Genomic DNA, 57,671 nt, shown 5'->3' on the forward strand with positions numbered 1-57,671 from the left:
AGTGCGACGACCGCCGCCAGGAGTTCCGTGTCCACGCACATCCTGGACACCAGTGTCGGCCGCCCCGCCGGGGGTGTTGCCGTCCAGCTGTCCGTCCGCAGTGGTGGCGAGGGCGAATGGGCCGCGCACGGCGCGTCGAAGACCGACGCGGACGGGCGCTGCAAGGACCTTCCGGACCTGCCGGAGGGCACCACACACGTACGGCTCTTCTTCGACGTCGAGCCGTACTTCACCGACAAGCAAGCCGAGGAACAGCAGGACGCCCCCCGCGTAAGGGACAGCGGTGTCTTTTTCCCCGAGGTGGCGATCGTCTTCGCCGTGACCCCGGGTGAGCACTACCACGTACCGCTGCTGCTCAACCCGTTCGGCTACTCCGTGTACCGAGGGAGCTGACACCCGAAATGCCCACGATTCTCGGCCAGAACCAGTACGGCAAGGCGGAAAACCGCGTCGTCAAAATCGTCCGCGACGGCGATACGCACCACATCAAGGACCTGAACGTCTCCGTCGCCCTCTCCGGCGACATGGACGAGGTGCACTACTCCGGCTCCAACGCCAATGTGCTGCCGACCGACACCACCAAGAACACCGTGTACGCCTTCGCCAAGGAGCACGGCATCGAGTCGGCCGAACAGTTCGGCATCCATCTGGCCCGGCACTTCGTCGAGTCCCAGGAGCCGATCAAGCAGGCCCGGATACGGGTCGAGGAGTACACCTGGGAGCGGATCGAGACCTCCGACTCCAAGAAAACGCCGTTCATCGGCGCCGACGAGGTCAAGCACTCCTTCGTCCGCAAGGGCCAGGAGACCCGCACCGCACAGATCACCTACGACGGTGAGACCTGGCAGGTCTTCTCCGGTCTGAAGGACCTCACGGTGATGAACTCCACCAACTCGGAGTTCTGGGGCTACGTCAAGGACAAGTACACCACCCTCAAGGAGGCGTACGACCGCATCCTCGCCACCGAGGTGACCTCCGTATGGCGGCACAACTGGACCAGCGACGACCAGCGGATGCCCAACTGGGAGCGCTCCTACGCGCAGACGAAGCGGCACATGCTGGACGCCTTCGTCGAGACCTACTCGCTGTCGCTGCAGCAGACCCTGTACCAGATGGGCGCGCGAGTGATCAACAGCCGCGGTGAGATCGATGAGATCCGCTTCTCGCTGCCCAACAAGCACCACTTCCTGGTGGACCTCGAGCCGTTCGGACTGAAGAACGATAATGAGGTCTACTTCGCGGCGGACCGTCCGTACGGCCTCATCGAAGCCACCATTCTGCGCGACGGTGTCGAGCCGCAGATCCCGGTCGACATGACCAACCTGTAGGACAGCTACGGGACCCCTGACGCGCGCGCCGGCGTCATCACCCGGGGGTAGAGCGGGGGCATCTGCGCAACACGCACCGCGGACTCGGTCGGCCCCCGCTCGACCCCCGGGTCCGCACCTCCGGATGGAAGCACGAGGTAGATCCCATGGCTGGTACAGCAGCACAGCGCATCGTGATCGAGAACTGCGCGATCGCCACCGTGGACGCGAATGACACCGAATACGCCTCGGGTCATGTCGTCATCGCCGACAACGTCATCGAGTCGGTGGGCGCCGGCGCCGCTCCCGCCAACCTGGAAAACGTGGTCCGCCGGATCGATGGCACCGGCCATCTGGTCACCCCGGGCCTGGTCAACACCCACCACCACTTCTACCAGTGGATCACCCGTGGCCTGGCGCAGAACTCCAACCTCTTCAACTGGCTGGTGGCGCTGTACCCCACCTGGTCACGTATCGACGAGCAGATGGTGTACGCGGCCGCCCAGGGCTCACTGGCCATGATGGCCCGCGGCGGTGTCACCACCGCCATGGACCACCACTATGTCTTCCCGCGCGGCGCCGGTGACCTGCTGGGCGCCGAGATCCGCGCCGCGGCGGAGCTGGGGGTGCGCTTCACCGCCGCCCGCGGCTCCATGGACCTGGGCACGTCGGACGGCGGCCTGCCCCCGGACTTCGCCGTCGAGACCACCGAGGGCGCGCTCCTGGCCACCGAGGAGGCCGTCGACAAGCACCACGACGCGTCCTTCGGGTCGATGCTGCATATCGCGGTCGCCCCCTGCTCACCCTTCTCCGTCTCCACCGAGCTGCTGCGTGAGGGTGCCAAGCTCGCCCGTCGTAGGGGCGTCAGGCTGCACACGCACGGCTCGGAGACCGTGGAGGAGGAGAAGTTCTGCCACGAGCTCTTCGGCATGGGCCCGACCGACTACTTCGAGTCGACCGGCTGGCTCGGTGAGGACGTATGGATGGCGCACTGCGTCCATATGAACGACTCCGACATCGAGGCCTTCGCCCGTACCAGCACCGGTGTCGCCCACTGCCCCTCCTCCAACGCCCGCCTCGCCGCCGGAATCGCCCGGGTCCCGGACATGCTCGCTGCCGGCGTCCCGGTCGGCCTGGGCGTTGACGGCACGGCCTCCAATGAGTCCGGGGAACTGCACACCGAGCTGCGCAACGCCCTGCTCATCAACCGCCTCGGCGCACACAAGGAGAACGCGCTCAACGCCCGCCAGGCGCTGCGACTGGGCACCTTCGGCGGTGCGCAGGTGCTGGGCCGGGCCAGCGAGATCGGCTCCCTTGAGGCGGGCAAGCTCGCCGACCTGGTGCTGTGGAAGCTCGACGGCATCGGCCACTCCTCGATCGCCGACCCGGTCGCCGCGCTGGTCTTCGGCGCCGCCGCCCCGGTCACCCTGTCGCTCATCAACGGCAGGCCAGTCGTCGAGGACAGCCGTCTGACGACCGTTGACGAGGACGCCATCGCCCGCAGCACCCGGGACGAGGCCCAGCGTCTGGCCCGTATCGCCGCCGACGCGAACTGACCCCACAAGCTCCGGCCGGGAGGGACGGCTCCCGGCCGGTGGTTCAGGACCCGAGCGGGGTCCTGAACGACTGGCCGAAGCGGGGGCGTGACCTAAGAATTACGCCCCCGCTTCGGTATTCGGTCACCCGTCCTCCCCACCCCCCGCGCACTGCCTGACACCCGCACTGCCTGACACCCGCACCACCTGGCACCACCGCACAACCTCCCTGAAACCCTCGTGCCCCGTTCCTATGGCGGCGCAGTAACCGACAGGAGGTCCTCAGTGGCCGCAGAGCCCGGGATCAGCAACAACGGCGCCAAGCATCCGGTCGACGAAACCCTCCCCCCACTAAAAATGATCACCAGCGGGCTGCAGCATGTGGCCGCGATGTACGCGGGTGTGGTTGCCGTACCGCTGGTGATCGGCGCGGCAGCCAATCTCAGCCCGGCCGATACCACCTTGCTGATGGGCGCCAGCCTCTTTACTGCCGGTATAGCCACCCTGCTTCAGACGCTGGGCATCTGGAAGATCGGAGCCCGGCTGCCCTTTGTCAACGGTGTGTCATTCGTCGGCGTCGCGGCGATGATCGCGATCATCGCCGCCGAGGGCGGCGGCACCGGCCTGCCGGTCATCTTTGGCGCGGTGATCGTCGCAGGTCTCTTCGGCTTTCTCATCAGCCCGTGGTTCTGCAAGCTGGTGCGCTTCTTCCCACCGGTGGTCACCGGCAGCGTCATCACGCTGATCGGTATATCCCTGCTGCCGGTGGCCTTTGGCTGGGTCAGCGATGGCGGCGGCAGCGGGGAGGGCGCTCCCGCCCGGAACATCGCGCTGGCAGGCATCACCTTGGTGGTGACCCTGGTGCTGAACCGGTTCACCCGGGGCTTTGTGCGGTCCATCGCGATCCTGCTCGGCCTCACCGCCGGCACCCTGGCGGCGATTCCCTTCGGGATGACCGACTTCGCCAGACTCGGCGACGCCGAACTGTTCGCCTTCCCCGCGCCGTTCCACTTCGGCGCACCGGTGTTCTCCATCGCGCCGGTCATCTCCATGTGCATCGTGATGCTGGTCATCATGACCGAGTCGACGGCCGACATGATCGCGCTGGGCAAGGTCGTCGACAAGCCGGTAGATGAGAAGACGCTCGCGGCTGGGCTCCGCGCCGACACGCTGGGCAGCGCCATCGCCCCGGTCTTCAACGGCTTCGCCGCCACCGCCTTCTCACAGAACGTCGGCCTGGTCGCGATCTCCAAGGTGCGCAGCCGCTTTGTGGTCGCGGTCGGCGGCGGCATCCTCATTCTGCTCGGGCTCAGCCCGATCGCCGCGGCACTGGTCGCCGCCGTGCCACTGCCGGTCCTCGGCGGGGTGGGCATCGTCCTCTTCGGCACCATCGCGGTGAGCGGCATCCAGACCCTGGTGCAGAGTGATCTGAGCAAGACCGGAAACGCCCTGATCGTCGCGGTGACGCTCGGCGTGGGCCTGGCTCCGGAGATGGCCCATGGCTTCTACGGCCAGTTCCCGGACAGCGTCACCATCATCCTGGACTCCGGTGTCAGCACCGGCTGCTTCCTGGCCGTCCTGCTGAACCTGGTCTTCAACCACCTCGGCCAGCGGCGCGACGGCGGCACACGGGTTCCCCGGCAGCGCACCGGGAAGTCCACCATCGTCGACCCTCACTGATACACGGGCCGTCAACGCCCACAGCGCGTCCCCGCCAGGGGCGTTGCGGCGCCCGCGCGTCCCTGGCACGGTGAGGGGGTGAAGCGATCATTCCGCCTCCCGGACACCCTGCTGGCCATGGACCGTGATGTGTACGGCTCCCTCCTGGCGGACGGGGCGCTGGACCGGCTGAGCGGTGTCGCGGCGGTGGACACCGCGCTGCTCATCACCGACTTCGAGGACCCCGCTCACACCACCGCGCTGGCCTCGGCGGAAGTCCTCTTCACACACTGGGGCTGCCCTCCCCTGACCGGCCCCGCACTCCAGCGGATGCCCAGGCTACGGGCCGTGGTGCACGCGGCCGGATCGGTCAAGCAGCACATCACCGACGCCGTGTGGCAGCGCGGGATCGTGGTGTCGACCGCGGCCCAGGCCAACGCCCAGCCGGTAGCCGAGTACACGCTGGCCGCCATCCTGTTCGCCAATAAGCGGGTGCTGGAGAGCGCACAGTCATACCGCACGCTACGGAATGGGACCGCACCGCTGAAGTCCGCCACCGGCCTGGGCAACTACCAGCGCACGGTGGGCATCGTGGGGGCCTCGCGCATCGGACGTCTGGTGATCGAGCTGCTGCGGCCCTTCGATCTGACGGTGCTGGTGTACGACCCCCATCTGGACCCGGAGGAGGCCAGGGAGCTGGGGGCCGAGACGGTCGGACTCGATGAACTGACCCGCCGGGGCGATGTGGTGAGCCTGCACGCCCCCCAGCTCCCGCAGACCCACCAGATGTTCGGCCGCCGTCGGCTGGGGCTGCTGGGGGATGGCGCCACGCTGATCAACACCGCCCGGGGCACGCTGGTCGACACCGAGGCACTCACCCGGGAGCTGGTCTCCGGCCGGATTTATGCCGTCATCGATGTCACGGACCCGGAGGTCCTGCCCGCCGACTCACCGCTGTACGACCTGCCCAATGTGCTGCTCACCCCGCATATCGCCGGTTCGCTCGGACATGAGCTGGGCCGGATGGCGGACGCGGCCATCGCCGAACTGGCACGTTACGCTCGCGGGCTGCCCTTCCGGCACGCCGTCGATCCGGGCACCCTCACCCGCTCGGCCTGAACAACCCGTTCAGCCAAGCTGGACCGTGATCCGCTGGGTGGCTCCCATCGCGCCACTGAGACCGCCGAAGGCAAGGGTCAGGGACGAACCGGTGGTGGCACCGGTGACCGTGGGCGGTCTGGCGAGTACCGCGCCGATGGCACGGTCCCAGCTGACCGTCAGACCGCTCCGCGCCCGTATGGGGTCCGATACGCAGATCACCGCCGTGCCGTCGGCGTTCTCACGGATCAGCACCGAGCAGGGCGCGCTCGCGGTGATCCCGCCGACGGCGCCCCCGGACCAGAAGTTGACGGTGGTGAAGCCGAGCGAGGGCACCTGCGCGCCCTGCTGATCGCCGGTGTTGCTGAGAATCCGCAGCCAGCCCGTGTCGGCGGCGCGGGCCGAGGTCTGGGCCCGGTTGGCGCCGGGCAGCACCAGATAGGCGTAGCGGGCATGGGACGGGTCGGTGCCGTGATCGAACCACAGCGTCAGATAGCGGCGGCTGATGGCGGTGGTGGTGCCGCCCCGGTTGACAGCGCGCCAGGAACCGGTGCGCTGCTCACGCAGCGCCTCGACGGTGGCGCCGCCGGGGAACACATAGCCGACGGTGCCGCCGAAGCCGCCGATATGGGCCCAGCCCGCGTTGCTCAGTGTGCCGGACCAGGGGAGGCTGACCGGCTGGGCCGCGCCGTCGACAACCAGAGGAGGAGAGCCGGTGGCGCCGAGGTTACGGTTCTCCACGATGGACTCGACGGCCGTACCGTCCTGGCAGGTGATGCCCGCGCCAAGGCAGACGATCGCGTCGTCCAGACAGAACCAGGACTTCTTCGCCATGAGGGTGCTGGACACCCCTCTGACATGCTGGCCCAGGGCGGCGTGCCGCCCATCGGTGGTCCCACCCACCCAGCTCACATCGGGCAGTGCTGTGCCCCACGCACCGCCCTCACCGTCGGCGAGGGTCTTACGGGAGACGGTGATGCCCGGCAGCCGGTAGGGATCGACGGTGGGCCAGAAGGCGTCGCTGTACTGGTCGTTGCCGAACGTGTCGCCCCACCAGTAGAGCATTCCATTGCCGGTGTGCCAGCCCCGCAGATTCTCGCCGTTGCCCACCTCATAGTGGGCGATGCGCCGCGAGGCCATGCTGATCGAGGCCGCCCACCCCGGGCGCCGGTGGGTGGCCCGGTCCATCGCGGCGAACAGCCGGTGTCCGGTCGGCTCAGCTACGGGCCGCACGGTGCTGTCGTCGTCGATCTCCTTGAGCAGGGTGAGCTGGTGCACGCCCAGGGTGCGGTCCGCCAGCACCGGGCGACAGCGGTCCCGCCGTATCCAGCCCTTGATCAGGCCCCGCCAGCGCTCGCGCTCGGCGCTGCTGGCCGCGCCCGCCAGCAGCGCGATGGAGGCGATGATGGCGTGCCCGCGCACATGATCGTCCTGCTGGACCTGGCGCGGATCGCCGGCCGACAGCCCCCGGCTGATGGCCCGCCCGGAAACCCCGTCCATGACCAGACCGTTGTACAGAAAGGGCGCCCAGGCGCCCTCGACCGCGTCAAACACGATCTGCCGGTTGGGGTCGGTGACCTCCCAGTCGGAACCGGCGAGCAGGGAGAAGAGCATGCCCAGACCGCCGAGCAGGACGGAGCCATAGGTACCGGTGTACGGCACGGTGGTGTGCTGGATGAAGGAGCCGTCGGCGTAGAGCCCATCGCCTTCGGCGACATACGGGAAGACCGGCGAGAGGGCGTCACGGGCCAGCGCCACCTTCGCCGCCCGGCCGCCGACGATGCCGCGCAGAGCCAGCACCCGGCAGAGATCCACCCGGTTCGCGCCGGTGCTGGTGCCGCTGTACTCCGCGACGGCCGAGTCCGGCACATAGTGGTCAACGGCCCGGCAATAGTCGCCGATCTGAGTGCCCGACAGCTCACCGTGCAGCAGGACACAGCTGTCCAGCAGTGCCTGGGGCGCGCCGATCTGCCAGTTCCACCAGTTGCCGAAACGCTGCTGATTCTCGTTGTAGACCTGCTGATACAGCTGGTCGAGGCCGCTGAGCAGATCCGCCCTGAGCCCCGCGTCACCGGTCAGCCCGGTGCCCGGCTGTGCGTACGCCAACGCCATGGTACGCAGCCGGACATAGCTGTTGTTCATGTTCTGGGAGTAGCCGAAGGACTCCGGGCCCGTGCTGGGGTGAGGGTCGGCGAAGACCAGATCCGGCCAGAGCGACCCAGCGGACGGAGTTATCCGCTGACGGAACCTGCCTGCCTCCTGCCCGATGGCGGCCAGCTCGCTCCTGAACGGCTCGGTGGTGGGGCTGAAGCCGGTACCGAGCACCAGCTCGCACCACCTGTCACGCAGCGCGGAGAACCTATCGGCCGCCGAGGCCGCGGTGGCAAGAGCGTGAGCGAGGGTGGTGCCGCCGGCCGCATGAAGGAAGCCGCGACGGGACCAAGAGGTCGTCATGGGGTCTCCGAGCCGAGTAGGGAGATTGACGTACCCGCATGAACGGCATAGAACACCTTGAACTGGACGTCCGGCAAGCGGACGCCACGCAAGCCAAAAGCCAAAAACTAAAAGCCAGAAGCCAGAAGCCAGAAGCCCGAAAGGCCCCGGGCCGCGTGAGGTGCAGCGGTCCGGGGCCTTGGGTTCTACGGCTGGGCGTCAGTCCAGCAGCTCGTACGCGGGCAGGGTGAGGAAGTCCGCGTAGTCCTCATCGAGCGAGACCCGCAGCAGCAGATCGTGGGCCTGCTGCCACTTGCCCGCGGCGAAGGCCTCCTCACCCAGCTCCGCGCGGATGCTCGTCAGCTCCCGTGCGGCCACCTCACGGACGAGACCGGCGGTGGCCTGCTGTCCGTTCTCAAAGACCACACCGGCGTTGACCCACTGCCAGATCTGGGAGCGGGAGATCTCCGCGGTGGCGGCGTCCTCCATCAGACCGAAGATGGCGACGGCGCCCAGGCCACGCAGCCAGGCCTCGATATAGCGGGTGCCGACCTGCACCGCGTCGACCAGGCCCTGATAGGTGGGCTTGGCGTCCAGCGAATCGATCGCGATCAGATCGGCGGCCGAGACCTGGACGTCCTCGCGCAGCCGGTCCTTCTGATGGGGCTTGTCGCCCAGCACCGCGTCAAAGGAGGCTCGGGCGATGGGCACCAGATCCGGGTGGGCGACCCAGGAGCCGTCGAAGCCGTCCCGGGCCTCTCGGTCCTTGTCGTTCTTCACCTTCTCCAGGGCCTTCTCATTGGCCTCCGGGTCCCGGCGGTTGGGGATGAAGGCGGCCATGCCGCCAATGGCGTGGGCGCCCCGCTTGTGGCACGTACGGACCAGCAGCTCGGTGTAGGCGCGCATGAACGGGGCGGTCATGGTCACCGCGTTACGGTCCGGGAGGACGAACTTCGGACCGCCGTCACGGAAGTTCTTGACGATGGAGAAGAGGTAGTCCCAGCGGCCCGCGTTGAGGCCGGAGGCGTGCTCGCGCAGCTCGTAGAGGATTTCCTCCATCTCGTACGCGGCTGTGATCGTCTCGATGAGCACGGTGGCGCGGATGGTGCCCTGTGGGATGCCGGCATAGTCCTGGGCGAAGACAAAGATGTCGTTCCAGAGCCGGGCCTCCAGATGCGACTCCGTCTTCGGGAGGTAGAAGTACGGGCCCTTGCCGAGGTCGATCAGGCGCTGGGCGTTGTGGAAGAAGTAGAGCCCGAAGTCGACGAGAGCGCCGGGCACCGCGCGGTCGCCGATCCGCAGATGGCGCTCCTCCAGATGCCAGCCGCGCGGCCGCATCACCACGGTGGCCAGCTCCTCGGCCGGCTTGAGGCCGTAGGACTTGCCCCGGGCGTCGGTGAAGTCGATGCGGCGCTCATAGGCGTCGATCAGGTTGATCTGGCCACCGATGACGTTCTCCCAGGTGGGGGCGGAGGCGTCCTCGAAGTCGGCGAGCCAGACCTTGGCGCCGGAGTTCAGCGCGTTGATGGTCATCTTCCGGTCGGTGGGACCGGTGATCTCGACCCGGCGGTCATTCAGTGCCACCGGGGCCCCGGCGACCTGCCAGTCACCTTCGCGGATGTGCGCGGTCTCCGGGAGGAAGTCCAGCGTGCTGGTCCGGGCGATCTCGGCACGGCGTTCCGCGCGCCGGGTGAGCAGCTCGTCACGGCGTGCGGTGAACCGCTCGTGAAGTGCGGCGATGAATGCAAGCGCCGCATCGGTGAGCACCTCGCCCTGGCGTGCGGGAGCCTGGCTCGGGTCGACATCGACGATGGCCAGCGGTGACGGCGCTGGTGCGGACATGGGCTGTCACTCCTTCAGCGGGCGGTGCCTGGGGCCGCCAGAACGCCGCCGGAACTACATGCTCGGTGGTACGCGTATGCGGCACGGGGTGCCACATGCTTTCTGCGCACTGGAGACTAGTTTTCTTATGGCGGAATTTCAACGGTCTGTTGACGTCGAGATCGTTGATGTCGAGATATCTGGGCGGCGGACAGCCCTCAGTACGCTCCTGGCCTGGTTCGATCAGCCTGCTCAGATCAGCCGGGTGAGATCCGCCGGTGTGTCGATATCGCCCGGATCGGCGATATCTCCGCACTCAATGAGCGTAATCCCGGGCGTATGCTCCCGCAGGTACGCCCGGGCCCCCTGGTCCCCGACCGCACTGGCGGCCACCCCCGCCCAGTGCTCGGCCCCCAGCAGTACCGGGTGGCCACGGCGCCCGGCATAGGTGGCCATGGCCAGGGACGCCGTGGAACGGCAGGCGGCGCGTACCCGGGCGATGGCCGTGGGCCCGATCCCCGGCTGGTCGACAAGGGAGATGACGACCGCCTGCGCCGTCGGCCCCGCTCCGGTCAGCGCGTGTAGCCCGGCCCGTAGCGAAGAGCCCATGCCCAGCTCCCACTCGGGGTTGTCCACCAGTACGCAGCCAGCCAGCTCTGCCTGGCCCCGCACCTGGTCGGCCGCCGCGCCCAGCACCACATACACCGGATCGCACCCGCCCTCGCGCAGCACCTGTACCGCGTGCTCAACCAGCGGACGGCCCCGGTGGCTGAGCAGCGCCTTGGGCCGCCCGCCCAGCCGTCGCCCGCCCCCAGCGGCAAGAAGGAGCCCCGGGATACGGGGAGCGTGCTCACTCTGCGTCATACGGTCTGCATACCTCAGTCGAGCAGGGGCTGCACCAGCAGGTACAGATTCAGGGTGGAGATGACAGCGGCGACGACGATGCCGACGGCGGTGGTCGTACGCCAGTTGACCAGGTCGCCCATGATGTCGCGGCGGCTGGTGAACACCACCAGGGGAACGAGGGCGAAGGGAATGCCGAAGGAGAGCACGACCTGGCTGAGCACCAGGGCATAGCTGGGATCGACGCCGGCGCCGAGCACCGCCAGAGCCGGAATCATGGTCACCAGGCGGCGGAGGAGAAGAGGCACCCGGCGGCGCAGGAACCCCGCCATCACCACCTGCCCGGAGTAGGTGCCGACGCTGGATGAGGCCAGCCCCGCGGCGAGCAGGGCGATGGCGAACGCCGCGGCAGCGGCCGGGCCGAGAAGCGCGCCCAGGCGTTCATGCATGGCCGGGAGGCTGCCCTCACCGTCCGCCACATCCCAGCCGCGGAACACGGTCGCCGCCACCACCAGCATCGCCATATTGACGATGCCGGCGATGCCCAGGGCCACGGAGATGTCGATACGACCCGAGCGCAACGCCGCACGCTGCTCACGGGCGTCTCGCGGCCGGTTGCCCTGGGTCAGGGCCGAGTGGAGATAGATGACGTGAGGCATGACGGTGGCGCCCACGATGCCGGTGGCCAGCAACAGGCTGTCGGCCCCGTCGAGCCGTGGCACAAAGCCACCGACCAGGCCGGTGGGCTCGCCTGCCTGGAACACCTGGTAGCAGAAACCCACCAGCACCACAGCGAGCATGCCGATGATGACGGTTTCGAATCGGCGCCGGTGGTTGGCGGCCAACGCCAGCACGGCCATTCCGACGACGGCGGTGATGGCCGCCCCGGGCAGCAGGGGTACGCCGAACAGGAGGTGGAGAGCGATCGCGCCGCCAACGAACTCGGCGAGGTCGGTTGCGATAGCGACCAGCTCCGCCTGTGCCCACAGCACCAGGTTCAGCGGCCGTGGGCACTGCTCCCGGCAGACTTCGGGCAGATTACGGCCGGTGGCGATGCCGACTTTGGCGGATAGGTACTGCACAAACATGGCCAGGATGTTCGCTGCCGCGATCACCCACAGCAGCAGAAAGCCATGGCGCGCGCCCGCGGCCATATTGGTGGCGAAGTTCCCCGGGTCGACATAGGCCACGGCGACCACGAACGCCGGACCGAACACCCCCGCCAGCGCCGCCATCCGGGCCCGCGCCGAGCGCAGCGGGCCCGGCCGGCCCGGTGGGGTCGCGTTGTCCGGGGTCGCCTTGTCCGGGGGCGGCGGTACGGGCAGCGGATCCCGGGTGGCGTGACGTGTGGAGTCAGGCACCCCGATCACCGCTGGCGGCCAGGGGACGAAGGGCGTGACGGCACGGCGTTCTGTCGCCGGGACCGCGCGTTATCCAGGGGTTCTTCGGCATGGGCTCGCTATGCGCGGGGGACGATGTCGGGGATCGGCTCGATGGGCGGTGTGCCGTAGGTGAAGTACGTCTCGGCGGGAAGGTTCGTACCGCCGATGGCCGTTCCGGTGTCGATCTGGTCCATGGTCCAGGTACGGGTCTCAAAGTCCGGTTCGAGTACCAAGAACCCCGGGTCACCGAAGAGTTCGATCCGGTTGCCACCCGGCTCGAACACATAGAGGAACGAACTCTGGGTGATGCCATGGCGGTCCGGGCCCGCCTCGATGGGGATGCCGTAGTCCCGGAACATCTCAGCTGCGTCGACGGTGTGCTGTTGCACGCCGTAGTAGAAGGCGACATGGTGCAGTCGGCCGCGCGCGCCACGGGCGTCCCGCATGATGGCCACATCGTGGCTGAGTATGCTGCTGCTCATCCAGACACCGGTCTCGATATCGCCGTCGACGACCCGCTCATGGGTCTTCATCCCCAAGTGGCGCTCGAACGACTTCTTGATCGGCGTCACATCGCGGGCCAGGAGATTGAGGTGGTCGATCCGCTTGACCGGCAGGCCCTGCAGCGGCTTCTTTGATGCCCGGCTGAGGATCTTGCTCTGCAGCTCCGGCGGAGCCTGGTACTTCTCGACCTCCCACAGCAGCGCCATCTTGTGGCCGTCCGAGGTGTTGAACTCATAGGTCTTGCCGTAGCCGAAGTCACCGTCGGTCCACTGGCCGTCCTCATTACCGTCGCGCATCGACTTGATGCGCCGCTCCAGTGCCTCGGGCGACGAAGTACGTAATGCGGCGTGGTCCATCCGGGCCTCGGGTCCCTCGGTGACCTTCAGGCTCCACTGATACGGGTCCTCGTAACCGCGCAGGTACACCGACTGGCCCTCGCGCTTGGTCTCGTACATGCCGAGGAGGTCCTTGAAGAACCACAGCGTGCCGTCCGGGTTCGGGGTGTGCAACTCCACCCGAGCCAGATGGGCAACATCGTGTCGGTACAGTTCATCGGTCATATGTCTCTCCGTCACTTCCCAGGTCAGGTTTCCGGTCACGCTGGGCGGCCCCGGCGTTGCGTTCCTCGGTGGTCACGTCCCCCGCTGCCCAGTGCGCGGGCTCCACTTCCCTGATGACGACGCGGATGCTGCTCAGCGGCGCGCCGACCGCGCGGTGTGCGGCGTGGGTGAGTTCATGGATGAGGCTGCGGACCTCTTCCGGGGTTCGTCCGGTTCCGAGCGTCACATCGATGAACGGCATGCTCAGCCTCCCGCCACGGTGATCGTGCCCAGCGACGAGAAGTGTGCGGCGATCCGCGCGCCCGGCTGGACATGGACCGCGTCGGTCATGCCGCCGGTCAGGACGATGGAGCCCGGTTCGATGGCCAGGCCACGCTCGCTGAGGGAGTTGGCCGCGAGGGCGAGTGCCTCCGCCGGGTGCCCTTGCACCGCCGCGCCGGTGGCGGAGTCCACGATCTGCCCGTCGACCTCCAGCAAGCACGCCTCGAGCGACAAGTCCATCCCCTCCGGGGACCGGCCGCACGGTCCGAGGATGAACAGCCCGGAGGAGCTGTTGTCCGCTACCGCGTCCGCCAGCGTGAACTGGAAGTCACGGAAGCGGCTGTCAATGATCTCGATGCCGCCGTAGACCCGGTCCACGGCACGCAGCGCGCTCGCGGCGGTGACGCCCGGGCCTGCCAGTCGCTCGCCCATGACGCATACAATCTCCGGTTCGGCTCTGGGATGAATGAGCCGGCCCCGGGGCAGTGGCAGGCCGGCCGGCAGCACCATGGCGTCGGTGAGCCAGGCCAGCGATGGCGAGTCGATGCCCATCCGGATCTGCTTGGCCCGTGAGGTCAGGCCCAGTTTCACGCCGATCAGCGTCTCGCCGCGGTCCAGCCGCTGGCGCAGCGCCTCGTACTGCACGGTGTACGCGGTGCGAAGGTCGAGGTCCGGCCACTGTGCGGTGATGGGTCCGCGCGCGGTCACCGAGCGCTCGGCCGCCAGCAGGACCTCGGCAGCACGCCTGACATCACCGGATCGTAATTCCAGTGTCTCGGTCATAAGCGGGGCCGCCCTCCTTCGGCACGGCCAGAAGAACTGGGGAACGGTTCGGGTTCTCCGGCTAACGCGACAGAAAGGTCGTGACGCTGCCCACTCCGGCGAGAGTCGTGGTCACGGTGTCGCCGGTCTCTGCGGGGATGGCCTTGGTGATGGCGGAGGCGAGCACCACGTGCCCAGCCTCCAGAGCGACATCCTGCGATCGCGACGCGTTCGCCGCCCACACCAGTGCGTTGATGGGCGAACCGAGCACCACACCGCCCGCGCCCGTCGCGACGACTTCCCCGTTCCGGTACAGCACGCAGCCGCACAGCCGTAGATCCACATCGGACAGGGCAACCGGTGTGCCGCCCAGCACCACACCGCCGCAGCATGCGTTGTCGGCCGCCATATCGACAGCGGACGCCGCCCAGCCCCGTATACGTGAGTCGGAAATCTCCAGGGCGGGCAGCACATATTCCACCGCTCGGACGGCGTCTGCCACGGTCACCTCTGGCCCTCGGAGGGGCTCGCGAAGCACAAAGGCCAGCGCGGGCTCAATTCGTGGCTGAATGAAGCCGGCCGCATCGACAGGCTGGTGTTCGGGAAGAAACATGCTGCCGGTCAGCTGGCCGAGAACGGGTTCCCGTACGTTCATCTCCCGCTGAGCGGCCACGGACGTCAGGCCTACCTTGAAACCACGGATACGCGCGCCGTCCGCGACCCACCGATCCAGCTGTTCACGCTGGATCTCGTACGCGTCCGACAGGCTCACGCCGCTGGCGCCTTGCGTGATCGTCTGGACCGGCTTACGCGTCTGGTGAGCCTCGTTCAGGGCGCTGGCCATGTCCCGCAGGACGTGTGAGTTCATGCGGCCTCTCTCCGGAATACTGTCGTCACCGGTCATCAGTGAGTGCGGACCATGACGGCGCGGGGTTCGGTGAAGAAGTCACGCGAGTACTGCCCACCCTCTCTGCCGACCCCGCTGATGCCCTGACCGCCGAACGGCATTCGCAGGTCGCGTTCGAAGAAGCAGTTCACCCACACAGTGCCTGCCTGCCAGGCAGCGGCCATCCGGTGGGCACGGTCGAGATGGGTGGTGAACAGAATTCCGGCCAGACCGTATGGGCTGGAATTGGCCAGGCGCAGCGCTTCCTGTTCGGTGTCGAACGGAATGACCGCCACCACCGGTCCGAAGATCTCCTCCTGCGCGGTCCGCGACTCATTGGTCAGGCCGGTGATCACGGTTGGCGGATAGTAGAATCCCCGCGCCATTTCGCCGGTGGTGACGCGGGAGCCGCCGGTCACCACGGTACCGCCCTCACGGCGGGCGAGTTCGACATAACCATGCACCTTGTCCAGGTGCCGCTGCTCGATGAGCGGACCCATGGATGTGCTGGGGTTCTTCGGATCGCCCACGACGATATCCTCCGCCTGAGCGGTGAAGCGGGCCAGGAACTCGGGAAGGATTCCGCGCTGCACAAAAAGCCTTGACCCGGCGAAACACACCTGGCCGCTGCCGGCGAAGATCGCTTTGACTGACTCGGGCACCGCGATGTCCAGGTCGGCGTCGTCGAATACTACATTGGCCGATTTGCCGCCCAGCTCGGCTGAAACCGGCGTCAGTTGCTCGGCGGCGGCCGCCATGATCCTGGCTCCGGTGGCACTGGAGCCGGTGAAGGTGATGCGGTCCACCCGTGGATCGCTGACCAGCGGCCCGGCCACCTCATCGCCGCCAAAACCGTGCACGATATTGAGTACGCCCTCCGGCAGCCCGGCGGCCAGGGCCAGCTCACCGAACCGGGCTGCGGTCAGCGGTGTCTGCGGGGCGGGCTTGAGCACCACCGTGTTGCCGAACGCCAGCGCGGGGGCGACCTTCCACGTGGCCAGCATCAGGGGCGCGTTCCATGGGCTGATCGCGGTGACAACACCCGCCGGTGGGTACAGCGTGTAGCCGAGTACGGCGCCATCCGGGTACGCCTCACTGGGTGTCATTGCCGCGTAGTCGGCGAAGAACCGCAGGTTCTGGGCCACCCGGGGCATCTCACCATGCAGCGCTTGTCGGGTGATCTTGCCGCTGTCCACGGTCTCCAGCATCGCTAACTCATCACGGTGCGCATCCACCGCATCGGCAATGTCGTGGAGAATCTTCCGCCGTTCCCTGGGCGTCATCCTCGGCCATGGGCCCTCGTCGAACGCTCGCCGGGCCGACTTGATCGCGCGCTCGCCGTCCGCCGCGGAACCTCGGACGACTGTACCGATCACGGAGTTGTCATGCGGGTCTCTGGTCTCGAACGTCTCCCCGTTCGCGGACTCGACAGCCCGCCCGTCAATAAGATGACGGGCGCAGGGAAGGGCATGGGACATATCCGTGGTCGGTATACCGAGTGTCATGGCTAAGAACTCCTGGCCCCCGTTGACGCGCAGCCGCTGACCGGCTTTCGCGTATTCGCCGTCACATTGGCGCAATGCTGTCCTGATAAATGCGCTGCCACCAGTGCTGCTCGCGCATGCCACGACGCATCCTCCATGTGCGGGGCGGGCGAGTCAAGATCCTTGTGGGGAACTGCTGAGAAGTTGTCTCAAGTGGCGAACTTCGTTTAGCGGAGAGGAGGATTCCTCTTATCTTGCCTGCCGGTATCACCGCTGGTAGAGACGGCAAGGCAGGCCGAACATAAGGCAGTTGACGCCCGACAGCCTGTATGCCTAGCCTGGCCTCAAGGTTCGTCACGACGTGCGTACAGTCCAGTCATAAGGCAACGCTATGTGCGTGGAGTGTTCGACTACGGGGTGAGGGGGAGTTCCTCCGAGGGTGAATTAAAGGTGAATCGGAGGAAGTGTTCAAGAATTCTTCAGCTGTATCCGCAGTGGGCTGACCAGTGCGGCGCTCAACGGGGGTGTGTTCAGCCATGGAATTAGGTGAAACAAGCGACAGCGTTGAAGTCGGCGTGATCGGCGGCGGGGCGGCTGCTGTCTGTCTCCTTGACGCGCTCGCCGAGACCGATGCGGCACCGGGCGGTATCACTGTTTTTGAACCGTCATCGCACTTATGGCGTGGGCGGCCGTACCAGCCCGACCTGGAGACGGTGCGGGTCAATATCGCACCGGAAGGCATGTCCGTACGGTTCGGTGACAACGGCCACTTCCGGCGGTGGCTGGCCGAGCAGGCGCTGACGGTTGGCCTCAGCGCGGATTACGAGGACCCGTATATAGGCACCACGTTTGTGCCGCGCGCCATGTACGGACGTTATCTGGAGCAGTCGGCGCAGCAGGCGCTCACCCGGCTTCGCCAACGCGGCTGGCGTATTGACGTCATGCGCGAACGCGTGGCGGCCGCTACCGCGACGGGCAGCGGGATCACTCTCCGGACCGAGCGGGGCAACCGCAGCACCGTCAACTACACCGTGCTGTGCGTTGGCCGCGGGATATCCGGTGACACGTACTCCCTCACCGGCTCTCCGGACTTTATCGCCGATCCCTACCCGCTCGCGCGTTCCCTGACGGGGATCGACGCTGACAGTGAGGTCGCGGTGGTCGGCAGTGGGCTGACCGGCGTTGATGGGGTGCTGTCACTCGCCGCGCGGGGTCACCGCGGCCGTATCCTGCTGCTCTCCCGAAGCGGGATCCTCCCCATGGTGCGACAGAAACCCAGCCCGTACACGCTGCGGCACTTCACACCGGAGAGGTTCCGCGACGCGGCCGCACATGGACAGATGCTGACGCTTGACAGCGTGATCGCGACGATGCGGGCGGAATTGGCCGCGGCGGGCGAGGATTTCGGCTCGGTGGCCGAGGAGATCAGGGCGTTCACCGATGACGACCCGGTGCGACGGCTCCGCAGGCATATGGCCGAAGTGGACTCGCCCAGCCGGGCATTGCGCATTCTGCAGCACGCCGTGCCGGCCACTGGTCCGGATGTGTGGCCGCTGCTGCCCGAGCATGAGAAGGATGAGCTGCTGCGCAGGCACTATCGCACGGTGATGAGCATGTGCTGCCCCATGCCACCGGCCTCGGCGGCCACCCTGCTGGACCTGATTGACGCCGGACAACTGGAGATCCTTCCCGGCGTCCGGCATATCGAACCGTTGGACAGCGGCGGATTCACCATCCGAGTCGGCACCGGAGGACCCGAGTACCGGACCGACATCGTGGTCAACGCGGTGAACGCGGCCACCCACCGGGTCTCTGCCGAGGCCGAGCCCCTGGTCGCCTCCCTGACGGCGAACGGCCTTGCCGAGCGGCATCCGCGAGGAGGCGTGCGAGTGGAGCGCGCCACCAGTCGGCTCATGGTGAACGGCAAGACCGATCCGAGGCTCTACGCGCTCGGTGATCTCGCCTCGGGCAGCCTGTTCTTCACGTTCGGCCTTCCCTCAATCGTGGATCGCGCCTACGACATCGTGGGCGCGATCCACGACGACGCGATGGCAGCCGGTTCGTCCCTGGCCGGGGACGACGTTATGCAGCACGCCTGACTCCCTGACCTCCCAAGGAGAACCATGACAACTACGGCACCGCTGTCAGAGCAGACAGGCGATCACAACGATGTCCGCCCGATGACCGGCGAGGAGTATCTGGATTCGCTGCGGGACGGTCGGGAGATCTACATATACGGCGAGCGCGTCGAGGACGTCACCACCCACCCTGGCTTCCGCAACAGCGCGCGCTCCATCGCCCGGTTGTACGACGCGCTGCATGAACCCGAGGCTGAAGGCGTGCTGCGGGTACCGACCGAAACCGGCAATGGCGGATTCACACACCCCTTCTTCAAGACCGCGCGCTCCGCCGAGGACCTGGTCGTCGCCCGTGACGCGATTGTCTCGTGGCAGCGACTGGTCTACGGCTGGATGGGGCGGACGCCGGACTACAAGGCCTCGTTCCTCGGCACTCTGGGTGCCAACGCGGACTTCTACGGCGAATACAGGGAGAACGCGCTGCGCTGGTACAAGTACGCCCAGGAAAGGGTGCCTTACTTCAGCCATGCCATCGTGCATCCGCCGATCGACCGGGACAAGCCAGCCGATGAGACCGCGGATGTATGTGTGCATGTGGAGGATGAGACCGACGCCGGGCTCATCGTCTCCGGCGCGAAGGTGGTCGCCACCGGATCCGCGCTGACCAATGCGAACTTTGTGGCGCACTACGGACTTCCGCTACGGGACAAGCGGTTCGGTGTGGTGTTCACCGTACCCATGGACGCCCCCGGCCTGAAGCTGTTCTGCCGGGCCTCCTATGAGATGGCTGCCGCGGTGATGGGGAGCCCCTTTGACTACCCGCTGTCGAGCAGGCTGGATGAGAACGACGCCATCATGGTCCTGGACCGGGTGCTCGTCCCCTGGGAGGACGTGTTCATGTACAACGCGGAGGCGGCCAACGCCTTCGCCAATGGATCCGGCTTTGTCGACCGTTTCACCTTCCACGGCTGCACCCGTCTCGCGGTGAAGCTTGACTTCATCGCCGGATGTGCGATGAAGGCGGTGGAAATGACGGGGACCGCGAGCTTCCGGGGTGTGCAAGCACAGATCGGCGAAATCCTCAACTGGCGGGATCTGTTCTGGGGTCTTTCCGACGCGATGGCCAAATCGCCGCTGCCCTGGGTGGGCGACGCCGTGCAGCCAAACGTCCGGTACGGCATGGCCTACCGCACCTTCATGGGGGTCGGCTATCCACGGATCAAGGAGATCCTCCAACAGACGCTGGGCAGTGGGCTGATCTATCTCAACTCACATGCGAGCGACTGGCAGAACCAGGATATGCGTCCCTATCTGGACAAGTATCTGCGGGGATCTCAGGGGATACCGGCAATCGACCGGGTCAAGCTGCTGAAGCTGCTCTGGGACGCCGTCGGCACTGAGTTCGGCGGACGGCACGAGCTCTATGAACGTAATTACGGTGGCGACCACGAGGCTGTTCGATTCCAGACTCTGGGGGCGTATCAGGCATCTGGCGAAGCCGACGCACTGAAGGGCTTCGTGGATCAGTGCATGGACGAATATGACCTCGCTGGATGGAAACGTCCGGACCTGTTCAATCCGGACGGTATGACATTCGTCCCGGGTCGCTGACCACGTAGGGAAGGAATTCCAGTGACGGCAAGCAGCGGCGATGCCGGGGCCGGTATACGCGCCGACGCACACATCAGCCCGACGCGCTTACGCCACGCGCTCGGCCGCTTCGCCAGCGGCGTTACCGTGGTCACCACCTCAACCGGCGACCACGGTGATCCTGACGCACATGGGATGACCGCGAACTCGTTCACCTCGGTGTCGCTGCACCCTCCACTCGTGCTGGTATCGGTCGCCACCGAGGCGGTCACGCACCAGCGGATAGCCGAGAGCGGCCGCTATGGGATTTCCATTCTGAGTGGAGATCAAAAGCCCCTGTCGGAGCACTTCGCGGGTGGCGCACAGCGGCCTGAACTGGTCCGGTTCGTATGGCGCCAGGAGCTTCCGATGCTGGCGGGTGCTCTTGTACACCTCATGTGCACCGTACGACAGGCCCATCTCGCGGGTGACCACACGGTGTACATCGGCGAGGTCGACGGGCTGTGGTCAGGCCCGGGGTCACCCCTGGTGAATTACCGCAAGCAATTTCATACACTCGATGTTCTCTGCCAGGACGGATCTCCCGGCCCCGCCCGGCGTGGGGGTCTCCTGAGCAATGGCAAGACGGGACGGTCCACCCATGGATGACCTTGGCAGCAGGTCATGGGAGCAGCTGTTCGCCCGACATGTCGCGGGCGACACCGGTGATGAGATCACCGCTATTCTCAATCAGTCCGGAAACACCGATGCCATCGCACTCTCCGGCGGATTCCCGCATCCGGCGACATTCCCCAGGAAGGCGCTGGCGGAAAGTTTCTCCCGGGTACTCCAGGACCCCAGTGCGCTGCAGTACGCGCCCACCGCCGGACTTCCCGGGCTGCGGGACTGGTTCGCTGACTGGCTTGACCGCCAAGAAGGCGTTCGGCCAGCGGAAAGCGAACTCGTGATCACCAGCGGCGGGATGGAGGGGCTGGGACTCATCACCAAGAGCATGCTGGACGCCGGTGACCGGGTCATCGTGGAGGGACCCACCTTCTTCGGCGCACTCGTGGCGTTTCAGCGGGCCCTGGTGCGCGCGGAGGGCATTCCCATGGACGCCGACGGCCTCGATGTCGCCGCGCTGGAGAAGCTGTTGAGCGAATCATCCGGTGCCGCGCCCAAGCTGGTGTACGTCATTCCGGACTACCAGAATCCCACCGGGCTCAGTATGTCGGTGGAGCGACGGCACGCGCTGGTAGCGCTCGCCCGGCGGTACGGCATGCTGATCGTCGAGGATGTCGCTTACCGGGACTTGGGCTTCGACGGTGAGCGACGGCCGAGCCTGTGGGCGTTGGGGCCGGATGTGGTGGCCCAGGTGGGCACGTTCTCCAAGACGTTCACCCCCGGCATGCGGATGGGCTGGATCGCCGCGCCGAGTCAGCTCATCACACAGCTGGTGCGGGCGAAGCAGAACACCGATCAGTGCGCCGGTGCGATGGGGCAGCTGCTGCTGGCGGACTACGGCCGCTCCGGACGGTTCGACCAGGGCATCTCCTTCGCGCGGGACTTCTACCGTGAGCGGCGCGACATCATGATGGCCGCCCTCAGCGCTCATCTCCCCGAGGGCATGCGCTTCACCCGTCCACATGGCGGTTTCTTCAGCTGGGTCACGGTCCCGGACTGCCCGGACACGGTGGCCCTTCAGGAGCAGGCACTGGCCGCAGGAGTCACCTACGTGCCCGGGCGCGCCTTCTACCCGGACGCGCGGGGCGGCAGCGAACTGCGTCTGGCGTTCAGCCGAGTGCCCAATGAAGACATCACCCAGGGAGTGCGCAGGCTGGCGCAGGTGCTCGCGCGGGTCGGCGGCGAGCGCGCCGCGCGGTAAGGACAGCAGCGGAAGGGAACGAGGGGAGACACCAGGTGCAGACCACGTACAACGAGCTTGTCCGGCCGCCCCAGGAGGTTGTTGACGCGTTATGCGGCATGTTGCTGCCGGAGTACAGCCCGAGCTGTCTGGTCGCCGACGCCCACCCGCGTGTCGGTGCGATCGGAGGTCTTCTGCCGGTCAAGCGGGAACACCGCGTCATCGGACCCGCGCTGACGGTCGACCTTCCGGAGGACGGCCTGGTCGACATCCTGCCCGTGCTGCCCACGGCACAGCCAGGTGACGTCATCGTGCTGGCCTGCCACAGCAACACCCGGATGGCGATGTGGGGCGGCCTGATGGCGACACTGTCACAGATGGCGGGCATCGCCGGCGCCGTGGTGGACGGCGCCATCCGGGACGTTGACGAACTGCGGGACCTGGATTTCCCGGTCTGGTACCGCGCCACCATGCCGCGCCGCTGCCCGCCTGCGGCGCCGCCCGATACGGACACACCGGTGCAGGTCAATGTGCCCGTCCTGATCGACGGTGAGCTCGTCCAGCCCGGGGACATTGTGGTAGCTGAGGAGAACGGTGTCGGCGTTGTGCCACCCGCGCTCGCGGATGAAGTTCTGGCGGCGACACGGCAACTTCTGGCCAAGGAGAGTGTGATCCGCGACAAAATCAACAATAACGCCACGCTGGCGGAACTGCTGGCTGAATTTGGTCATCTGTGACGGCACCTGTGACACCTGTGAGCAGGCTGACTCGCGGCGTACCGGTGGATTTCAGCCAGATTGTGTGCTGTCGTGTGCCTCTGGTTGTAAAGTGCTCGGCGGCAGAGGTATTGGCAACGGGGCTCCCCGACTTGGCTGGCGGCCCATCAGTTGGCTTACGGGGAACGGAAGCTGGGCAGGGAGAGCCACTGAGGTTCGCCCGGACGCGCGCGGCCGTCAGCTGGCCGAGGCGCAAGAAAACGCTCTCTCGGCGTTCCGCCGCCCATTTCAACCGAACTCAAGGAGATTTGACGTGACGGTTAGCCTGACCACCGACAGTGCAGGTTCGGTGAGCGACTTCAAGGTCGCCGATCTCGCGCTCGCTTCTACCGGCCGCGAGGAGATCAGGCTCGCAGAGCTTGAGATGCCCGGACTGATGGCGCTGCGTGAGGAGTACGCCCCACAGCAGCCGCTGGCCGGCAAGAGGATCGCAGGCTCCTTGCACATGACCGTACAGACGGCGGTGCTCATCGAGACCCTCGCCGCGTTGGGCGCGGATGTCCGTTGGGCCAGCTGCAATATCTTCTCCACCCAGGACCAGGCCGCCGCCGCGGTGGTCGTCGGCCCGAACGGCACGCTCGACAATCCCCAGGGCAGCTCGGTTTTCGCGTGGAAGGGCGAAACCCTGGAGGAGTACTGGTGGTGCATGGAGCAGCTGCTCACCTGGCCGGATGGGTCGGGCCCGCACTCCATCGTCGATGACGGCGGTGACGCGACGCTGCTGGTGCATCTCGGGGCCGAGTACGAGGCGACGGGGGATGTGCCCCTCGCGGCCGAAAGCGACTCGGAAGAGTACCGGATCATCCTGGACACGCTGCGGCGTTCGCTGGCTGACCACCCCACGAAGTACACCAGTATGGCCAAGGACGTTATCGGGGTCACCGAGGAGACCACGAATGGTGTCAACCGGCTGTACAAGCTGGCCCGTGAGGGGAAGCTCCTCTTCACCGGCATCAATGTCAATGACTCGGTGACCAAGAGCAAGTTTGACAATAAGTACGGCATCCGGCACTCGCTGGTTGACGGCATCAACCGGGCCACTGATGTGATGATCGCTGGCAAGTTGGCAGTGATCTGTGGTTATGGCGATGTCGGTAAGGGGGCGGTCGAATCCCTGCGTGGCCAGGGCGCACGTGTGGTCGTGACGGAGATCGACCCGATCTGCGCATTGCAGGCCGCGATGGACGGACTGCACGTCGTGGCACTGGACGAGGTGATCTCCTCCGGCGACATCTTCATCACCACGACCGGAAACCGGGACATCATCATGGCCGACCAGATGGCCAGGATGAAGAACAATGCCATCGTCGGCAATGTTGGACACTTCGACAACGAGATCGACATGGCCGGCCTCGCCAGGATTCCCGGTATCAAGAAGACGGAAATCAAGCCGCAGGTCCACAAGTGGACGTTCCAGGACGGAAAGTCCATCATCGTCCTGAGCGAGGGCAGGCTGCTCAATCTGGGTAACGCCACCGGGCACCCGAGCTTTGTGATGTCGTGCTCGTTCGCCAACCAGACGATCGCCCAGGTCGAGTTGCACACCAGGCCCGGAGAGTACGAGGAAAAGGTCTACACGCTGTCCAAGCACCTCGACGAAAAGGTGGCGAGGATGCACCTCTCCGCTCTCGACGCCACGCTCACGGTGCTCACCAAGGAGCAGGCCGACTACATCGGTGTCGATGTGGAAGGGCCGTTCAAACCAGATCACTACCGCTACTGAGTTCTGACCGGATGCCCTGTCCCCGTGTGCCTGCGGCCTGTGTGCTGTGTGCCCCGGGGACGGGCCGTCCCGTCGTTGACCGAAGGAACGTCCATGTTCAGCCTCGCCCGCGCGCACGCCAACGGCAACCGCTATCTGCTTCTGCTCGGCTCCGATATTCTGCTGCGTGAGCGCGGCATCGTCTCGGCGTTACGCACTTATCCAGGTCCGGTCATCGGGATGAGCGAGTCACCCGCGACAAGCAGCGCCAACCGGTTCTTCGACCATGTGCTTACCGCCGACTACTACGACGCCGGGCAGGCCCTCGCCGCGGTGGAGGCGTTTGAGCGCGAGACGGGGCTACGGCCGGACACGGTGGTGCCCATCATTGAGATGACCGTGCATGTGTCGGTCGCCATCGCCGGCCACTATGGCCTGCCGACACTGTCGGATGCCTGCCTCGCCCGGGTCCGGGACAAGCACACCATGAAGGTGGCGTTCGAGGAAGCCGGGGTGCCGTGTGCCCGTCACCGGCTGTTCAGCACTCTGCCGCAACTGCGCGCGGCCGCCGATGAGCTGACCTTCCCACTGGTGCTCAAACCGCGTGACTTCGCCGGAAACGTCGGCACCATCAAGGTGAACGATCCCAGCGAACTGCCCGCCGCCTTCGACTACTGCCGCAATTCACTGCTGGAGATCGCGCCCACTTACAACTTCGCCGACGGCCGGTATCAGGCGGAAGAGTTTGTCGCCGCTACTCATGAGGTCTCGGTGGAAGTGGCCAACCATGAGGGACAGCGCGCCGTGCTGGCGGTGACGAGTAAGTCCAAGGCCGGGGCCCCGTACTTCACCGAGAAAGGGCAGCTGATACCCAGCCCCGACTCGGACAACGAGGCGCTGCGCCAAGTAGCGCTGGATGCCTGCGCTGCCCTTCTCATCGACCGTGGTCTCGCGCATGTGGAGGTGCTGGTCAACGGGGACAAGCTGAGCGTGGTGGAAGTGGCGGCCCGTCCGGGCGGTGACGGGATCATGGATCTTATCGACCGGGTCTATGGATACAGCCCGTACGACATCCACATCGCCTCCTACCGGGGTGTCATGGACAAGCTGCCGGACCTTCCCAGGCAGCCCAGGGGCATCGGCGCGACCGTGTTCCTCAAGGCGCCCGCGGGTACGGTCGCCGAAGTGCACACGGTGAATGAACTCACCAGCCAGGAAGTCGCGCTCTACACCATCGCCAAGGTCGGGGACTGGTCCCGGCCGCAGACCTCATATCTGGCCCGGGACGGACTGCTGGAGTGCTTTGAGTACGGGCAGCCCGACGAACAGGATCCCGTGGCCTTCCAGGCCAGGGTGGACGAGCTGGCCAAAATCCGCGCCGACCAGCTTTTCACCGTGACGGAGACGGCCCCCGAGGAGGGCCGGTGACAGCTGGCCGCCGGCCCGTTTCGCGACGGGCCGGGAGGAGCCACAGGACATGATCTTAGGCACTCTCCGGACGATCGCCGGGCTCAATCGTGATCTTCGCACGCTGTTCGTGACGACGCTGCTGTTCCGGTCGGGCACGATGGCCTTTCCGTTCCTCGCGGTGTATCTGCTGGGGCAAGACCGGTACCGGCCAGCTGAGATAGGTCTGATCGTTGGTGTCTTCGGGGTGGGCGCGCTGCTCGCCGATCTCTCGGCGAGCCTGTTTCTGGGCCGGGTCCGGCCGAGCCTGGTGATGGTGGCCGGTTCGGTTGTCTACGCGCTCGTCCTCGTCGTACTGCCGCTGCTGTCGGGGCTGGTGGTGCTGGTGGGCGCGACCCTGCTCTGGGGAATGGCGTACGAGGTCTATACGCCGGCGGCCTACGCACAGGTCGTCGCCAGCTCACCGCCCAGCGAACGGAAGGTCGCCTTCTCCTGCCATCGGCTGGCGATCAACCTGGGCATGGGCATCGGGCCGGCCATTGGCGGCCTGCTGTTCGCGGTGGCACCAGTGGCGCTCTTCTATATCAACGCGGCCTGTGTGCTGGCTGCGGCGGTCATCCTCTGGCTGTACGGCCCATCGGCCACCCCGCTCCAGCACAGCGCGGCGGAGCGGGTCCGTCTTGTTTCACCCACCCCCCGTGGCGAGCTTCAGTTCTGGACCATCTTCAGTCTGGCCATTCCGGTGCATGTGGCGTACGCCTTGCCGCCCATCCTGCTGAGCGCGTACATCATCGAAGGTCTGGGGCTGCCCGCTTACTGGGCGAGCGTGGTGTTCGTGGTCAACGCGGCCGCGATCGTGCTGTTCGAGGTGCCGCTGAACAAGGCCATGGCCAGCATGTCGCACGCGCGGTCACTACTGATCGGATTCGGACTGGCGGGCGCGGGCTTCGCGCTGATGGGTGTCACGGCCCATGGCGTTCTGCTGGCCTTGATCACTTTGGTGTGGACTGCGGGCGAGATGATCGTGTTTCCCAGTCTGCTCAGCTACGTCAGCCACCTCTCCGACCGATCGGTGGCCAACCGCAACGTCGGCCTCTACTCAGCCGGGGCCAACATCGGTTTCATCGCCGCACCGCAGATCGGCTTGGTGCTCACCTCCGACGACTCGCCAGGAACGCCATGGCTGGTCACCGGGCTGGCCGTGGGTGCCGCGTTCGCACTGATGCTTGGCTCCCGGCTCAGCGAATGGACCTGGCACTCCGATGAGCGGCAGGAGACTGCCCCTGGCCAGCCGGCCCCTGCGGCCAGCCACCGTTCAAGCGAGAACAATCAGGTATGAGTTGAAGGAGCGAGAGATGACGATCGCACAGGAAACCGCCCCGTCGATACCCCCCGACGTCCTGGACTTCTTCACGTCACGACGCGGCGCCTTCGGGGCGATGAACCTCCTTCCCAGCCATCTGCCGACCGAGGCACGCATCCGTCAGCTCGTCAAGAACGTTATGACGGTGGACTACGGCATCGGTATCGCCTATAACGCACCGCTGTATGAGGAGTATCTGCAAAGCTTCGCCGACGAAAGCGCGCGCAGCTGCGGAACGGTAGGGCTGGACAACACCCATGGGAGCGTTTACGCGGATCAGCTGGCCCGGCTGCGGTCGCTGGACGGGACACAGCTGGCGCACGAGGTGTCGAAGGCTTCCACTGACACCATGGAGACGGTCAACCTCTTCATACCCAAGCAGTGCAATATGAGCTGCCGGGGTTGCTATGCGGCGGCCGTTCCCGTCACCACCCGCCCCTACACGGACTCCCTGGTCGAATCGTATTTCCAGGGCAGCCTTGCGATGGCACGCCAGGCCAAGCTGCTGGGCGCGCGCACCGTGTACACATCGGGGGATGGCGAGCCCACGCTCTTCCCCCGCTTCTTCGACCTCCTCGAAGAGTTCCAGAAGCAGGGCATGCAATGGCTGCTGTTCACCGCCGGACTGGCCTTCTCCAGCGAGTCCGCGGCCGAATCGGTGTGGGAGAGCGCCCGCCAGCATCTGCGGGGCGTCAGCCGGGAACGAATCGCCCGGCGTCTGCACGACTTCAGCCGTGATGGGCAGCCGGATCCCACGGTTCGCGCGCTGCTCGCGGAGCTGGCCGAGTACCGGGAACAGGTCCAGATCTACCATTCCCTGTGGAGCCCGGACGCGGCCCGCAACTCCGCGATACGACGCCCCCTGACGGGCGATTACCGGTATGTCACGGTGGACAGCCGCGGCACCGAACTCTCCCTGCCGTCCAGCCTTATCGCCATGATCGACCAGATCTTCACCGGCGATCTGCGGGAACGGCTCGGCATCGAAATGCCGGTGAGTGACATCAGCGTGTTCGATCTGCCCGCTGTCGCCGCCTACGTTGTCGATCGGGGCCTGCGTTCATATTTTGAGCCAACGATCCTTACCGGCCGCAACAAAGCGCGGGACTTGGGCGAGGCGCCGCCCGCCGCTCTCGCCGCGAGCGCCCCACTACTGGTGCGCACCCTGTGTGGATTCCGCAATGTCCATCAGCCCACCGTGAAATATGTGGAGCACCGGGCCGGCAACGGCTTCGCGGCCAGCCCGGGTATGGGGGTGGACACCTCGGATCTCTGGTCCATGGGAGTCCTCGGTCCCTTGATGATCGACGAAGGCGACGACGGACTCTTCTCGGCGGTGCACTCTCCGCTGATGGCCTATGCCAACTATGTGCATATCACCGGATGCAAGTGCAATGACTTCGCCGCTGAGCTGGCCCGTGACAGGGAAACCATCGCTGCCCGCTGGCGGGAGATCAGCGCGGTGATGCCGTCCGGTGGCATCCGGCGGGAGGAGCTGCGGACGAGGCTGCGCGGCGGCGGGATCGGGTGACCGGGCGACGTACCGCCGCCTCCGCACAGCGGGTGACGGTGAGAGCGCGCGTCGTCGGCGGGATATACAACGACGACTGGCTGGAACGCTATGACAGTGTCGCCAACGAAGACGCGGCGATACTCCGGGCTGAGCTGGACGCTGTTGAGGCGTGGTTCAAGCGCCGGGTGGGTGGGATCGGTGAGCGTGTGGCCCAGCACCTCGATCTGGGCACCTGCACGGGTCGCTACCTGCGCTGGGGTATCTCCCGGGGATTCACCTCGGCACACGGGATCGACAAGTCGCGGGCCGCCGTAGCCCGGTGCCGGGCGATGCTCGGCCACGGCCCCATTCAGGTTCACCACGCGGACTTTCTCGACACCGCGGTCTTCAGCTCGCTGTTGCGCCGTCAGGGCCCTTTTGACCTGGTCACCATGATGATGGGAACCATCAATCACCTGGCGGCTGAAGAGCAGCACCAGGTGGTACACGCCCTCGTACCGGCGTTGTCCAGCCAAGGCCATGTGGTGATCTCGTCATGGCGCCCGGGGGCTTGCGCCCTCTCGCTGTACTCCCGGGCGGATCAACGGAGTCTGGGACTGTCAGGGTTCGCCGTGCGGCTGGACGCCGACCGGGTGGGCGAGTTCGGGATACGACTGGCAGAGCGGATGTTCACCCCCTGGCACGAGATACGGGTGTACGAGCCCTGCGGGGCGTAGCGCCGGGATGCGGAACTGGCCAAGCTCCGTGCGGTACTCCCAGTCTTCGCCGTCCTTGAAAAGGCGGCGGTCAGCCGCCGTTCAGCCGCTGTTGATCTGTGGGGGGCGGGGCCAGGGTAGAAGTGGTGGCGGTATGATACGGAGGTGCTGCGGCGAGGAATCGATACAGCCGGAGGCATGTCGCCCGATCGAGGGAGGCGTACTGAAGGAGACACCGTCGCGTGCACCAGTCCGACGGCTGAATTTTGCCCTCCGTATGGACTGATGAGCGGAGCGTGGCGTTTACTGGCCCCCCATATCTCACGTCTGACCAACGGGAGAGGGGGTGACATGCCGGAGACGGCTCGACAACGGATGGCGGCCAGGGGCGAAGTGACTGTGTGGGGGAGTACCGCGTTGCGAGGCGAGCGTACGGAATGGATGGCGGTGCGGCAGCGTCAGCCGCCGCCAGCGGAGAGTGCCGCGGATCGGCCCGCGGCGCTGCGGGCCGCGGTGTCCCGGCTCCGCCGTGCGCTCGCTGGTTATCCGGTCGAGCTGCCGGACCGGGAGATCGCCGAAGAGCAGCTGGCCGCGCTGGACATCATGGCCGCATCGGGTGAGCTCGACCCCGCCCGGCTGCGTCACTCGCTGCTGCTGGTGGTCTCGGCCATGGGCTCCATCAGCGCCCTGGCCGACCCCCTGGCAGAGGTCCGAACCGCAGTAGGCCTCTTCAGCGGCCCCCCACACCAGCGCTAACCGTCCCACCGCGCCGGGGGCACCCACCCAAGCCGCACCGGCGAACCCGAGGCCTGGGGCGAAGCCCCGATATGCGGCGGAGCCGCATATCGGTACAGCCGGGAAGGGGCGGGTCCTGAGGACGAACCGTCCTCAGCCTCTGTCCGAGCCGGTGTTCGTGAGCGCCGTGGACAGCTCCTGGGCAACCTCCTGCAGCACCGGCACAATCTTGTCCGTCGCCGCGTCCGTCACCCGGCCCGCCGGGCCGGAGATCGATACAGCCGCGTCGGTAGGGGAGTCAGGTACCGGCACGGCGATGCAGCGCACGCCGACTTCCTGCTCATTGTCGTCGAACGCGTACCCCCGCTGCCGGGTGAGCTCAAGCGCTTCCAGGAAGCCCTCGGGAGTGGTGATGGTGCGCTCGGTGGCGGCAGGCATACCCGTACGGGCCAGCAGTGCCCGTACCTCATCGGCCGGGTGGTGGGCGAGCAGAGCCTTGCCGACGCCGGTGGAGTGCGGCAGCACCCGGCGCCCCACCTCGGTGAACATCCGCATGGAGTGACGTGAGGGCACCTGGGCGACGTAAACGATCTCATCGCCGTCGAGCAGCGCCATATTCGCTGTCTCGCCGGTCTCCTCGACCAGCCGGTTCAGATAGGGCCGGGCCCAGGTGCCCAGCAGCCGGGACGCGCTCTCGCCGAGCCGGATGAGCCGGGGCCCCAGCGCGTAGCGGCGGTTAGGCTGCTGGCGTACATAGCCGCAGGCGACGAGGGTGCGCATCAGCCGGTGGATGGTGGGCAGCGGCAGACCGCTGCTGCTGGAGAGCTCACTCAGCCCGACCTCACCGCCGGCGTCGGCCATCCGCTCCAGCAGGTCGAAGGCGCGTTCGAGGGACTGCACGCCTCCAGTCGCTGCGGGGGCGGTGCTGGTCTTGCGCTCGGACAGCGGCACGTGGCGTCTTCCTTTCGGGCGGGTGTGGCGCATGCTACCGGTCCGTCGGGGACTCCACAGCGCCTGTCACATGGGGTTCCGGTGGCTTGACCGGCTCCCGGCCGGATGGCGGGGGTGTGCTCTTGGTGATAGCTACCTTCTGTACTGCGAAATATTACTTCCATTCTATGGAATCCTCCAAGTCGCGATCCCTGGCTTCCCGGGTGAGGCTGAAGGGTCTTGACGGGGATGGGTCGAAAGTGAAGACTCTTCAACAGAACGTTGAATTCCACAGTGTGGAATGCGTGGAATGCAGAGGAACGTGGAGAAAAAGGAGGGCCGGTTGTCCGCCACCCAGACCGGTGCAGAGCAGCCCGGCGCAGAGCTCGTACTGCGCTCAACGTGTGTCATCACCCCCGAGGGGGCGCGCGCCGCGTCCGTCGTCGTCGCGGATGGCCGTATCACGGCCGTACTGCCGCATGACAGCGCGGTTCCCGACGGCGCACGGCTGGTGGACGTCGGCGACGACGCACTGCTCCCCGGGCTCGTCGATACGCACGTGCATGTCAATGACCCCGGGCGCACCGAGTGGGAGGGTTTCTGGACGGCCACCCAGGCCGCCGCGGCCGGAGGTATCACCACCCTCCTCGATATGCCGCTCAACAGCCTGCCGCCCACCACCACCGTCGAGCATCTCGCGACCAAGCGGGACGTCGCCCGGAGCAAGGCACATGTGGACACCGGCTTCTGGGGCGGCGCCATTCCGGGCAATGTGAAGGATCTGCGTCCGCTGCACGAGGCGGGGGTCTTCGGCTTCAAGTGCTTCCTCTCTCCCTCCGGCGTTGAGGAGTTCCCGGAGCTGGGACCGGCGGAGCTGGAAGCCGCCATGACAGAGATCGCGGGCTTCGACGGGCTGCTCATCGTGCATGCCGAGGATCCGCACCAGTTGGAACGGGCCCCGCAGGCCGAGGGCCCGAAGTACGCCGACTTTCTCGCCTCCCGGCCGCGCGACGCCGAGAACGACGCCATCGCCCGGCTGATCGCGCTCGCCAGGAAGCTGGACGCCCGGGTGCATGTGCTCCACCTCTCCTCCTGCGACGCGCTGCCGCTTATCGCGGAAGCCAGACAGGCGGGCGTCAAGCTGACCGTGGAGAGCTGTCCGCACTTCCTCACCCTCACCGCCGAGGAAGTCCCTGACGGCGCCACCGAGTTCAAGTGCTGTCCGCCCATCCGCGAGAAGGAGAACCAGGACGCGCTGTGGGCGGGCCTGGCCGATGGAACGATCGACTGTGTCGTCTCCGACCACTCGCCCTGCACCACCGACCTCAAGGTTCCCGACTTCGGCCAGGCCTGGGGCGGAATCTCCTCCCTGCAGCTCGGTCTGCCCGCCATCTGGACCGAGGCCCGCCGCCGCGGCCACACCCTTCAGGACGTGGTCCGCTGGATGTCCACCGCCCCGGCCGAGCTGGCGGGACTGACCCGCAAGGGCGCCATCGAGGTCGGCCGGGACGCCGACTTCGCCGTCCTCGCCCCCGACGAGACCTTCACCGTGGACCCGGCCGAGCTGCACCACCGCAACCAGGTCACCGCCTACGCGGGCAAGACCCTGCACGGCGTCGTACGGTCCAGCTGGCTGGGCGGCAGACAGATCACCGACCACGGTCGTACGACCCAGAAAACCGGCCGACTCATCGAGAGGACAACTGCATGACCGCGGCGCAGAGCCAGCCCGAACTGGCCCGATTCACCGGTGACGCCCAACCGTACGGCGGCGGCGACCCGTACGCCGACTACCGCACCGCCGCTTTCCCGTTCACCCACCTTGCCGATCTGGCTGACCGTCGGCTGGGCGCCGGTGTCATCGCCGCGAACGATGAGTTCTTCGCCCAGCGCGAGAACATGCTCATCCCCGAGCCCGCCGAGTTCGACCCCGAGCACTTCGGTCACAAGGGGAAGATCATGGACGGCTGGGAAACCCGCCGTCGCCGGGGCGTCAGCGCCGAGCAGCCGCACCCGACGGATGAGGACCACGACTGGGCGCTGGTGCGGCTGGGAGCCCCGGGCGTCATCCGGGGCATCGTCGTCGACACGGCCCACTTCCGTGGCAACTATCCGCAGGCTGTCTCCATTGAGGCGACCGCCGCCCCCGGCTCCGCCTCGCCCGAGGACCTGCTGGCCGACGACAAGAAGTGGACGACCGTCGTCCCGCGGACCGCCATCGGCGGCCATGCCGCCAATGGCTTCGCCGTCGACGTCGAACAGCGCTTCACACATCTGCGCGTCAAGCAGCATCCGGACGGTGGTATCGCCCGGCTGCGGGTATACGGCGAAGTCGCCCCCGACCCGGCCTGGCTCGCCGCGCTCGGCACCTTCGACGTTGCCGCGCTCGAGAACGGTGGCGCCGTGCAGGACGCCTCCGACCGCTTCTACTCCCCGGCCACCAATACGATCCAGCCGGGCCGTTCCCGCAAGATGGACGACGGCTGGGAGACCCGCCGCCGCCGTGACAAGGGCAACGACTGGATCCGCTACTCGCTCACCGAGCAGGCCGTGATCCGTGCCGTCGAGATCGACACCGCCTATCTCAAGGGCAACTCGGCCGGCTGGGCCGCCCTGGTGGGCCGGGACGGCGAGGACGGCGAGTGGGTCGAACTGCTGCCGCGCACCCGGATGCAGCCCGACACCGTCCACCGCTTCCTGCTGACGGACGCGCCCGCGGTGACCCACGTCCGCATCGACATTTTCCCGGACGGCGGTATCTCCCGGCTGCGCCTCTTCGGCTCGCTGACGCCGGACGGCGCCGCCCGCCTCAACGCCCGCCACCAGGAACTGGGCGGCGACCAGTAGGACCGCGGCCCCCCCGTTGTGGGCACTCGCAGCCCCGCGAGGGGCTGTGGGTGGGCACAACACCGGCCACCGGCCCGCACCGGGCCACCCCCGGGGCCCCGGGGCGAAGCCCCGGTTTCCGGGAAGGGGCGGGCTTAGGGGAAACCCACCCGCCCGCCCCGGGGCGAAGCCCCGCCACGCGGCGGAGCCGCATATCGGCACAGCCGGGAAGGGGCGGGCTTAGGGGAACCCGCCCGCCCCGGGGGGAGGGGAGCCCCGCTACGCGGCGGCCGCGGGCCCGCGTTACGCGGGCACCGTGACCGGGCGCCCCTCCCGGCGGGACTGCTCACAGGCCTCCGCGACCCGCAAAGCGTGCAGCGCCTCCCGCCCATCGCACGGATTGCCGATCTCACCCCGTACGACCTGGATGAAGGCCGCCAGCTCAGCCTCGTAGGCCGGAGCGAATCGCTCCAGGAAGCCCTGCCAGGGCTTGCCCTCGGCCGGGATCGCCGTTGGCTCCACGGAGGTCAGGGGCGTCCGGGCGTCGACGCCGACGGCGATCTGGTCGCGTTCTCCGGCCAGCTCCATCCGGACGTCGTAGCCCGCGCCGTTCACCCGGGTGGCCGTGGCGGTGGCCAGCGTGCCGTCGTCCAGGGTGAGCACGGCGGCCGCGGTGTCGACATCCCCCGCTTCCTGGAACATCGCCGGGCCTGCGTCGGAGCCGACGGCGTAGACGGAGACCACCTCGCGGCCCGTCACCCAGCGCAGTATGTCGAAGTCATGGACCAGGCAGTCGCGGTAGAGCCCCCCGGAGAGCGGCAGATAGGCCGGGGGCGGCGGCGCCGGGTCGGAGGTGACGGCGCGAACGGTGTGCACCCGGCCCAGCCGGCCGGAGCGCACCGCTTCACGGGCGGCCGTGTAGCCCGCGTCAAAGCGTCGCATAAAGCCGATCTGCAGGACCGTACCGGCGGCTTCCACCTCCGCCAGGACCCTGAGGGTGCCCTCGAGATCGATGGCGATGGGCTTTTCGCAGAAGGTGGGCAGCCCGGCCTGGGCCGCCGCGCTGATCAGTTCGGCATGGGAGGCCGTGGCGGAGGCGATCACCACCGCGTCGGGCTCCTCGGCGAGCAGATCAGCGGGGGAGGGGAGGGCGGTGGCGTTCAGAGGCGCCGCGACCTCGGCGGCGCGGGCCGCGTCCGCGTCGGCGACGAGCAGTCCGGTCACCCCGGGGAGGGAGCGGAGCGTACGAGCGTGAAAGGAGCCGATGCGGCCCGTTCCGATGAGTCCAATTCGCATGCCCCCACGCTGACCCCTGCGGACAGGTGATGTCAACGTTTTGTCCTGACATTCAAACTTTCCACTTCCCGTGCCGGAGCCTGGGGGCTAGGCTCACCCTGTGGCGAAGAATGAAGTGGCTGACCTCCAATTCAGCGTGGACCGCAGTAGCCCGGTGCCGCTGTACTTCCAGCTCTCTCAGCAGCTCGAAACCGCCATCGAGCAAGGCAAGCTCTCCCCTGGCAGTCTGCTCGGCAATGAGATCGACCTCGCCGGGCGGCTTGGTCTCTCCCGCCCCACCGTGCGGCAGGCGATACAGGCCCTGGTCGACAAGGGACTGCTGGTCCGCCGCCGGGGCATCGGCACCCAGGTGGTGCACAGCCAGGTCAAACGCCCCCTTGAGCTGAGCAGCCTCTACGACGACCTGGAGGCCGCCGGACAGCGTCCCGCCACCCAGGTGCTGCGGCTGGAGACCGAGGAGGCCACCGCCGAGGTCGCCGCGGCCCTCGGGGTCGCCGAGGGCACCGAGGTTCGCCTCATCGAGCGGCTCCGGCTGACCCATGGCGAGCCCATGGCCTATCTGCGCAACCACATCCCCGTTGATCTGCTCAACCTGGACAGCGCCGAGCTGGAGACCACCGGGCTCTACCGGCTGATGCGGGGAGCCGGAATCACCCTGCACAGCGCCCGCCAGTCGGTTGGCGCCCGAGCCGCCAGCGCCACAGAGGGCGACCTGCTGGGCGAGGTGGAGGGCGCGCCGCTGCTCACCATGCAGCGCACCACCTACGACGACACCGGCAAGGCGGTCGAGTACGGCTCGCATATGTACCGGGCCTCGCGCTACTCCTTCGACTTCCAACTGCTCGTACGCGGCTGACCAACCGCTGACCAACCCCCGCGCAGCGCCCGCGCAGCACCCGTGCGACCCCGCCGAGCAGCGGTAACGGATACTTGTGCGGCCGGGCCCGGCCATCACCCCCAGGTGCCCCGGCGAAAACCGGATCCGTATCGGGAGGGCAAGACCGAGTGGCCAGCGTGGAGAGATATCGCAGGAGCGCACGGACCAGGGCGGCCGTGATCGCGGCCACGCTGGCACTGGCCGTACCCCTGGCGGGCTGCAGCAGCACCGGCGGCAAACGGGCCGAGGAGAAGCGGGCGCAGGCCGCTGGGGGACAGTCCGCGGTGGACACGCCCCGGTGGAAGTTCGCCATGGTCACCCACTCCGGAGACGGCGACACCTTCTGGGACATCGTGCAGAACGGCGCCAAGCAGGCAGCCGTCAAGGACAACATCGAGTTCCTCTACTCGCACGACAAGGAGGCGGGCAAGCAGGTCCAGCTCGTGCAGACCCGGATCGACCAGAAGGTCGACGGGCTGATCGTCACGCTCGCCAAGCCGGACGCGATGAAGGCGGTCGTGCAGAAGGCGGTCAGAGCGGGCATACCGGTGATCACCATCAACTCGGGCCAGGATCTGTCCAAGGACTTCGGCGCGCTCGCCCATATCGGCCAGGACGAGGTCACGGCGGGCGAAGCCGTTGGCGAGGAGCTGAATGAGCGCGGCCGTAAGAAGGCCGTCTGTGTCCTGCATGAGCAGGGCAACGTCGGCCATGAGGAACGCTGCGACGGGGTACGGAAGACCTTCGGCGGCACCGTGCAGAACCTCTATGTCGACGGCACCAATATGCCCGGCGTCGAGTCCTCCCTGGAGGCCAAGCTCCAGGCGGACAGTGTCATCGACAGCATCGTCACCCTCGGTGCCCCGTTCGCACCGACCGCTGTCAAAGCCGCCGAACAGGCGGGCAGTAAGGCGGAGGTGGCCACCTTTGACCTCAATGCCCAGGCAGTCAGGGGACTGCGGGACGGCAGCATCGGCTTCGCCGTGGACCAGCAGCCGTATCTGCAGGGCTATGAGGCCATCGACCTGCTGTGGCTCTACAAGTACAACGCCGACATGCTCGGCGGCGGTCAGCCGGTCCTCACCGGCCCGCAGATTCTGACCCGGCAGGACGCCGCCGCCCTGGAGAAGTACACCTCCCGGGGGACCCGATGACGACGGACACCGCCGAAGCCCCGGCGCCAGCGGTGGACGAGCGGCTTGTCCACCGCTCACTGCCGCACAGACTGCTCGGCCGCCCCGAGCTGGGCGCGGTCGTCGGCGCCGTAGCGGTGTTCCTCTTCTTCGCGGTCACCGCCGACAGCTTTCTGCGGATGGCCAGCCTCTCCACCGTGCTGTACGCCTCCTCCACCATCGGCATCATGGCGGTGCCGGTGGCGCTGCTGATGATCGGTGGGGAGTTCGACCTCTCCACGGGCGTCATGGTGACGACATCGGCGCTGGTCTCCTCGATGTTCAGCTACCGGATGACCGCCAACGTCTGGGTCGGCGTCGCGGTGTCGCTGCTGGCCACCCTGGCGATCGGCGTTTTCAACGGCTGGATGCTCACCCGCACCAAGCTGCCGAGCTTCATCATCACCCTCGGCACCTTTCTGATGCTGACCGGTCTCAATCTCGGTTTCACCAAGCTGATCAGCGGCACTGTCTCCACCAAGAGCATCGGCGATATGGACGGCTTTGCGTCGGCCCGCGCGCTGTTCGCCTCCCAGCTGAGCCTCGGCGGCGTCACGCTGCGGATCACCGTCGTCTGGTGGCTGGTGCTCATCATGGTGGCCACCTGGATTCTGCTGCGCACCCGCGCGGGCAACTGGATCTTCGCGGTCGGCGGCGGCGCGGACGCGGCTCGCGCGGTCGGTGTCCCCGTCGCCGGAACCAAGATCGGCCTCTATATGGGGGTAGCCCTCTGCGCCTGGATCTCCGGCCAGCATCTGCTGTTCAGCTATGACGTCGTACAGTCCGGCGAGGGCGTCGGCAACGAGCTGATCTATATCGCCGCGGCCGTCATCGGCGGCTGTCTGCTCACCGGCGGCTACGGCTCCGCGGTCGGCGCGGCCGTCGGCGCCCTGATCTTCGGCATGGCCAGCAAGGGCATCGTGTACGCCCAGTGGGACCCGGACTGGTTCAAGTTCTTCCTGGGGGCGATGCTGCTGCTCGCCACCCTGCTCAACGCATGGATCCGTAAGCGGGCGGAGGCCAGCGCATGACCCACGAGAAGCTCACCGGGCCCACGCTGGTCTCGCTGGCGGACGTCAGCAAGTTCTACGGCAGCGTCCGCGCCCTGGAGGGGATCTCGCTGGACGTCCGGGCCGGTGACGTCACCTGTGTCCTGGGCGACAACGGAGCCGGTAAGTCCACGCTCATCAAGATCATCTCTGGGCTGCACCAGCAGACTCGCGGCAGCTATCGCATCGCGGGCGAGGAAGTCTGTCTGGGTTCCCCGCGCGAGGCCCTGGACCGGGGTATCGCCACCGTCTACCAGGACCTCGCCGTGGTTCCGCTGATGCCCGTCTGGCGGAACTTCTTCCTCGGCTCCGAGCCGCGCAAGGGCTGGGGCCCGTTCCGCCGGATGGACACGGCGCGGATGCGCCGCATCACCCGCGGCGAGCTGCTGCGGATGGGAATCGACCTGCGCGATGTGGACCAGCCGATCGGCACCCTCTCGGGTGGTGAGCGGCAGTGCGTCGCCATCGCCCGCGCGGTGTACTTCGGCGCCAAGGTGCTCGTCCTCGACGAACCCACCGCCGCCCTGGGCGTCAAGCAGTCCGGCGTCGTACTGAAGTATGTCGCCGCCGCCCGGGACGCCGGTCTCGGCGTCGTCCTGATCACCCACAACCCGCACCACGCCTACCTCGTCGGTGACCGCTTCATCCTGCTCAAGCGCGGCGCGATGGCGGGGAGCTACGCCAAGGACGAGATCGGTCTCGATGAGCTCACCCGTCAGATGGCGGGCGGCAGTGAACTGGAACAGCTCAGCCACGAGCTCGAGCGCGCCCCCGCTCCCGAGCACTTCGGCAGCGATACGTAAGGCACAATCGAGCTGATGAGTACGTACCGTGACCGCACGCACCGAAGCTCCGCCAGAGCCACCGTGCTGCGTACCGTCGCCACCCGTGAGCGGCGCTCCTACCTGTCCGCGCCGCGCGTGCCCACCGTGGGCATCGACATCGGCGGTACGAAGGTGATGGCGGGAGTCGTCGACGCGGACGGCACCATCCTGGAGAAGGTCCGCACCGAGACCCCGGACAAGTCCAAGAGCCCCCAGGTCGTCGAGGACACCATCACCGAGCTCGTGCTCGACCTCTCCGACCGGCACGATGTCCACGCGGTGGGCATCGGAGCCGCCGGCTGGGTCGACGCCGACCGCTCCCGGGTGCTCTTCGCCCCGCATCTGTCCTGGCGCGACGAACCGCTGCGCGAAGCCCTCCAGGCACGGCTCGCGGTCCCGGTCATGGTCGACAACGATGCCAACACCGCCGCGTGGGGCGAGTGGCGCTTCGGCGCGGGCCGGGGCGAGGACCACCTCGTCATGATCACCCTGGGTACCGGCATCGGGGGCGCCATACTCGAGGACGGCAAGGTCAAGCGGGGCAAGTACGGGGTCGCGGGTGAGTTCGGCCATATGCAGGTCGTCCCCGGCGGCCACCGCTGCCCCTGCGGCAACCGCGGCTGCTGGGAGCAGTACAGCTCCGGCAACGCCCTGGTCCGGGAGGCCCGGGAACTGGCCGCCGCCGACTCCCCGGTCGCGTACAGCATCATCGAACGGGTCAAGGGCAATATCGCCGAGATCACCGGACCGCTCATCACCGAGCTGGCCCGCGAGGGCGACGCCATGTGCGTCGAGCTGCTGCAGGACATCGGCCAGTGGCTCGGCATCGGCATCGCCAATCTCGCCGCCGCCCTCGACCCCTCCTGCTTTGTCATCGGCGGCGGGGTCAGCGCCGCCGATGAGCTGCTGATCGACCCCGCCCGGGAAGCCTTCCGCCGCCATCTCACCGGCCGCGGCTACCGCCCCGAGGCCCGTATCGCCCAAGCCCAGCTCGGCCCGGAGGCGGGCATGGTCGGCGCCGCCGACCTCGCCCGGCTGGTGGCCCGCCGCTTCCGCCGGGCGAACCGCCGCCGTCTGGAGCGGTACGAGCGCTATGAACGCGCCGCCGCCAATCTGCGGCTGGCGCCGCGCGGCCGGACGGTGGACCGTTGACCGCCGAGGACCCCGTGAACGTCTCGCCCCGCCCCCCGCGCAGCCTCCTCCTCCGCCGCTGGCTGACCGCGGTGATCGTCGTGCTGCTCATCGCCATCCCGGCCGGGTATCTGGTGCTCTCCGCGCACCAGAGCCGGGACAGCGGCAAGGACAAGGAACAGACCGCTTCCGCCACGGGTCTTGTCTGGCAGTGGCCCAGCCGGGCCACCCGCCGGATCTACGATGTGCCGATCCCGGGCGGGGCGACCTATGTGGCGTACTTCGAGACCAACTCCTGGAAGCGGAGCTCGCTCTACGTCCAGTTCCGCACCTCCCCGGAGCGGCTCGACAGCTTCCTCGAACAGGTCGGCACCAACCGCTCCGAGCTGGCCGGAGACCACACCACCATCCCCGTTCGGCAGGCCGACGTGGTGGGCTGGAATCTCCGCACCCCCGGCCACACCTATGCGGGCACCACCGTCGCACAGCCCGGGCACCGGCCCGATCTGGCGATAACCGTTGACCTCACCAAGCCGGAGCGGCCCCATGTCTATGTGGTGTCCACGGCCGAGTTCTGAGCCGCGCTTAACAGTGGGTAGCGTGTCCGCGTGAGCGAGACTGATACGCAGACGGAGCAGACGGCGGCGTCCCCCAAGGCGCTGCAACACCGGATCGACGGCCCGGCCGACGCCCCCCTGCTCGTCCTCGGGCCCGCCCTGGGCACCACCTGGCACATGTGGGACCGGCAGATACCGGAGCTGACCCGCAACTGGCGGGTCCTGCGCTACGACCTGCCGGGCCACGGCGGCGCCCCGGCTCACCCGGCGTCCGCCGTCGCCGAGCTGACCGGTCGGCTGCTGGCCACCCTGGACTCCATCGGCGCCGACCGCTTCGGCTACGCGGGCTGCTCGATCGGCGGCGCCATCGGTGCCCAGCTCGCCCTGACCCAGCCGCACCGGCTCACCTCCCTCGCGCTGATCTCCTCCTCGCCCCGGCAGGGCACCGCCGACGAGTGGCGGCAGCGAGGCGTCGTCATCCGTACGAACGGGCTGGACCCGATCGCCCGCACCACGCCCGAGCGCTGGTTCACCCCCGGCTTCACCGCCGTACAGACGGCGATAGTCGAGTGGGCCGTACAGATGGTGCGCACCACCGACCCCGGCTGCTACATCGCCGCCTGCGAGGCACTGGCCGCCTTTGACATCCGGGACGCGCTGCCCCGGATCACCGTCCCGACGCTCGTCGTGGCCGGAGCCGAGGACCAGGCCGCCCCGCCCGCCGACGCCCGCGCCCTGGTCGCCGGGATACCCGACGCCCGCCTCGCGATGGTGCCCGGTGCCGCCCACCTGACCCCCGTGGAGCGGCCCGGGGAGGTCACCGAGCTGCTGGTCAAGCACTTCTCCACGGTTTGGCAGGACGGCACGGCCGTCGGCGCCCACACCGCCGCGCCCGCCCCGGTACTGGACCCCACACCGCCGCACAGCACGGCCGTCGCCGAGCTGACCGCCGGTGACCAGCCGGCGCGCCGCCCCGATCCCTATGACACCGGCATGCGCATCCGCCGCGAGGTGCTCGGCGACGCCCATGTCGACCGGGCGACCGAGGCCGCCGACGACTTCACCGGCGATTTCCAGGACTTCCTCACCCGCTATGCCTGGGGTGAGGTCTGGTCCCGCCCCGGACTCGACCGCCGCACCCGCTCAGTGATCACACTCACCGCGCTCGCTGCCCGTGGTCACCTCGATGAGCTCGCCTTCCACACCCGCGCCGCGCTGCGCAACGGCCTCACCCCGGTTGAGATCCGGGAGACGCTGCTGCACACCGCCGTCTACTGCGGAGTGCCCGCCGCCAACTCCGCCTTCGCCGTCGCCCAGCGCGTCGTACGGGAGGAAACCACGCCGGAGCGGTAGCACAATGGCGGCTATGCGGCTGACGAAGAAAGGCCATGCCTGCGTACGGCTGGAGAAGGGCGGGCGCACTCTCGCCATCGATCCCGGCGCCTTCAGCGAGGAGGACGCCGCGGTCGGCGCCGACGCGGTCCTGGTCACTCATGAGCACCCTGACCACTTCGACGAGGCACGGCTGCGCGCCGCCCTGGAGGCCAACCCGGCCGCCCAGATCTGGACCCTGCGCAGCGTGGCCGACCAGCTCTCGGCCGTGTTCCCCGGGCGGGTCCACACGGTCGGTCACGGCGACGCCTTCAGCACCATGGGCTTCGAGGTGGAGGTCCACGGTGAGCTGCACGCCGTGATCCACCCGGATATCCCCCGGATCACCAATATCGGCTTTGTCATCGACGGCTCGGTCTTCCACCCGGGCGACGCGCTGACCGTGCCGGAACGCCCCATCGACACCCTGCTCCTGCCGTTGCAGGCGCCCTGGAGCAAGTTCGCCGAGATCGTCGACTACATCCGCGAGGTCAAGCCGCGCACGGCCTACGACGTCCATGACGGGCTGCTGTCGGACTTCGCCGACCCCGTCTACGGCCGGATGCTGGGCCCGCAGGGCCCAGGCATCGGCGACACCGAACACATCCGCCTATCCCCAGGCGAATCCACGACCCTCTAGCCACCCACCGGAGGCTTGTCGCCCCCCACAGCCCCTTCCCGAAACCGGGGGCTGCCGCCCCCAGACCCCCAGTGTTGTGGGCACTCGCAGCCCCGCGAGGGGCGTGGGCCCGCCCTGCTACGCAACCACCCACCCACACCAGCCACAACGCTCCGGCCCACCCCGCAACAGAGCTTGCGACGCTTGGTGGGCACAACACCGGCCACCGGCCCGCACCCGGCCACACCCCCCTGGGGGCCCGGGGGGAAGCCCCGGTTTCCGGGAAGGGGCGGGATATGGGGACACCCCTCACGGCAACCCCGCAGCCGGGTAAAGCCCCGCCTCGCGGCGGGGTCGCAGATCGGTACAGCCGGGAAGGGAGCCGGAGCAGGGGGAAACCCCGCCGCGGCGGCCGGGTGCAGGCGCCGCACAGTCCGCGTCGGCGACCGGGTAAGTTGGCCCCATGGCAACACGTATCGCCACGTGGAACATCAACGGCATCAACCCCCGCCTGGAGCGGCTCCTGGCCTGGCTGGAAGCCTCCGGCACGGACGTGCTCTGCCTCCAGGAGCTCAAGTGCACCCCGGAACAGTTCCCGGCCGAGCAGCTGCGCGAGCACGGCTACGAGGCGGCGTTCAGCGCCTCCGGCCGGTGGAACGGGGTGGCCGTCCTCTCCCGTATCGGCATCGACGAGCCGGTGAGCGGCCTGACCGGCGGGCCCGACTTCAACGGTGTCCAGGAGCCGCGCGCGGTGAGCGCCGTCTGTGGCGGGGTGAAAGTCTGGTCCGTATACGTCCCCAACGGCCGCGAAGTGGGCCACCCGCACTACGCCTACAAGCTGGAGTGGCTGGCGGCGCTGCGGAAGCTGGCCGAGGAGGAGGCCCCCGGCGAACGGCCCTTCGCGATCCTCGGCGACTTCAATATCGCGCCCAGGGACGAAGACGTCTGGGACATCGCGGAGTTCGATGGCGCCACCCATGTCACCGATGCCGAGCGTGCCGCCCTGAGCGCCCTGCAGGAGGCGGGCCTGGCGGATATCTACCCGCGTGCGCTGAAGTACGACGTCCCTTTCACCTACTGGGACTACCGCCAGCTCTGCTTCCCCAAGAACAGGGGCATGCGCATCGATCTCGTCTACGGGAACGGCCCCTTCCAGGAAGCGGTCAAGGACGCCTACGTCGACCGTGAGGCACGCAAGGGCAAGGGTCCCTCGGACCACGCCCCGGTCGTCGTCGATCTGGAGCTTTAGCCCGGCACCAGCGCATTCAGTTCTACCGACTCGGCCAGCGCCCGCAGTCCGGCATCTCCCGGGTGCAGATGATCCCCGCTGTCGTACCTGGGCAGGAGCCGGTCCGGGCGCTGCGGGTCGCGCAGCGCCGCGTCGAAGTCCAGCACGGCATCGAAGACTCCGTCGTGCTCCCGGATGAAGGCGTTGACCGCCATCCGCCGCCGCTCCACCTCCGCGGTGCAGTCAGCCCACCCGCCGCACGGAGTGAGGGTGGCCGCCACCACCCGTACCCCCCGCTCCCGGGACCGCTCGGCGATGGCCCTCATCCCGGCGGTCACCTGATCCGTCGGGACGTCCCAGCGGATGTCGTTGATGCCTTCGAAGAGCACCACGGTACGTACCCGCGGCTGGGCCAGTACATCGCGCTCCAGCCGGTGCTGGGCGCTGACCCCGCCGGTGTCCTTGCTGATCCCGTCGCCGTCATAGCGGTCGGTGACGATGCGGTTGGCGGAGATGCCGTGGTTGAGAACCCCGTAGCGGGGCGCCTCGCCGTCATCCGGGTCTTGGTCCAGCAGCCTGCGTGCCAGCACATTGGGCCAGCGCCGGTTCGCGCCCTCCGTCGACCGCACTCCATCGGTGATCGAGTCGCCCAGCGTCACCACCGAGCCGGGTCCACCGCTGACCTCCACGCCGGTCAGAAAGGGCCAGAAGGTGAGCTCGGCGCGGTAGCCCTCACCGCCGCGCTGACCGGTCCGGTCGCCGCTGCCGTCCGCGCTGGCATACGAGCGCTGGATGGCCCTGCCGTGGACCGGCGCCGCCGTCACCGTGCCCGGCAGATGCAGGCTGACCAGCAGGTCCGTATCGGCCGGGACGGCGCCGTGCCCGGGCAGGGCAACCGGGTCGCTGAGCGTCTGTGCCCCCGCCGGAATCCGGGTGCCGTCGCGCCCGCCGAAGGTCAGCGGTACGGGTTGCCCGGCGGCGGCCGCGCCCTCGCCCCGTACCGCGACCGAGGCGTGGCCGATCTCCAGCGGGATGTCCGCGAAGGTGTTCCCCAGCCGGATCCGTGCCCGCGTACCGCCCACGCTGGTACGCACCACCAGCCGCAGTGTCCGGTCGGTCCACGGCCCGACCTCCGTATAGCCGCCGGTGCTCGCCGCCCAGCTGCCCGTCCAGCCCGCCGCGCCCGCCCGCACGGAGGCGGCGAAGACATGCAGATCGGCCCGCGGCCCCGGATCCGGTGGCAGCACCACCGAGTCGATCATCCGGTCGCGCTTCACGGGGACCGTCACCGCGTAGAGCCGGACCTTCTCACTACGCTGACCGGTCCCCGTGTTGAGGTGCGGCAAGGCGACCGCCTTGGTGCTCAGCAGTCCCCCGCGCCAGTCCCCGGCGGTCAGTGTGTACGGGCTCTGTGATCCATCGGAGTAGCGCACCGTCCCCCGGCCGCTGACCTCCTTCATGGCACCATCGGGTGAACTTCCCGCCGCCAGGAAGGAGATCGCGTTCCCCCGCCCGCGCAGCCGCACCCGCTGGCCGTCGGAGCGCACATTGTCGGGCTCTCCCGGTCTGGCCGCGGGCCAGCGCAGTCTCGCCGCGTCGATCCGGAGTGCCCTCCCGGGTCTCCACCCCGCGGCGGCCAGATCCTGGGCCGACAGCGAGTTCCCGGCCCCGTCGAAATCGGCCTCGTCCGGGCGGGGGTCATCGCTGACCGCCCGGTTGTTGAAGAGCTGCTCCAGCGGAAGCGGCTCCTTGTGTCCGCTCTCAGCGCCAGGGCCAGCCACGGCGACCGTGGGCGCGGTGGGAGCGCTCATGGCGATGATGGACAGCGCGGCGGTGCTCCACAGGGTGGTCCACAGCGGGTTACGCACGTTGTGTGCCCCTTCGTACGACGCCAACTGCCCGTACATCAGGCCAAGCGGTGTACCGCGCGCCTGTGGTGCTCTGCCCAGGCAGGGTGCGACCCTGAACGGTATGAACATCTCCTTCCTGGACAACTGGCGCAAGCGTTATGGTCCGGCGCGCGGCGTGGCGCTCTATGGCTCGGGTGAGGATGACGCCGATGGAGTGGCGCAGCTGCTGTCCGAGTGCGAGCTGCTGCGGGCGCAGGCGGGGACGAGAGGTGTCGAACTCGATGACACCGCGGCCTCTTTGGAGGCGCTTGACCAGATGCTGCCCCGCTGGCGCGATGACCCCGAGGTGCTGCCGTGGCTGGGCAATGACGCGGGGCTGTATCTGGGCACCGTCATCGTACGTACGGTCGAGGGCGCGCGGTGGCAGGTGTGGCCGAACGGCCAGCCGTCGGTGCGGCTGGCCTCCGGCCGGGAGATCGATGTCGTCGACGCCGGCCACGCCTGGGCGGCCAGCGGTACTCCCGAACTCTCCCAGATCTATGCTGAGGCCTCCGAGTCCTGACCGAAGAAGGTGATCCCGTACTCCAGCCGCCAGCGGTCGGCACGTACGACAATGTCCGAGGTCTCCACCGGCCGGTCCAACGAGTCGAAGTGGGTGCGCTCGATGACCGTCACACACTGTCCCGGTGAGCAGCCCAGGGCCTCCGACTCCGGGCTGGTGGCCGGACGGGACCCCACCAGCTCCGCGGCGCGCACCACCTGGATGCCGATCGCCGCGAACCGCCCGCGCACCCCGCGCCGGGCATAGGGTCCGCGCTCGGGGAAGACCACATCGGTGCCGTCGGTGATGGCCAGCGGCTCCCAGCTGGTGGCCAGCTGAAGCGGCCGCCGGTCGGCAAGATACTCGTACTGCGTGCACATCACCGGGTCACCCGGTTCGATGGCCAGCCGCTCGGCGATCCGTGGCGGGGCCACCGTATTGGCCGAGTTCGCCTCCCACAGCAGCGCCGCCGGCGACGCACCGGCGCTGATCCGTGCCGCGAAGGGGGAGTCGACGGCGTTGGTGGTACGCAGCAGCGTCCCGATCGGCGCCCGGTCGGTGACAAAGACCCCACGCCCGAACTGGCCCTCGGCGTATCCGGCCGCCTTGAGCACCCGCACCGCCCGGTCCACGGTCTGATCGCTGGCCTCATATGCGCGCTTCAGCTCCGACCGGGACGGGATACGTGCGCCCACGGTGAGCGTGCCTTCGTCGATCTGCTGGCGCAGATCATCGGCGATCCGTTGGTAGACCGGCCTGGTGTCGCCCATACGGGGCCCCTTTCCACGTTTCGTCGGTAACGCTAGGTACGCAGGAACATTCTGCGTACCTAGGCCAGTAGGCAGGCTGTGTCAGGCGGGATGGGCGGAGAACGGCCCTAACTGGCGCGGTGTGCTCCCCGGCCGCCGCTGCCGTTGCCGTTCGTCGCGGGCGGTGGGGAAGAGGCCGTACGGGTGACATCGGCGACCAGCTCCACCACATTCGGGCCGTACGCCTGAGAGTCGATCCGGTTTTCTTGGGCGCGGACCCCCGGCTTCAGCCGTGGGGCTACCGCGCAGGGTGTCGTTCATGGGGCGGGAGCCTAACCGCCGGAAGTGCCCCGTAGGAGCCCTTGGAAAAGGCACTGTTGCTTCGATGTAACCGCTGCCGTAACACGAGTGGTGTGAGATGCGCCCATGACGGATGGGCCCACCGCACGCCAACTTCCCCACGCCATTGCCGCCTTCGCGGCCGAGCTGCGCGCACTCGTCGGGGCGCTCGATCCCGGTTCAGGCTGGTACGGGGTGTTCGCGCAGCGGGATCCTGAGGGGATACGGGCCTGTCTGGACGGCAGAGAGGTCCCACCCTGGGATGTGGTCGACGCCCTGCTCCAGGACCTCGCCGGCCGGCATGGCATGGACGCCGCCGAGCGCATGGCACAGCGGCTGCGGTGGCGTTACGGGCCCTCGGTCACCGCCCATGACACCGAGCTCGGCGGCCCGTCCGCGCTCAGGGAACGGCTGGACAGCATGGTGCGCGCCCGAGACCACGCCAGCCGCCGGGTCGGCGAGCTGAACGCGGCCATGGCGGACGCCGAGGCAGCGCGCGACCCGGCCGAGCGCGACCGGCTCGCCGCCGATCTCGCCTGGACCCGCGATGACCTCGAGCGCGCCACCGCCCGCTGCGCGGAGCTGCGGGAACGCCTCGCGGCGCGGTCCGCACAACCGGCGCCCAGCCCGATCCAACCCAGCCCGATCCAACCCAGCGCGGCCCACCCTGGCGCGGGCGCCCCCGGGAATCCGGCCGGGGAGGCGGGTGAGCCCGCCGCCGTGGCCGACAGCCGTCAGCCCACGGCGGACCCCGGCCGCCCCGCCGGACGGCCGCGCCGCCCGGCTCGGCCGCGCGGCTCGCGATTCGCCGGGCTGGCCACCGACGACCCCGCGCCGGAGGCGTCAGCCCCGGCCGCGACCGCGGTGCCGCCGGGCGCCGGCCCGGGGGCCGTGGAGCGGTCCGCTCCGGCGCCGCGCGGCGCCCGGTTCGCGGGCGTGCAGGACGATGGGGAGACGACCGCACGGCACCCCGCCCCGCGAACCCCGGCCGATCCCGCCCGGATGGCCGCGATACGCCGCACCGTCGACGAAGCCGTTGACCGGCTCACCCAACTGCGTGCCGCCGGGCGCGGTGGTGAGGCCTACGGACTGCTCTGTGCGGCGGCGCGCTGGCCCGCCGAGCAACTCCCGGTGCTGGCCGCCGCGCTGGAACGGGCCGGGCTGGCCGCCGATGTGACCACCCTGCTGTGGGAGGCGGCCTGTCTGCCGCCTGAGCCGCTTGCCGCTGCCGCTGACGCCCTGGCCTCCGCCGGCCATCAGCGCGACTGCGGTCAGCTGCTGCGCCAGAGTGTTTCCCGGCCCGTCCACGAGGTAGCCGCCACCGCGCTGAGCCTCAGTCGTACCGGTCGGGATCCGGAGGCCACCGAGCTGCTGGCCGCGCTGCTGCGGGCCCGTACCCCCGAGGAAGCGGTCACCGCCGTCACCGTCGATCCGGCGGGGCTGCGTCCGCTGCTGGTGGCTGCCGCCGAGTCCATCTCACCGGGTCACCGCCGGGACATCGAGGGGGTGCTCGCACGCGAAGTATGACCGACTCGTGATCAACTCGGTGACGTTTCGGCGATGGTCTTGCCACCGAGGGTGACGGGGATTACGGTCGCACTCTCGCGTGGATCTACACGCGTCGAGCGTGGGACAGCCCTCAGCTGACGCCCCGACAAAGGAGCAGCTCATGGCCGATGTTGTGCGCGCCGCACTGGTGCAGGCGAGCTGGACCGGCGATACCGGATCAATGATCGCGAAGCATGAGGAGCACGCCCGGGAGGCGGCCCGGCGGGGCGCTCAAGTGATCGGCTTCCAAGAGGTCTTCAACGCCCCCTACTTCTGCCAGGTGCAGGACCCGGAGCACTACCGCTGGGCCGAGCCGGTCCCGGACGGCCCCACCATCGTGCGGATGCGGGCGCTCGCCCGGGAGACCGGCATGGTGATCGTGGCCCCGGTCTTCGAGATCGAGCAGCCCGGTTTCTACTACAACACCGCCGCCGTCATCGACGCCGACGGCACCCTGCTCGGCACCTATCGCAAGCACCACCTCCCGCAGGTCAAGGGCTTCTGGGAGAAGTACTACTTCAAGCCGGGCAATCTAGGCTGGCCGGTCTTTGACACCGCCGTCGGCCGGATCGGCGTCTATATCTGCTACGACCGGCATTTCCCCGAAGGCTGGCGTGCCCTGGGCCTGGCCGGAGCTCAGCTCGTATACAACCCGTCGGCCACCTCCCGAAGCCTGTCCGCCCATCTGTGGCAGCTGGAGCAGCCCGCCGCCGCGGTGGCCAATGAGTACTTCATCGCCGCCATCAACCGTGTCGGCGTCGAAGAGTACGGCGACAACGACTTCTACGGCACGAGCTACTTCGTCGATCCACGCGGGCAGTTCGTGGGGGAGGTCGCCAGCGACAAGCAGGATGAGCTGGTGGTCCGGGATCTCGACTTCGCCCTGATTGACGAAGTCCGGCAGCAGTGGGCCTTCTACCGGGACCGGCGGCCGGACGCCTACGGAGAGCTGGTGCAGCCATGAGCGACCCCCTGTCCCCCACCCACCCGTCCCTGCACGAACGTCACCAAGCCGTCCTGCCCGACTGGCTCGCGCTCTACTACGAGCAGCCCCTGGAGATCACCCATGGCGAGGGCCGCCATGTCTGGGACGTGGACGGCCGCCGCTATCTGGACTTCTTCGGCGGCATCCTCACCACCATGACCGCCCACGCCCTGCCCGAGGTCACCAAGGCGGTGAGCGAGCAGGCCGGCCGCATCATCCACAGCTCCACGCTCTATCTCAACCGGCCGATGGTCGAGCTCGCCGAGCGGATCGCCGTGCTCTCCGGCATTCCGGACGCCCGGGTCTTCTTCACCACGTCCGGCACCGAGGCCAATGACGCCGCGCTGCTGCTGGCCACCACCTATCGCCGCTCCAACCAGATCCTGGCGATGCGCAACAGCTACCACGGCCGGTCCTTCTCGACCGTCGGCATCACCGGCAACCGCGCCTGGTCCCCGACCAGCCTCTCCCCGCTGCAGACCCTCTATGTGCACGGCGGCGTACGGGGCAGCGGACCCTTCGCCGAGCTCAGTGACGCCGACTACATCGCGGCCTGTGTCGAGGACCTGAGAGACATGCTCGGCCAGACGGCGCGCGGTGTCGCCGCGCTGATCGCCGAACCCATCCAGGGCGTCGGCGGCTTCACCGCACCGCCCGACGGCCTGTACGCGGCCTTCCGGGAAGTCCTCCAGGAGCACGGCATCCTGTGGATCAGCGACGAGGTGCAGACCGGCTGGGGGCGGACCGGCGATCACTTCTGGGGCTGGCAGGCCCATGGTCAGCATGGCGCACCCGACATGCTGACCTTTGCCAAGGGCATCGGCAACGGTATGTCGATTGGCGGTGTCGTCGCCCGCGCCGAGGTCATGAACTGCCTTGACGCCAACTCCATTTCCACCTTTGGCGGCAGCCCCATCACCATGGCCGCGGGCAACGCCAATCTCGCCTACCTGCTGGAGCATGACCTCCAGGGCAATGCCCGCCGAGTCGGCGGACTGCTTACCGAACGGCTGCGGGCGGCGGCCGCCGGGCTCGATGTCGTACGCGAGGTACGTGGCCGGGGTCTGATGATCGGCGTTGAGCTGACCGATGCCCGGGCCGCCTCACGCGTCCTTGAAACGGCTCGCGAAGGCGGCCTGCTCATCGGCAAGGGTGGGCTCGATGGAGCGGTGCTCCGTATCGCGCCACCGCTGTCGCTGTCCGTCGCCGAAGCCGAGGAGGGGGCCGCGGTCCTCGAAGCCGCCCTGAAGCAGGCACAGACCGAGCTCGGAGGGAGGCCGTAGCCATGTCCCGCACTGTCATCCGTGGCGGGCTCGTCATCACCGCCGCCGAAGAGATCCACGCCGATGTCCTCATAGAGGGCGGCCGGATCGCCGCACTGGCCGCCCACGGCAGCAGCTACGCCGACGGCTGGAGCGCCGACCGGACCATCGACGCCGGCGGAAAGTACGTCATCCCCGGGGGAGTCGACGCCCACACCCATATGGACTTCCCCTTCGGCGGAACCTTCTCCTCCGACACCTTCGAGACCGGCACCCGGGCCGCCGCCTGGGGCGGCACCACCACCATCGTCGACTTCGCGGTGCAGAGCCGGGGCCACACCCTGCGCGAGGGGCTGGACGCCTGGCACGCCAAGGCAGAATCCCAGTGCGCCATTGACTACGCCTTCCACATGATCCTCTCCGAGGTGACCGAGGGAACCCTCAAGGAGATGGACCTCCTGACCGGCGAGGGGGTCACCTCCTTCAAGCTGTTCATGGCCTACCCCGGGGTCTTCTACAGCGACGACGGCCAGATCCTGCGGGCCATGCAGCGCGGTGCCGACAACGGCGGGCTGATCATGATGCACGCCGAGAACGGCATCGCCATCGATGTCCTGGTCGAACAGGCCCTGGCCCAGGGCAAGACCGACCCCCGCTACCACGGCGAGGTCCGTAAGGCGCTGCTGGAGGCCGAGGCCACCCACCGCGCCATCCAGCTCGCCCGGGTCGCCGGAGCACCGCTCTATGTGGTGCATGTGTCCGCAGCGGAGGCCGTGGCCGAGCTGGCCCAGGCCCGGGACAAGGGACTGCCCGTCTTCGGCGAGACCTGTCCGCAGTATCTCTTCCTCTCCACCGACAACCTCGCCGAGCCGGACTTCGAGGGCGCCAAGTACGTCTGCTCCACACCGCTGCGGCCCAAGGAGCACCAAGCCGCCCTCTGGCGAGGGCTGCGCACGGGTGACCTTCAGGTGGTCTCCACCGACCACTGCCCGTTCTGCTTCACCGGCCAGAAGGAGCTGGGACGCGGCGACTTCTCCAAGATCCCCAACGGGATGCCGGGCGTCGAGCACCGGATGGACCTGCTCCACCAGGCGGTCGTCGACGGACATATCTCCCGCCGCCGCTGGATCGACATCGCCTGCGCCACCCCGGCCCGGATGTTCGGGCTCGCCGGGCGCAAGGGCACGCTCGCGCCCGGCGCGGACGCCGATGTCGTCATCTACGATCCGCGAGCCGAACAGACCCTCTCCGCCGCGACCCATCACATGAACGTCGACTACTCGGCGTATGAGGGCAAACGCATCACCGGCCAGGTCGAGACCGTGCTGTCACGCGGCGAGACCATCATTGACCACCGCACCTACACCGGGCGCGCGGGCCATGGCCGGTATGTGCCGCGCGCCAGCTGCCAGAACCTGAACTAGCCAGTACCTGAACTAGCCAGAACCCGAACCAGGGAGCCCGGCCATGGATTTCGGACTAGTCCTGCAGACCGACCCACCCGGCGCCGCCACGGTCGACCTGATGCGCCGCGCCGAGCGCAATGGCTTCCACTACGGCTGGACCTTCGACTCCGCCGTGCTGTGGCAGGAGCCGTATGTCCTCCACAGCCGCATCCTGGACCACACGGAACGGCTGATCGTCGGCCCGATGGTGACCAACCCCGGCACCCGCACCTGGGAGGTGACCGCCTCGACCTTCGCCACCCTCAATGAGATGTACGGCAACCGCACCGTGTGCGGCATCGGGCGTGGCGACTCCGCGATGCGGGTGGCGGGCCGAAAGCCCCATACCCTGGCCCGGCTCGGCGAGGCGATGACCGTCATCCGCGATCTCGCCGAGGGCCGCGAGGCGACGGTGGACGGACATCGCCTCCGTCTGCCCTGGGTGCGGAACGGCAAGCTGCCCGTCTGGATGGCCGCATACGGCCCCAAGGCGCTGGCCATGGCAGGCCGGCAGGCCGATGGATTCATCCTGCAGCTCGCCGATCCCTATCTGACCGAGTGGATGGTCAAAACGGTCCGCGAGGCCGCCGCCGGGGCGGGCCGTGACCCGGCCGATGTCACCGTCTGCGTCGCCGCCCCCGCCTATGTGGGAGGCGACCTGGCGCATGCCCGGGAACAGTGCCGCTGGTTCGGCGGCATGGTCGGCAACCATGTCGCTGATCTCGTCGAGCGCTACGGCGAGCACTCCGGCATGGTGCCCGAGGAGCTGACGGCGTACATCAAGCAGCGCGAGGGGTATGACTACGCCCACCACGGCCGGGCCGGGAACCCGGACACCGCCTTCGTGCCCGACGAGATCGTGGACCGCTTCTGTCTGCTGGGGCCGCCCGACGCACACATCCAGAAGCTGCGCTCCCTGCGCGACCTCGGCGTGGACCAGTTCGCCGTCTACGCCATGCATGACGCCAAGGAACACACCATTGACACCTATGGGACGAGCGTCATCCCCGCCCTGAACCCCTGAGCGAGCGGGCGGCGCCGACTACGGCAGGGCAGTCCGCGTGAGCCACCCCGGTACCGGAAGGACAGATGTTCACCACGCGCCCAACCCTCCACGGCACCTTCGGTATGGCCTCCTCAACACACTGGCTCGCCTCCAGCACGGCCATGGCCGTGCTGGAGGACGACGGCAACGCCTACGACGCGGCCGTCGCGGCGGCCTTCGTGCTGCACGTCGTCGAGCCGCATCTCAACGGACCGGCGGGCGAAGTGCCGGTCATCCTGGCACCCGTCGGCAAGCCGGTGCGGGTGCTGTGCGGGCAGGGCACCGCACCGGCCGGGGCGAGCATCGGGCACTACACCGGGCTCGGGCTGAAGCTGGTGCCGGGCACCGGCCCACTGGCCGCCGCCGTGCCGGGCGCCTTCGACGCGTGGCTGGTGCTGCTGCGCGACTACGGCACCAAGCCCCTCGAACAGTTGCTGGGTTACGCCATCGGCTACGCCGAGAACGGCCACTCGCCGGTGGAGCGGCTGACGGAGACCGTCCAGACCGTACGGGAGCTGTTCAAAACCGAGTGGACCAGCTCCGCCGAGCTCTACCTGCCGTCCGGTCAGCCTCCTGTCCCCGGCCGCCTCTTCACCAACCCGGCACTGGCCGGGACCTGGCGGCGGCTCCTCGCCGAGGCCAAGACCGCCGGACCCGGCCGCGAGACCCGGATAGAGGCGGCCCGAAGTATATGGCGGGAGGGCTTTATCGCCGAAGCGCTCATACGCGCCGCCGCCCGCCCCACCCTGGACACCTCCGGCGGACGCCACAGCGGCACCCTCAGCGGCGACGACCTCGCCCGGTGGTCGGCGACCTACGAGGAGCCCCGCACCTACGACTGGCAGGGCTGGACCGTCTGCAAGGCGGGCCCCTGGTCACAGGGGCCGAGCCTGCTCCAGCAACTCGCCCTGCTCCCGGCGGATCTGGAGTACGGCACACCGGACTACGCACACACCCTCATCGAAGGCAGCAAGCTCGCCATGGCCGACCGCGAGGTCTGGTACGGCGATGCGCGGGGCGCCGAGTCGGTGCCCGTCGGCACCCTGCTCTCCGCCGCGTACAACACCGGGCGCCGGACGCTCATCGGGGAGAGCGCCTCGTATGAGCTACGCCCCGGCAGCCCCGACGGCCGCACCCCGAGGCTCAGTGAGCACGCGAGCAGCCCTGTCGACGCCACTCCCGCCCCGGGCACCGGCGAGCCAACCGTCGCCGGGGACGGCGGAACGCGCGGCGACACCTGCCACCTCGATGTCGTGGACCGTTGGGGCAATATGGTCAGCGCCACACCGAGCGGCGGCTGGCTGCAGTCCAACCCCGTCATCCCGGAGCTCGGCTTCCCGCTCGGCTCCCGGCTCCAGATGGCCTGGCTGGAGCCCGGACTGCCGAACTCCCTCACCCCGGGCCGCCGCCCCCGCACCACCCTCAGCCCCTCTCTGGCGCTCCGGAACGGGGAGCCCGTACTGGCCTTCGGCACGCCCGGCGGCGACAGCCAGGACCAGTGGCAGACCCACTTCTTCCTCGCGGCCGCGCTGCGCGCACCGGTGCGCGGCGGGCTCGATCTACAGGGCGCGATCGACGCCCCGAACTGGCACAACGACAGCTTCCCGAGCTCCTTCCACCCACGCGGGACGCGACCCGGCAGCGTCACCGTCGAATCGCGGATCGGCCAGGACACCATCGACGAGCTGCGGCGGCGCGGGCACGCGGTGACCGTCGGCGCGCCCTGGTCGGAGGGGCGGCTGTGCGCGGTGGCCCGTGACCCGGAGAGCGGGATGCTCAGCGCGGGGGCCAATCCACGCGGGATGCAGGGCTACGCGGTGGGGCGCTGACGGCCGCTGAGAGGTTCCGTCGCCCCGGCGTGCTTCCATGGACGAATGATCGATGATGAGCTTGTCGCAGGAGTCGAGGAAGCGATCCGTAAGGCCGTGGCTGGGGAGATCATGCCGCGCTGGCGGCAGCTCGCCAAGCACGAGGTCGTGGAGAAGGCCGGACCGCACGATCTGGTGACCGTGGCTGACCAGCGGGCCGAGGAGCAGCTGACCGTCTCGCTCTCCGCGTTGCTGCCCGGCTCGGTGGTGGTCGGTGAGGAGACGGTGCACGACGATCCCGGCTCCTACGAGGCGCTGCTCGGCGACGCGCCGGTGTGGATCGTGGACCCGGTCGACGGCACCCGGCAGTTCGTACGGGGTGAGGACGGCTTCTGCACTCTGGTCACGCTCGCCCGCCACGGCGAGCTGCTGGCCTCCTGGACCTTCGCCCCGGCGCGCGAGCTGCTGGCCACCGCCCGGCTCGGTGGGGGAGCGGAGCTGAACGGTGTGCCGATCCACTCCGGTTCCCCGGAGCCGGGCAAGACGCTTGAAGTGGCCTGCTCACACCCGGACTTCACCGATGAGGACCAGAAGCGGGCGCTGCTTGGCCTGCGTACCGAGGGCGTCGCTCCACGTCCGTGCGGCTCGGCCGGGCTGGAGTATCTGGCCGTCGCCACGGGCGCCGTGGACGCGACGGCCTTCTCCTGGGAGAAGGCCTGGGACCATGCCGCCGGGCTGCTGCTGGTCACCGAGGCGGGCGGCGCGCAGGGGACGGTGGCGGGGAAGCCGTTCAGTATCGCGGGCGGCAACGCCCTGCCCTTCTCCGCTGCCCGGGATGAGGCCACTTTGCGGCGTATCCTGGGCCTGCTTGCGGGCGGTCACTGAGTCGGCCGCGCGATGAGGCAGCGGTTGCTGGCAGGCGCTGCCAGCTGATCCTCAAGGGCGAGGGGAGCCAACGTGCCCTGGATGCGTGACGCGGTCGTGGTGGGAGCCGGGCCGAATGGGCTGACGGCCGCCGTCGAACTGGCGCGCCGTGGCTTCGCCGTGGAGCTCTTCGAGGCGCTCGACACGGTCGGCGGCGGTGCCCGCACGGAGGAGCTGACGCTTCCCGGCTTCCGGCACGACCCCTGCTCAGCGGTGCATCCGCTGGGCGCGGGCTCGCCCGCCTTCAACGCCATGCCGCTGCACCGCTACGGCCTCCAGTGGCTGCACCACGAGCTGCCGCTGGCCCACCCCTTCCCGGACGGTACGGCGGTCACGCTGGCCCGCTCGGTGGGCGAGACCGCGATGTCGCTGGGACCGCGCGACGCGGGCGCCTACCGCCGGCTGATGGCGCCCTATCTGGGCAAATGGGAAACGCTCGCCGCGGACTTCCTCAAGGTGCCCTGGGACGGGCCGCCCAGGGATCCGGTCACCCTGGCCCGCTTCGGCCTGAACGGCATTCAGCCCGTCGCCTGGCTGAACCGCCGCTTCCGCGATGACAAGGCCCGGGCGCTGCTGGACGGGCTGGCCGCGCATGTCATCTCACCGCCCACCACCAACGCCACCGCTGCCATCGCCATGGTCTTCGCGCTCGCGGCGCATGAACACGGCTGGCCGGTGGCGCGCGGCGGCTCGCAGGCCATCTCCGACGCGCTGGCGGGGTATCTGCGCGACCTCGGCGGTGTCATCCATACCGGCGTCGAGGTCAGACGGCTGGATGAACTCCCGCCCGCCCGCGCGTATATCTTCGATACGTCACCGACCGCGCTGGCCCGGATCGCCGGACTGGGGCGGGCCTACCGTAACTTCCGGTACGGCTCCGCCGTCTTCAAGATTGACTACGCGCTGGACGGGCCGGTGCCCTGGTCCGCCAAGGAGGCCCGCCGGGCCGGGACCGTCCATATCGGGCCGACCAGCGGTGAGATCAGGGCCGCACTGCGTGCCGCCGCCGTCCAGGGCCGGGCCCCCGAGACCCCCTTTCTGATCACGGCTCAGCCCAC

General features: G+C 68.3%; 49 protein-coding genes (2 of these 49 cut by a window edge). 36 read left to right on the forward strand and 13 right to left on the reverse strand.

The genetic code is table 11. The features are described 5' to 3' along the window. From uraH to test1122_RS22940, 5 genes are all read left to right on the forward strand, one after another. A protein-coding gene (gene uraH, locus test1122_RS22920; protein WP_232271059.1) for a hydroxyisourate hydrolase crosses the window boundary here: on the forward strand, positions 1-393 show its 3' portion. Its footprint begins 6 nt before the window's first position; the window shows 393 of its 399 coding nt (coding positions 7-399); its start codon lies off the left edge, out of view; the stop codon is at positions 391-393. An 8-nt stretch (positions 394-401) separates the two neighbouring features. Further along, positions 402-1,328 (forward strand): factor-independent urate hydroxylase, encoded by a 927-nt coding sequence (gene pucL, locus test1122_RS22925; protein WP_232271060.1) that lies wholly within the window; start codon positions 402-404, stop codon positions 1,326-1,328. A 146-nt stretch (positions 1,329-1,474) separates the two neighbouring features. Continuing rightward, entirely contained in the window at positions 1,475-2,863 is a 1,389-nt protein-coding gene (locus test1122_RS22930) for an 8-oxoguanine deaminase (RefSeq protein ID WP_232271061.1), read from the forward strand. Between the two features lie 336 nt (positions 2,864-3,199). Further along, on the forward strand, positions 3,200-4,522 hold the full coding sequence (locus test1122_RS22935; RefSeq protein WP_232272037.1) for a nucleobase:cation symporter-2 family protein: 1,323 nt from the start codon (positions 3,200-3,202) through the stop codon (positions 4,520-4,522). 117 nt (positions 4,523-4,639) lie between these two features. Beyond that, positions 4,640-5,620 (forward strand): hydroxyacid dehydrogenase, encoded by a 981-nt coding sequence (locus tag test1122_RS22940; protein ID WP_232272038.1) that lies wholly within the window; start codon positions 4,640-4,642, stop codon positions 5,618-5,620. A gap of 9 nt (positions 5,621-5,629) precedes the next feature. On the opposite strand, the gene test1122_RS22945 is transcribed toward test1122_RS22940, so the two are convergent. From test1122_RS22945 to test1122_RS22985, 9 genes are all read right to left on the reverse strand, one after another. After that, on the reverse strand, positions 5,630-8,053 hold the full coding sequence (locus tag test1122_RS22945; RefSeq protein ID WP_232271062.1) for a polysaccharide lyase 8 family protein: 2,424 nt from the start codon (positions 8,051-8,053) through the stop codon (positions 5,630-5,632). A gap of 198 nt (positions 8,054-8,251) precedes the next feature. Continuing rightward, positions 8,252-9,874: a malate synthase A gene (aceB, locus tag test1122_RS22950; protein WP_232271063.1), complete on the reverse strand. Its 1,623-nt coding sequence runs from the start codon at positions 9,872-9,874 to the stop codon at positions 8,252-8,254. 231 nt (positions 9,875-10,105) lie between these two features. After that, the gene (locus test1122_RS22955) at positions 10,106-10,717 is read right to left on the reverse strand and encodes a nucleotidyltransferase family protein (protein ID WP_232271064.1); all 612 of its coding nucleotides are present in this window, start codon (positions 10,715-10,717) and stop codon (positions 10,106-10,108) included. Positions 10,718-10,731: 14 nt separating this feature from the next. Then, positions 10,732-12,057, reverse strand: coding sequence for an Nramp family divalent metal transporter (locus test1122_RS22960; RefSeq protein ID WP_232271065.1), 1,326 nt, complete (start codon positions 12,055-12,057; stop codon positions 10,732-10,734). Positions 12,058-12,155: 98 nt separating this feature from the next. Then, complete coding sequence (locus tag test1122_RS22965; RefSeq protein WP_232271066.1) at positions 12,156-13,142, reverse strand: VOC family protein; 987 nt, start codon at positions 13,140-13,142, stop codon at positions 12,156-12,158. After that, a complete protein-coding gene (locus tag test1122_RS22970; RefSeq protein ID WP_232271067.1) occupies positions 13,132-13,383 on the reverse strand; it encodes a tautomerase family protein in 252 nt (83 codons plus the stop codon). The genes test1122_RS22965 and test1122_RS22970 overlap by 11 nt, the downstream gene beginning before the upstream one ends. Positions 13,384-13,385: 2 nt before the next feature. Then, positions 13,386-14,186 (reverse strand): 2-keto-4-pentenoate hydratase, encoded by an 801-nt coding sequence (locus test1122_RS22975; RefSeq protein ID WP_232271068.1) that lies wholly within the window; start codon positions 14,184-14,186, stop codon positions 13,386-13,388. 61 nt (positions 14,187-14,247) lie between these two features. Further along, positions 14,248-15,033 (reverse strand): 2-keto-4-pentenoate hydratase, encoded by a 786-nt coding sequence (locus test1122_RS22980; protein ID WP_232271069.1) that lies wholly within the window; start codon positions 15,031-15,033, stop codon positions 14,248-14,250. 35 nt (positions 15,034-15,068) lie between these two features. Further along, entirely contained in the window at positions 15,069-16,556 is a 1,488-nt protein-coding gene (locus tag test1122_RS22985) for an aldehyde dehydrogenase (protein WP_232271070.1), read from the reverse strand. Positions 16,557-17,071: 515 nt separating this feature from the next. Here test1122_RS22985 and test1122_RS22990 point away from each other — a divergent pair. From test1122_RS22990 to test1122_RS23040, 11 genes are all read left to right on the forward strand, one after another. Beyond that, positions 17,072-18,634 carry an FAD/NAD(P)-binding protein gene (locus tag test1122_RS22990; protein ID WP_232271071.1) on the forward strand — a complete coding sequence of 521 codons (1,563 nt, stop codon included), beginning with the start codon at positions 17,072-17,074 and terminating at the stop codon, positions 18,632-18,634. A 24-nt stretch (positions 18,635-18,658) separates the two neighbouring features. Then, the gene (locus test1122_RS22995) at positions 18,659-20,224 is read left to right on the forward strand and encodes a 4-hydroxyphenylacetate 3-hydroxylase family protein (RefSeq protein ID WP_232271072.1); all 1,566 of its coding nucleotides are present in this window, start codon (positions 18,659-18,661) and stop codon (positions 20,222-20,224) included. Positions 20,225-20,245: 21 nt separating this feature from the next. Next, a complete protein-coding gene (locus test1122_RS23000; protein WP_232271073.1) occupies positions 20,246-20,851 on the forward strand; it encodes a flavin reductase family protein in 606 nt (201 codons plus the stop codon). Further along, entirely contained in the window at positions 20,844-22,067 is a 1,224-nt protein-coding gene (locus test1122_RS23005; RefSeq protein WP_232271074.1) for an aminotransferase-like domain-containing protein, read from the forward strand. The genes test1122_RS23000 and test1122_RS23005 overlap by 8 nt, the downstream gene beginning before the upstream one ends. Before the next feature lie 35 nt (positions 22,068-22,102). Next, positions 22,103-22,783 carry an RraA family protein gene (locus tag test1122_RS23010; RefSeq protein WP_232271075.1) on the forward strand — a complete coding sequence of 227 codons (681 nt, stop codon included), beginning with the start codon at positions 22,103-22,105 and terminating at the stop codon, positions 22,781-22,783. A gap of 292 nt (positions 22,784-23,075) precedes the next feature. After that, positions 23,076-24,545, forward strand: coding sequence for an adenosylhomocysteinase (gene ahcY / locus test1122_RS23015; protein ID WP_232271076.1), 1,470 nt, complete (start codon positions 23,076-23,078; stop codon positions 24,543-24,545). A gap of 93 nt (positions 24,546-24,638) precedes the next feature. After that, positions 24,639-25,952 (forward strand): ATP-grasp domain-containing protein, encoded by a 1,314-nt coding sequence (locus test1122_RS23020; protein WP_232271077.1) that lies wholly within the window; start codon positions 24,639-24,641, stop codon positions 25,950-25,952. A 49-nt stretch (positions 25,953-26,001) separates the two neighbouring features. Next, a complete protein-coding gene (locus tag test1122_RS23025) occupies positions 26,002-27,270 on the forward strand; it encodes an MFS transporter (protein ID WP_232271078.1) in 1,269 nt (422 codons plus the stop codon). A gap of 16 nt (positions 27,271-27,286) precedes the next feature. Further along, positions 27,287-28,825, forward strand: a complete 1,539-nt coding sequence (locus test1122_RS23030) for a radical SAM protein (RefSeq protein WP_232271079.1) — start codon at positions 27,287-27,289, stop codon at positions 28,823-28,825. After that, the gene (locus test1122_RS23035) at positions 28,822-29,523 is read left to right on the forward strand and encodes a class I SAM-dependent methyltransferase (protein WP_232271080.1); all 702 of its coding nucleotides are present in this window, start codon (positions 28,822-28,824) and stop codon (positions 29,521-29,523) included. The genes test1122_RS23030 and test1122_RS23035 overlap by 4 nt, the downstream gene beginning before the upstream one ends. Positions 29,524-29,919: 396 nt before the next feature. Continuing rightward, positions 29,920-30,258 carry a DUF5955 family protein gene (locus test1122_RS23040; RefSeq protein ID WP_338423563.1) on the forward strand — a complete coding sequence of 113 codons (339 nt, stop codon included), beginning with the start codon at positions 29,920-29,922 and terminating at the stop codon, positions 30,256-30,258. A 132-nt stretch (positions 30,259-30,390) separates the two neighbouring features. Here the strand turns inward: test1122_RS23040 and test1122_RS23045 are convergent, their stop codons facing one another. Further along, positions 30,391-31,188, reverse strand: coding sequence for an IclR family transcriptional regulator (locus test1122_RS23045; RefSeq protein ID WP_232271081.1), 798 nt, complete (start codon positions 31,186-31,188; stop codon positions 30,391-30,393). A 289-nt stretch (positions 31,189-31,477) separates the two neighbouring features. Here test1122_RS23045 and allB point away from each other — a divergent pair, with 289 nt between their 5' ends. Further along, the gene (gene allB, locus test1122_RS23050) at positions 31,478-32,878 is read left to right on the forward strand and encodes an allantoinase AllB (RefSeq protein ID WP_232271082.1); all 1,401 of its coding nucleotides are present in this window, start codon (positions 31,478-31,480) and stop codon (positions 32,876-32,878) included. After that, complete coding sequence (alc, locus tag test1122_RS23055; protein ID WP_232271083.1) at positions 32,875-34,014, forward strand: allantoicase; 1,140 nt, start codon at positions 32,875-32,877, stop codon at positions 34,012-34,014. The genes allB and alc overlap by 4 nt, the downstream gene beginning before the upstream one ends. 282 nt (positions 34,015-34,296) lie before the next feature. Here alc and test1122_RS23060 read toward each other — a convergent pair whose 3' ends face one another. After that, positions 34,297-35,289, reverse strand: coding sequence for a Gfo/Idh/MocA family protein (locus test1122_RS23060; protein ID WP_232271084.1), 993 nt, complete (start codon positions 35,287-35,289; stop codon positions 34,297-34,299). 100 nt (positions 35,290-35,389) lie between these two features. Between test1122_RS23060 and test1122_RS23065 the strand changes: the two genes are divergently transcribed. The 9 genes from test1122_RS23065 to test1122_RS23105 all read left to right on the forward strand — a co-directional run bounded on the left by test1122_RS23065 (position 35,390) and on the right by test1122_RS23105 (position 44,138). Next, positions 35,390-36,145 (forward strand): GntR family transcriptional regulator, encoded by a 756-nt coding sequence (locus tag test1122_RS23065; RefSeq protein WP_232271085.1) that lies wholly within the window; start codon positions 35,390-35,392, stop codon positions 36,143-36,145. A gap of 197 nt (positions 36,146-36,342) precedes the next feature. Then, positions 36,343-37,320, forward strand: coding sequence for a sugar ABC transporter substrate-binding protein (locus test1122_RS23070; RefSeq protein WP_232271086.1), 978 nt, complete (start codon positions 36,343-36,345; stop codon positions 37,318-37,320). Beyond that, positions 37,317-38,369, forward strand: coding sequence for an ABC transporter permease (locus test1122_RS23075; protein ID WP_232271087.1), 1,053 nt, complete (start codon positions 37,317-37,319; stop codon positions 38,367-38,369). Before test1122_RS23070 ends, test1122_RS23075 begins: the two co-directional genes overlap by 4 nt. Beyond that, entirely contained in the window at positions 38,366-39,190 is an 825-nt protein-coding gene (locus test1122_RS23080) for an ATP-binding cassette domain-containing protein (RefSeq protein WP_232271088.1), read from the forward strand. Before test1122_RS23075 ends, test1122_RS23080 begins: the two co-directional genes overlap by 4 nt. Positions 39,191-39,205: 15 nt before the next feature. Next, on the forward strand, positions 39,206-40,363 hold the full coding sequence (locus tag test1122_RS23085; protein ID WP_232271089.1) for an ROK family glucokinase: 1,158 nt from the start codon (positions 39,206-39,208) through the stop codon (positions 40,361-40,363). Then, positions 40,360-40,920, forward strand: coding sequence for a hypothetical protein (locus test1122_RS23090; protein WP_232271090.1), 561 nt, complete (start codon positions 40,360-40,362; stop codon positions 40,918-40,920). Before test1122_RS23085 ends, test1122_RS23090 begins: the two co-directional genes overlap by 4 nt. 30 nt (positions 40,921-40,950) lie before the next feature. Further along, positions 40,951-42,252: a bifunctional 3-oxoadipate enol-lactonase/4-carboxymuconolactone decarboxylase PcaDC gene (gene pcaDC / locus test1122_RS23095; RefSeq protein ID WP_232271091.1), complete on the forward strand. Its 1,302-nt coding sequence runs from the start codon at positions 40,951-40,953 to the stop codon at positions 42,250-42,252. 13 nt (positions 42,253-42,265) lie between these two features. After that, on the forward strand, positions 42,266-42,910 hold the full coding sequence (locus tag test1122_RS23100; RefSeq protein WP_232271092.1) for an MBL fold metallo-hydrolase: 645 nt from the start codon (positions 42,266-42,268) through the stop codon (positions 42,908-42,910). Positions 42,911-43,352: 442 nt separating this feature from the next. Next, entirely contained in the window at positions 43,353-44,138 is a 786-nt protein-coding gene (locus tag test1122_RS23105) for an exodeoxyribonuclease III (RefSeq protein ID WP_232271093.1), read from the forward strand. Here test1122_RS23105 and test1122_RS23110 read toward each other — a convergent pair. Further along, the gene (locus test1122_RS23110; protein ID WP_232272040.1) at positions 44,135-45,928 is read right to left on the reverse strand and encodes an SGNH/GDSL hydrolase family protein; all 1,794 of its coding nucleotides are present in this window, start codon (positions 45,926-45,928) and stop codon (positions 44,135-44,137) included. The two genes, test1122_RS23105 and test1122_RS23110, sit on opposite strands and share 4 nt — an antisense overlap. 160 nt (positions 45,929-46,088) lie before the next feature. Between test1122_RS23110 and test1122_RS23115 the strand changes: the two genes are divergently transcribed. Then, positions 46,089-46,529, forward strand: a complete 441-nt coding sequence (locus test1122_RS23115) for a DUF6278 family protein (protein ID WP_232271094.1) — start codon at positions 46,089-46,091, stop codon at positions 46,527-46,529. Here test1122_RS23115 and test1122_RS23120 read toward each other — a convergent pair. Further along, a complete protein-coding gene (locus test1122_RS23120) occupies positions 46,505-47,278 on the reverse strand; it encodes a GntR family transcriptional regulator (protein WP_232271095.1) in 774 nt (257 codons plus the stop codon). The genes test1122_RS23115 and test1122_RS23120 overlap by 25 nt on opposite strands. Positions 47,279-47,683: 405 nt before the next feature. Between test1122_RS23120 and test1122_RS23125 the strand changes: the two genes are divergently transcribed. The 8 genes from test1122_RS23125 to test1122_RS23160 form a co-directional block, all read left to right on the forward strand. Continuing rightward, positions 47,684-49,123, forward strand: coding sequence for a hypothetical protein (locus tag test1122_RS23125; RefSeq protein WP_232271096.1), 1,440 nt, complete (start codon positions 47,684-47,686; stop codon positions 49,121-49,123). Between the two features lie 142 nt (positions 49,124-49,265). After that, complete coding sequence (locus tag test1122_RS23130; protein ID WP_232271097.1) at positions 49,266-50,108, forward strand: nitrilase-related carbon-nitrogen hydrolase; 843 nt, start codon at positions 49,266-49,268, stop codon at positions 50,106-50,108. Further along, the gene (locus test1122_RS23135; protein WP_232271098.1) at positions 50,105-51,412 is read left to right on the forward strand and encodes an aspartate aminotransferase family protein; all 1,308 of its coding nucleotides are present in this window, start codon (positions 50,105-50,107) and stop codon (positions 51,410-51,412) included. The genes test1122_RS23130 and test1122_RS23135 overlap by 4 nt, the downstream gene beginning before the upstream one ends. A gap of 2 nt (positions 51,413-51,414) precedes the next feature. Beyond that, the gene (gene hydA, locus test1122_RS23140) at positions 51,415-52,815 is read left to right on the forward strand and encodes a dihydropyrimidinase (RefSeq protein ID WP_232271099.1); all 1,401 of its coding nucleotides are present in this window, start codon (positions 51,415-51,417) and stop codon (positions 52,813-52,815) included. Positions 52,816-52,858: 43 nt separating this feature from the next. Beyond that, on the forward strand, positions 52,859-53,860 hold the full coding sequence (locus test1122_RS23145) for a TIGR03842 family LLM class F420-dependent oxidoreductase (protein WP_232271100.1): 1,002 nt from the start codon (positions 52,859-52,861) through the stop codon (positions 53,858-53,860). Positions 53,861-53,925: 65 nt separating this feature from the next. Continuing rightward, positions 53,926-55,710, forward strand: a complete 1,785-nt coding sequence (locus test1122_RS23150) for a gamma-glutamyltransferase family protein (protein ID WP_232271101.1) — start codon at positions 53,926-53,928, stop codon at positions 55,708-55,710. 45 nt (positions 55,711-55,755) lie between these two features. Next, positions 55,756-56,574, forward strand: coding sequence for an inositol monophosphatase family protein (locus test1122_RS23155; protein ID WP_232271102.1), 819 nt, complete (start codon positions 55,756-55,758; stop codon positions 56,572-56,574). A 72-nt stretch (positions 56,575-56,646) separates the two neighbouring features. Next, positions 56,647-57,671, forward strand: partial view of a phytoene desaturase family protein gene (locus test1122_RS23160; protein ID WP_232271103.1) — the 5' portion only. The gene runs 397 nt beyond the window's last position; 1,025 of the gene's 1,422 nt are visible here — the first part of the coding sequence; the start codon lies at positions 56,647-56,649; its stop codon lies off the right edge, out of view.

Source organism: Streptomyces gobiensis (assembly GCF_021216675.1).
Taxonomy (GTDB): Bacteria; Actinomycetota; Actinomycetes; order Streptomycetales; family Streptomycetaceae; genus Streptomyces; species Streptomyces gobiensis.

What these genes read in the sequence shown, in the direction of transcription:
- test1122_RS23130 (WP_232271097.1), top strand. Translation starts at nt 49,266, where the DNA reads ATGGCCGATGTTGTGCGCGCCGCACTGGTGCAGGCGAGCTGGACCGGC.
- pucL (WP_232271060.1), top strand. Translation starts at nt 402, where the DNA reads ATGCCCACGATTCTCGGCCAGAACCAGTACGGCAAGGCGGAAAACCGC.
- test1122_RS22930 (WP_232271061.1), top strand. Translation starts at nt 1,475, where the DNA reads ATGGCTGGTACAGCAGCACAGCGCATCGTGATCGAGAACTGCGCGATC.
- test1122_RS22980 (WP_232271069.1), bottom strand. Translation starts at nt 15,033, where the DNA reads ATGAACTCACACGTCCTGCGGGACATGGCCAGCGCCCTGAACGAGGCT.
- test1122_RS23030 (WP_232271079.1), top strand. Translation starts at nt 27,287, where the DNA reads ATGACGATCGCACAGGAAACCGCCCCGTCGATACCCCCCGACGTCCTG.
- test1122_RS23135 (WP_232271098.1), top strand. Translation starts at nt 50,105, where the DNA reads ATGAGCGACCCCCTGTCCCCCACCCACCCGTCCCTGCACGAACGTCAC.
- test1122_RS22940 (WP_232272038.1), top strand. Translation starts at nt 4,640, where the DNA reads ATGGACCGTGATGTGTACGGCTCCCTCCTGGCGGACGGGGCGCTGGAC.
- test1122_RS23005 (WP_232271074.1), top strand. Translation starts at nt 20,844, where the DNA reads ATGGATGACCTTGGCAGCAGGTCATGGGAGCAGCTGTTCGCCCGACAT.
- test1122_RS23110 (WP_232272040.1), bottom strand. Translation starts at nt 45,928, where the DNA reads ATGAGCGCTCCCACCGCGCCCACGGTCGCCGTGGCTGGCCCTGGCGCT.
- test1122_RS23155 (WP_232271102.1), top strand. Translation starts at nt 55,756, where the DNA reads ATGATCGATGATGAGCTTGTCGCAGGAGTCGAGGAAGCGATCCGTAAG.
- test1122_RS23105 (WP_232271093.1), top strand. Translation starts at nt 43,353, where the DNA reads ATGGCAACACGTATCGCCACGTGGAACATCAACGGCATCAACCCCCGC.
- test1122_RS23150 (WP_232271101.1), top strand. Translation starts at nt 53,926, where the DNA reads ATGTTCACCACGCGCCCAACCCTCCACGGCACCTTCGGTATGGCCTCC.
- test1122_RS22990 (WP_232271071.1), top strand. Translation starts at nt 17,072, where the DNA reads ATGGAATTAGGTGAAACAAGCGACAGCGTTGAAGTCGGCGTGATCGGC.
- test1122_RS22970 (WP_232271067.1), bottom strand. Translation starts at nt 13,383, where the DNA reads ATGCCGTTCATCGATGTGACGCTCGGAACCGGACGAACCCCGGAAGAG.
- test1122_RS23115 (WP_232271094.1), top strand. Translation starts at nt 46,089, where the DNA reads ATGAACATCTCCTTCCTGGACAACTGGCGCAAGCGTTATGGTCCGGCG.
- test1122_RS22985 (WP_232271070.1), bottom strand. Translation starts at nt 16,556, where the DNA reads ATGACACTCGGTATACCGACCACGGATATGTCCCATGCCCTTCCCTGC.
- test1122_RS23075 (WP_232271087.1), top strand. Translation starts at nt 37,317, where the DNA reads ATGACGACGGACACCGCCGAAGCCCCGGCGCCAGCGGTGGACGAGCGG.
- test1122_RS23145 (WP_232271100.1), top strand. Translation starts at nt 52,859, where the DNA reads ATGGATTTCGGACTAGTCCTGCAGACCGACCCACCCGGCGCCGCCACG.
- test1122_RS23120 (WP_232271095.1), bottom strand. Translation starts at nt 47,278, where the DNA reads ATGGGCGACACCAGGCCGGTCTACCAACGGATCGCCGATGATCTGCGC.
- alc (WP_232271083.1), top strand. Translation starts at nt 32,875, where the DNA reads ATGACCGCGGCGCAGAGCCAGCCCGAACTGGCCCGATTCACCGGTGAC.
- test1122_RS23060 (WP_232271084.1), bottom strand. Translation starts at nt 35,289, where the DNA reads ATGCGAATTGGACTCATCGGAACGGGCCGCATCGGCTCCTTTCACGCT.
- aceB (WP_232271063.1), bottom strand. Translation starts at nt 9,874, where the DNA reads ATGTCCGCACCAGCGCCGTCACCGCTGGCCATCGTCGATGTCGACCCG.
- allB (WP_232271082.1), top strand. Translation starts at nt 31,478, where the DNA reads ATGCAGAGGAACGTGGAGAAAAAGGAGGGCCGGTTGTCCGCCACCCAG.
- test1122_RS23020 (WP_232271077.1), top strand. Translation starts at nt 24,639, where the DNA reads ATGTTCAGCCTCGCCCGCGCGCACGCCAACGGCAACCGCTATCTGCTT.
- test1122_RS23125 (WP_232271096.1), top strand. Translation starts at nt 47,684, where the DNA reads ATGACGGATGGGCCCACCGCACGCCAACTTCCCCACGCCATTGCCGCC.
- test1122_RS22965 (WP_232271066.1), bottom strand. Translation starts at nt 13,142, where the DNA reads ATGACCGATGAACTGTACCGACACGATGTTGCCCATCTGGCTCGGGTG.
- test1122_RS22995 (WP_232271072.1), top strand. Translation starts at nt 18,659, where the DNA reads ATGACAACTACGGCACCGCTGTCAGAGCAGACAGGCGATCACAACGAT.
- test1122_RS23085 (WP_232271089.1), top strand. Translation starts at nt 39,206, where the DNA reads ATGAGTACGTACCGTGACCGCACGCACCGAAGCTCCGCCAGAGCCACC.
- test1122_RS22955 (WP_232271064.1), bottom strand. Translation starts at nt 10,717, where the DNA reads ATGACGCAGAGTGAGCACGCTCCCCGTATCCCGGGGCTCCTTCTTGCC.
- hydA (WP_232271099.1), top strand. Translation starts at nt 51,415, where the DNA reads ATGTCCCGCACTGTCATCCGTGGCGGGCTCGTCATCACCGCCGCCGAA.
- test1122_RS23080 (WP_232271088.1), top strand. Translation starts at nt 38,366, where the DNA reads ATGACCCACGAGAAGCTCACCGGGCCCACGCTGGTCTCGCTGGCGGAC.
- test1122_RS23100 (WP_232271092.1), top strand. Translation starts at nt 42,266, where the DNA reads ATGCGGCTGACGAAGAAAGGCCATGCCTGCGTACGGCTGGAGAAGGGC.
- test1122_RS22975 (WP_232271068.1), bottom strand. Translation starts at nt 14,186, where the DNA reads ATGACCGAGACACTGGAATTACGATCCGGTGATGTCAGGCGTGCTGCC.
- test1122_RS23025 (WP_232271078.1), top strand. Translation starts at nt 26,002, where the DNA reads ATGATCTTAGGCACTCTCCGGACGATCGCCGGGCTCAATCGTGATCTT.
- test1122_RS22935 (WP_232272037.1), top strand. Translation starts at nt 3,200, where the DNA reads ATGATCACCAGCGGGCTGCAGCATGTGGCCGCGATGTACGCGGGTGTG.
- test1122_RS22945 (WP_232271062.1), bottom strand. Translation starts at nt 8,053, where the DNA reads ATGACGACCTCTTGGTCCCGTCGCGGCTTCCTTCATGCGGCCGGCGGC.